Source organism: Novosphingobium sp. LASN5T (assembly GCF_003856955.1).
In the GTDB taxonomy this organism is placed as follows: Bacteria; Pseudomonadota; Alphaproteobacteria; order Sphingomonadales; family Sphingomonadaceae; genus Novosphingobium.
This window is the reverse complement of sequence record NZ_RQSI01000025.1, coordinates 1-55,707: the sequence shown is the minus strand read 5'-3', so window position 1 is coordinate 55,707 and position 55,707 is coordinate 1. Positions and strand designations below refer to the sequence as shown.

The window sequence follows — 55,707 nt, the reverse complement described above, 5'->3', positions numbered from 1 at the left end:
AGCCCCAGCCCCCGGCTGGCCTCGCCCGCCGCATCGGTGCCGGGCGCGAAGGGGATAAACGGATCGCGCGCGCGCTCCGGCGGCATCGGCGGCCCCTGTCCCGTGATCGAGCAGGCGGCCAGCGCGCCCTCGCGCACGATGCGACATTCGACGGTTCCACCTTCCGGCGCGAACTTCACTGCATTCCCCAGCAGGTTGAGCAGTGCGCGCTGGACCAGGGCCGGGTCCCCCATCACCCACAGATCGTCATCGTCGATACGCTCGCGGATCGCCACGTTGCGCTGGCGCGCGCGCTGCCAGACCAGGTCTGTCGCTTCCGCCAGAGCGCCCGCGAGATCGACCGGTTCCGCCACCACGCGCGCGTTCTCAAGGCGGGCGAGTTGCACGAAATCGTCCGCCAGCTTCAACCCGCGCCCGGCATGCTGGCGTATGCGCAAGGCGGTATCGGCGGTTACCGCTCCGCTATCGCCCGATGTCCGATCCTGCAGCAGCGCGATTACGGCGGAGAACGGCGCGCGCATGTCGTGGCTAAGGAACTGAAGCGCCTCTTCCCGTGCGCGGGATGCCGCTTTCAGCTCGGTAATATCGGCAAAGCGGATGATCGTGCCGATCCCGTCGATCGCCGCGCGCGATAACACCAGCGTCCGCCCATCGGGCAACGTCACCTCGCCTTCGCGCGCGGCCCCGCCCAGCCCGATCCCGGCCAGCAGAGGCAGCAAGGGCTGGTCACGCACCGCGCGCCCGAACAGGCGGTCGGCCGCGATGTTCCCCATCACCACCGCGCCATCGTCGTCGACCACGCAGACCGCATCGGGCAAGCGGGCCAGAATCTCCGCGATGAAGGCGCGCAAGGCACGCAGCTGCGCGATCACGTCATGCAGGCGGTTGGTCTCCACGTTGACGAGGTCGCCACGCCCGGACGCGGGCACCGCTGCGGGGACAAGGTCGGGCTCCTTCTGGAGCTGGACCACTTCGGCGGTCAGGAACTCGCTCACCGCCGCCAGCCGCCGCCAGCCCCACAGCGAATAGACCACCACCAGCCCCAGCAGGGCCGAGCCCGGCGGAATCCACCAGCCGATCGTCAGCAGCAAGGCCACCGACGCGGCCGACACCACGACCAGCCCCGCCAGCGACAGGCGCAGGTTCGTCATCGGCCCGAAATGCAGGAAGGCAAGCAACAGCAACAACACCGGAAGCAGGCTGAACGCCAGCACCCATGGCGTGCCCACATCGTGGTAGAAATCGCCATGCAGCAGGGCATTGAGCATGTTGGCCTGCAGTTCCACGCCCGACATCAGCGTACCGGCTGAAAACGGCACGAGGAAACGATCGCCGAAGCCGGATGCGATCCCGCCGAACAGCAGGACCTTTCCGCGGATCAAGGCATCCGGCACTCTTCCCGCCTGCAGATCATCGAACGACACGCGCCGGAACGCGCCGGGCCGCTGGAACGGGATGATCTGCGTGATCGCCGGCGGATGGGCCTGGTAGGCTTGCGGATCTATGCGCCGGACAAGCAATTCCGTCAGATGCGGGACCGCCCCGTTGAGCCGGGGTTCGAAGCGGCGCACAACGCCGTCGTCATCGAAGTTGACGTCCACCGACCCCAGCCCAGCCGCCGCCGCGCTGATCGGCGGGGGTGGCTTTTGATCCGCCGTGGTCGCCGCGCGGCCATCGGCATCCGGCAAGCCCGGCAGCATGGGAAGATAGACCGGCGCCGCCGCGCGCAACCCTTCCGCTAAACGCCCGTCCTCGGCCGTCGGCTCGATGAACAGGACGTCGTAACCGATCGCAGCGGGCCGTGCCTTCGCCGCCATTTCGAGCGCGCTCGCGTGGACGGAGCGGGGCCAAGGCCAGTTGCCGATCCGCGCCAGGCTGCCTTCGTCGATTTCGACCAGCATGATCCGATCATCCGCATTGGCGGGACGGATCAGCGTCATCGAATCCAGCAGGATATTATCGACCGGCGCGGTCCAGCGTCCGCGTACCGATGCCGTTACCAGCAGGCTGGCCGCGATCACCACGACCAGCCATTCGATCAGCAGCCGGCGATAGAGCATCGCGCGCGGCGCCTATCGGCCCGCGCCCGTGACCGTGAACTTCTGGAAAGGCGTCCAATTTTCAGTGACTTCGCCATCGGCATATTGCTGCACGCCGACGCGCCAGAAATAGACTCCATCGGCCAGACCCGCCACGCCCACCTGCGCGTCCTGCAATCCAGGCTCGTCGATCATCGGCGCCGCCTTGGCGTCACCACGCACCAGCTGGAAGCGATAGAGCCGGCGCGCGTCGCTTGCCCCCTGCCCCAGCCACTTGATCGTGATCCGGTCGCCATCCTGCGCAGCGCTGGCACTCAGCCCGGTCAGCGAGCGGCGCAGGGAATAGACCTGCGGCAAGCCCTCGATCCCGGTGGCCGACAGAGCGGTAAGGCGCACGAACCAACGCCCGTCGGCCAAAGCCGGCAACGTCACCGTGTCGCCGTCGGCGCTGGCCTCGGTGACCAGATCGGCAAAGCTGGAATCGGCCGCAACCTGGACGTGATACCCCTTTGCTCCCGCCTCCTGGCGCGCCTGCAAGGCTACCACGGGATCGACCAGCACCTTGCCCGCGTCCACCAGTTCGGGCGCCGGCAACAGCGCTTCCACCTTCACCGCGCCACCGGGAGAGACCTGCGCGCCGAACCCTTGCGCCAGCATGGTTTCGGCAGCCGAGGGATCGCCCTGCACCGCAACCTTGCCCTCGACCACTTCCGTGGCCGAAGCGCCGGCATCGTCATAAGCGACACGCAGGACGGTGCCGCGAATGGCGGAAACCGCGCGCGGCGTGCGCAGGCGAAAACGGCTGCCGTCCGCTTGCAGTGGGGTAGCTTGCGTCTCGATCTTGCCGCGTTCCACCGCGACATCGAAATCGACGCTTCCCGTGAGCAGGATACGCCGCATCGCGACAAGCCGCACACGCGTGCGGGTAGGCAACGACACTTGCGAGCCGTTGGACAGGGCGAGCCCGATGAAACCATCGACTCCCGTCTCCAGCACGGCACCCGGCATCACGGCGAGACCGGCGGTCGGCCGGATCGGCGCGCCGCCACTTTCCAGCGTCACGGTGCCGCGCGCCGCCAGGATGCGGGCCTGCAACGGCTCTGTTCTCAGCAGGCGCAACGGCACGCGCAGCCGCGATCCCACGGGCAGGCGCAAGGGATCGGCCACGCGGTTGATACGCTGGACCTCGCGATAATCGGCCTGCCGGACAAGGTAGCGCGACGCGATCTGATAGAGATTGTCGCCTGCGCGCACGGTATATTCGATCTGATCCTGCGCCACCGCCACAACCGGCGCGGATGCGGCATGGCCTTGCTGACCCGTCATTGCGGGCAGGACAAGGGCGAGGGCCGCAAACGGGCGAGCGATCCGGTTAGTCTTGCGCATGGTCGGTCTCCAGTCTGTAGCCGTAGCCGAACACCGTTCGCAGCGAAAAGCCGTTTTCCAGCCGTAACGAAAGCTTCGTGCGAATGCGCGAAACGTGCATGTCGAGCGTGCGCGTGGAAAGCTCGGCCACGCTCTTCCAGACCGCTTCCATGATATAGGCGCGCGAAAGCGGCCTGTTCTGGTTCGCGAAAAAGAGCATGGCCAGCGCAAATTCCTTCGCTGTCAACGCAATGTCCTCTCCACCGAACTTCACGACATTACGTTGCGCATCGAACAGATAGGCGCCGAACTGCAACGGGCCCTGCACCGCCGTTCCCCCGACGGCGCTGCGCCGCAACAGGGCGTTCACACGGGCCAGGATCACCACAGGGCTTTCCGGCTTGATGATGAAATCGTCCGCCCCGGTATTGAGCGCCAGCGCGATATCATCCTTGTCCGAGCGGTTGGTCAGCATGATGACCGGCGGGCACGCCGCGATCCGCGACTTGGCCAGTTCCATAAGATGGATGCCGCTCATCCCCGGCATGTTCCAGTCTACTATCAGCAGATCAAAAGTTTCGCGCTGCGCGGCAGCGAGCAGATCCAGACCACTGCGATAGCACGAACACGAGTGCCCTTCCCCACGCAAGGTTTCCGCAACGAAAGCCTGCACTGTTTCATCATCATCAACGATGGCGATATGCATCATGCAAGTCCTTTACCGTCATCGCGCATACCCCACCCCATCGGGCAACACGTCGTTCCCGGGAAGCAGGTGTTACAACCTTTTACACCGATCACGTTTACAGGACGCTTATAACGCGGATGTCTGGATAACCGACTAAGCGCATACGCAACGATCACGGTGTCATTACGTATCTGCTTCTGGACCAACCCTCAACGGGGGCCTTGTCGGGTCGCCTGAAGCCTGGGGTCATACGCAATTGCCGCCATGGCCCCAGGCGGATGGCAAAAGTACGCAGGAAAACAGAACCTTGCCAGGCCAACACGCGCGCCAGTCCCGTCCCATCATCAGAAGCGGTGGCGTGTTCGCACAAGTTGCTCCGTTTCGGACTATTTAAGGGGTCACGCCGAGCCCGATCTCCTCCGCGTGACGCTAACCCACGATGCATTAGGGGAACGACAAGAACGCAATGCCGTTGGCTGTCTAAAGCTGAAGGCCGGGTCGTCCCCTCGGCCAAACGAGGAAAACGGCATGAGAGGCGCTTGGCCAGCCCTTGTACTGGGCGTTGTAATTGCCTTGGCGGGCGTCATTATGACGGGCGGGGGCGCCTACCTCGTCGAGCTCGGCGGATCGATCTACTATTTGCTGGCCGGCCTTGGGCTGCTCGGCACGGCCTGGTTGCTATTTCGCCGGCGCCCGCTTGCGGTTTGGCTGTATGCCGCTCTGTTCCTGCTGAGCATGGTGTGGGGCCTCTCGGAAGCGCAAGGAAACGCCTGGGCGATGATCCCCTGGCTGATCGCGCCCTTCGTGCTGCTGGTCGCCATGCTGCTGGTCATGCCCACGCTGGTGGACAGCCCGCACCGCTGGAAGTGGTCGGGCGGCGGCATCGCGGCGGGGCTGCTCGCCGTTATCGCCTGCTTTGCCTTGCCCGGTTCGGGCTTGTCGTCGCCTGTGCTCGCGTTGCCTCCGCAGAGCTCGCAGGCGCTGGGTGATCCCTCTGGCCTGGCGACTGGGCGCGACTGGCCTACCTATGGCGGAACTTACGCGAACTGGCGCTATTCTCCCCTCACGCAGATCGATCGCGGCAATGTCGGAAGCCTGCACAAAGTCTGGGAGACGCATACCGGCGGCACGCCGCAATCCGCGAAATTCCAGAAGCTCTACGGCACCGAAAACACGCCGATAAAAGTGGGCAACCTGCTCTATACCTGCACCGCCAAGAATGTGGTGGTCGCGCTCGATGCGGCCACCGGGCGCGTAGCTTGGCGTCACGATCCCAAAGTGCCCGACGCATGGATTCCCTATACCACCGCTTGCCGCGGAGTTGTGGTCTATGCGGTTCCCGGCGCAGACAGAGCCGCGCCTTGCGCCATCCGCGTGATCGAGGGCACCCTGGATTCACGCCTGATCGCCCTGGACGCCCTATCGGGCGAGCCATGCCGCGAGTTCAACGGCACGGGGGAACAGGATACCAAGATCGGCATGGGGCCGGTCTATCCGGGCCTCGCCTCCATCAACTCGGCACCAACCGTCGTGCGCGGGGTGATCGTTGTGGGGCATCAGATCCTCGACGGGCAATACAGCCGGGCGCCCTCCGGCGTGGTTCAGGGGTTCGATGCGCGGACGGGCAAGCTCGTGTGGGCCTGGGACATGGCTCACCCCGATTGGAGCGGCTATCCGCCGGCCGGCCAGACCTGGGCGCGGGGAACACCGAACATGTGGACCAGCGCTGCGGGCGACGAACGGCTTGGCCTCGTCTATGTCCCGCTCGGCAATGCGGCGAACGACTACTGGTCAAGTGGCCGCACCCCGCTCGAGAATGCCTATTCGAGCTCGCTCGTGGCGCTCGACGTCGCCACGGGCAAGCCGCGCTGGAGCTTCCAGGCCGTCAAGAAGGACGTGTGGGACTATGACTTCGGCAGTCAGCCATCCCTGATCGACTACAAGGGCATAGCGGCGGTGCTCGTCCCGTCGAAACAGGGGGACTTATACATCCTGGATCGCGCCACCGGCCGGCCTTTGACGCCGATCGGCACGATCGCCGCCCCGCAAGGCGGCGCGGAACCTGCCCAGCGCGCGGCACAGCAGATCGTTTCGCTGTGGAACACGCTGCGCAAGGCGCCGCTTCACGAATCCGACATGTGGGGCATGTCGCCGATCGACCAGATGATCTGCCGCATCCAGTTCCGCGAAGCGGACTACCGCGGTTACTTCACGCCGCCCAGCGTCGATCGGAGCAGTGTGGAATATCCCGGTTACAACGGTGGCAGCGATTGGGGCGGCGTGTCGATTGATCCGCTGCGCGGGGTGATCGTCGCCAACTACAACGACATGCCCAACTATGTACGGCTGATAACCCGGTCGGAAGCGGATCGGCGCGACATCATGCCGCGTTTCGCGGCAAAGGACATTTCCACCAAGTCTCATTCGGTCGATCCGCAATGGGGCGCGCCCTACGCGATCGAGGTGAACGCGGGGTGGCGCATGCCGTTCACCGGGCTGATGTGCAAACGCCCCCCATATGGCGGCATTCGCGCCATCGACATCGCCACCGGCAGGACGCTGTGGGACCGTCCCCTTGGCACGGCGCGCCGCAACGGTCCGTTCGGCGTGCCGACGATGCTGCCGCTCACGATCGGCACGCCGAACAACGGCGGCGCGGTGACGACCGCCAGCGGCCTGGTATTCATCGCCGCCGCCACCGACGACCTGATAAGGGCGATCGATCTGCGGACGGGGAAGACAGTGTGGTCGGCCAGTCTGCCAGCAGGCGGCCAGGCGACACCGATCATCTACCAGCAGGGGGGCCGGGAATACCTCGTCATCTTTGCCGGCGGGCACCATTTCATGGAGACGCCCGCAGGCGACAGCGTGATTGCCTATGCGCTGCCGGGTTGACGTTGCCAGGGGCGTGCGGACGAAGTAGCCGTAAACCCTTCGCAACGCCGCCATGCGGCATGTCGTCTCACCGGATGGTAAAAATCCCGAAACATGCGACCATGGGTTTAGGAGTAGCGCGAGAGCGTGCGCCCCATACCTGAGACCGATGTTCAAAGACCCGTCTTGATGCCACTTTATCGATAATGGCGTCAGCCGCCGATGCCCCGTGAACGATCAAGGAGAACCGCGTGACAGACCTGATCCAGTGCATGGCCAGCACGGCGGAAGACGAGCTGCCCGGTCCCGATTTGCTCTGCCGCGATGCGTTGACCGGGCTGTCGCGCACTCCCAAGACATTGCCCAGCAAGCACTTTTACGACGCGCACGGATCCGATCTGTTCGAGGAAATCTGCCTGCTGGACGAATATTACGTCACGCGCACCGAGGAAGCCCAGTTGCGCAAGATCGCGACCACCCTGTCCCGCGCCATTCCGCCGGGCGCGGCGCTTGTTGAATTCGGCAGTGGCGCCAGCGTGAAGACGCGCCGCATCCTGGACGCAAGCCCTCAACTGTCCGCCTATCTCCCCATCGACATCAGCGAGGCCGCGCTTGCACATGCCGCCGCCCGCATCCGCGCCAGCTACCCCGCGCTGGAGGTAGCGCCCATCCGGGCGGACTTCACCGCCGATATCACGCTGCCCGAAAGGTTCGGGGCAAGGCCGCTGGTCGGCTTCTTTCCCGGATCGACCATCGGCAATTTCACGCCGGACGAAGCGGAAACCTTCCTTGCCAACGTCCGCCGCTTGCTGGGCGCCGGCGCCTGCCTGATGCTGGGCGCGGATTCCACCAACGATCCGGCCGTGCTGGGCCCCGCCTATGATGACAGGAGCGGTGTTACAGCCGCTTTCAACCTGAATCTGCTGACCCGCCTCAACCGCGAATGCGGCGCCGATTTCGACCTTGACCGGTTCGAGCATCGCGCCGTGTGGAATGCGGGCGAGAGCCGCATCGAAATGCATCTCGTCAGCCTTGCCGGGCAAGAGGTGAGAATCGCGGACGCGCGCGTGCAGTTTGCCCCGCACGAGACGATCCACACCGAGAACAGCTACAAGTATCAGCCCGATTTCCTCAGCGCCCTGGCCAGCCGCGCTGGCTGGGCCGTCCGGCAGGTGTGGCAGGAAAGCGATCCCGCGCCCTTATCGCCGGGTCACGCGGGCACGTTCTGCACCTATCTGCTGGATGGGCGTTAGGCCGCCGTGCCCACGCAATGCCGCAAAATCGTGCTAACGAGCCTGAGCGCAGGCAGACAAAGGTCCCTGCCGTCACGCACCGCAAGGCTCCATGCGATGCTGACCAGGCAATCGGACGGTGGGCAGGACGTGGTGTTCGCATGAATGTTTCGCAGGATCCGGTCGCGCTGGCGCGACACTACCGCGCGGTGCGTGCCCTGACCGAACAACTGGCCGCGCCGCTCTCGGATGCCGATGCCACCATTCAGTCCATGCCCGATGCATCGCCCGCCAAATGGCATCTGGCGCATACCACCTGGTTCTTTGAAACCTTCGTCCTGCGCGATCATGTGGCGGGCTATCCCCCCTATCGCGCCGAGTGGCCCTTTCTGTTCAACAGCTACTACGAAGCCGAAGGCCAGCGCATGATGCGCGCGGCACGCGGCATGCTCTCGCGCCCTTCGTTGCCGGAGATACAGGCCTATCGCCATGCGGTTGACGAGGCGTTGCTGGCTGCAATCGGCGATCTGCCGCCCGATGTGCTGGCGCTGGTCGAACTGGGCTGCCACCACGAGCAACAGCATCAGGAACTGCTGCTGACCGACATTCTCCACGCGTTCGCCCAGAACCCGCTGGAATGGGCGATCTGGCCACACGCAGAAACACCCGGCACAGCACCCGCGCCCATCGGCTGGATCCAAAACGCCGGCGGCATCGTGGAGATCGGCCATGATGCCCAGGGCTTCGCGTTTGATTGCGAGGGTCCCCGCCACCAGACCATGCTGGCGCCACACACGCTGGCGGACCGGCGCGTCACCAATGGCGAATGGATCGAATTCATCCGCGATGGCGGCTATCGCGATCCGCGCCTGTGGCTGGCCGATGGCTGGGCATGGGTGCAGGCCCAGGCGATCACCGCGCCGCTCTATTGGCGCGAGAACGATGGCGCCTTTTCCAGCTTTGGCCTGAGCGGACGGCACGCCGTCGACCCGTATGCGCCCGTCTGCCACATCAGCCTGTACGAGGCCGATGCCTTCGCCACCTGGGCCGGCGCCCGGTTGCCCACCGAAGCGGAATGGGAAAGCGCCGCGGCGGTCCACGATCCGTCCGGAGGCAACCAGTTGGACGCAGGCGGCGACATCCGCCCCCGCGCGGGTGGTGCGTCCTTCTTTGGCGACGTGTGGGAATGGACCGGCAGCGCCTATCGGCCCTACCCCGGCTTTCGCATCGCCGACGGCGCGATCGGCGAATACAACGGCAAGTTCATGAGCAGCCAGTTCGTGCTGCGCGGCAGCAGTTGTGCCACGCCGCGCGGCCACGCCCGCGCCACCTATCGCAACTTCTTCTACCCCCACCAGCGCTGGCAATTCATGGGGCTGCGCCTTGCTAAAGACGGGACCAGGGACGGGGGCACGGCTCTGGCATGACGCCCCGTCGCAAGCTGGCCATGCTGGCGGTGGGCGGCTCCACCGTGGTGGAATGGTATGATTTCACGCTGTGCCTCTATTTCGCGCCCACCCTGTCGCGGGTGTTCTTCGGGCCGGGCAAGGATGCTCTGGGCAATACGCTGGCGGGCTTTGCCATCGCCTATCTGATGCGCCCCTTCGGCGCGGTGCTGCTGGGGGTGCTGGGTGATCGCAAGGGCCGCAAGCCCGCGCTGCTGCTCTCAATGGCGGCCATGACACTGGCCATGCTGTGCATCGCCCTGCTGCCCACCTATCGGCAGGCGGGCGCATGGACGGGCTGGGGCCTGATCGTGATGCGCTGCCTGATGGGGTTCAGCGTGGGGGGCGAATATACCTCGGTCGTGACCTACCTTTACGAAACCGCGCCCGCCCATCGGCGCGGACTGATAACCTCGCTGGCCGCGGCGGCCAGCGAGATCGGCGGCTTGCTGGCGGTGGGCCTGTGCGCCGTGCTGACAAGCACGCTGGACGCGGCCAGCCTCGATGGCTGGGGCTGGCGGGTGCCGTTCCTGTTCGGCGCGGTGCTGGCCGGCGCGATCTGGCTGGCGCGGGGGATGATTGCGGAAACGCCGGCCTTTCACCAGCCCACGGCAGGCCAGGCTTCGCCGCTGGCCTATGCCCTGCGCCACGAACGCAACGGGATCGCCACCGGCTTCGCGATTTCCGCGCTGGGCTCGATCTCCTATTATGTCGGCATCACCTATGTCCCGTCCTACATGGCCTCGGTCGGCTGGCACAACGAAGGGTTGGCGCTGGAATATTCCACCCTGGCCGCGCTGGTGGTGATTGCGGTGACCCCGCTGGTGGGCTGGCTGTCGGACGTCGCCGGTCGCCGCTGGGTGCTGCTGTGCCTGTGCGCGGGCTGTGCCCTGCTGCCCATGGCACTGTTCCGGCTTATCGCCAGCGGGTCGGCCACGGCCGCGCTGGGAGCGATCGCGACGCTGGCGGCGCTGGCGGGCGGGGTCAGCGCAGTGGGCACCGTCGCTACCGCAGAGCAATTTTCGGCGCGTGCGCGGCTGAGCGGCCTCGCCCTCGGCGCTACCAGCGCCACCGCCCTGTTCGGCGGGCTAACGCCCTATCTGGCGCACCACCTGCAACAGGCGACCGGCCTGACGGAAGTGCCCGGGATCATGATCGCGGTTGTGGCGCTGGGTTCGGGGCTCGCGCTGATGGTATTGTTGCCCACGCGCAAGGTCACAGGCTGAAGGCATCAACCTCGCGCCGCTGCGGTTCGTCCATGGTGGCATAGTCGCGCAAGGACTGCTCCAGTTCCGCCAGCCCCCGCACGAGGTTGTCCTGCGCCATGCCGAAACCCAGGCGAATGTGGGCGGGCGCTCCCCAATAGTGCCCAGGCGCCACGATCACGCCGCGCGTCGCCAGCAGCCAGGCGGCAAACCCATCGGTGCGCGCCATGCCCTCAAGGCCGGGAAAGGCAAGGCATCCCCAGGGCGAAAGACCGCCTGATACCAGGCCTTCCCCCGCCATCCGGGTCAGCCAGTCCTCCATGATCGGACGGTTGGCATCAAGGATATCCTGCGTGCGCGCCCGAAACCGGCGCCAGTCCCGCAACACCGCAAGGCCGATCGCGTGGGACACCGCCGAAAGCCCGGTATCGTGATGCACGCTGGCATGGCGCAGCCTTTGCGCCACGGGAGCGGAAGCCACGATCCAACCGCAGCGCAGCGCCCCCAGGCCGAAAATCTTCGACAGACCCGACAGGCTGATGACCGCGGGCGATCGCAGCGCGGCGAGGCCTCGATCATCGGCAAACGCGCCATAGATCTCGTCCAGCACCAGCCAGATTCCGGCCGCCTCGCACAACTCGGCCAGCGCCGCCAGATCGCTATCCAGCAATGGCAGCCCGGTGGGATTATGCAGGTGAGACAGCACGATCATCCGCGTTTCCGGGCGCAGGCGCTTGCGCAGATCGGCCAGATCGGGTCGCATTTGCGGGCCGCTGCGCCCGAAGCACTCGGCGTGCAATCCGGCGGCCCGGGCCATATCCTCGAACGGCTGATAGCCCGGCCGCTCGATCAGCACATGGTCATCCCGGCGCGCCAGCGCGGCGAATACAAGCGCGAGCCCCGACGAAACGCCAGAGGTGGCCACTACGCGATCATTGCTGATGCCATAGGCATCTGCCAGATGACTCCGCATCGCCATGCTGCCGCCGCCGAACACCGGCGGGAGGGATGCCTGCCCGGAGCTGCCGAACGTCTTGCGCGCGGCCTCGGCCAGCAACGCATCGGGCGCGCTGACGGAACTGTCATACAACGACAGTCCGCCCCTGCCCGAAACGTGATAGACCCAATCCAGATAGCGCAACGCTTGATCATCCCTCCTGCGAAAGCCTGTCACGCACGCCTGAGGGCGGCTGCAAAAGCGCCGGTCATATGCGCTGACGGCGAACCGCGAGAGATTGGTATGCAAGCGGCGACCGAACGGCAAGCCGCTTGCGAACATGGCTCTGCCGGTTGCTCCAGCGCCCCAAGGGCGTTTTCTCGTCAGCACTCCGGTCACCCGGCTTCACTTCTACTGCGCGCCGATCGGGAGAGTGCCTCAGTCAAACGATGCCGCGGTTCCGGCGGACCAACATAGATCAGTACTTCGTCAATTGACGGAATAGCGGACAAAGCCGATACCCGTTGCCGGGAGCTTTCGCGTGGTGTCGCCCTCCCCCAATCCCCGTTGCATGTCATCGCCTTGTGCATCCGCCGGATTCCCATTCCACGGCGATGTGGAATAAATGCATGTCCACGACCTTATTGAATCGACCGAAAATCCTTGTCGTTGAAGATGAATGCTTGATCGCGGAGGAGCTACGGATCTGTCTGCTTGAAGCGGGGGCGGACGTGATCGGCCCAGTCGGTGTGCTCGAGGATGCCCTGAACCTTGCCGGATCGGAACAGGACATTGCCTGCGCCTTGGTCGACATTGGGCTGGAGGGCGGCATGACGTATGCCGTCGCCGAATATCTCGACGAACACTCCATCCCCTATCTGTTCACAACCGGATATTCCCCGGCGGCAATTCCCGACCGGTTCGGCGGGATAGGGAACTTCCAGAAGCCGATACGAATGTCGGCATTGCTGCGGGGGATTGGCGATCTGATCGATGCGTAAAGGACGAAAGCTCTTCGCGGGCTGGCTAGGCCAAGAAGGCGGTGATCCGTCCTTCGATCCCGATGCCGATCGCCGCAGAGAAGTGACCCGCGCGCGATCGGCAGAACGGCAGATAACCCAGCAAGATTGAAGGCATCAATCGTCGCGGAGGCCGAACCGGTCTTCCTCGTCGTCATGCGCGGGCTCGCCCTCGTAAGCCGTGTAGTCAAGGCGCCCGGAGCGAAGCATTTCGTTCATGCGATCGACCGTGTCAGGCGTATCCTCCGCTACCAGCGGAGCATTTCTGGGCCGCACGCGGGCACGCCCTGCCCCTGTTACCTCGGCTTCCCCGGCGTGGTTGTGAACGACGATCGGGTGGCTTTGCTCATCTTGGTCAGTATGCTGGTCCTGATGCTTTCTGGCGTCTTTCGGTTCGTCCGTCATCGGCGATCTCCAAACTAAAGACGGGTATCGTTCCCAGGATCTGCACCCGGGGAATGTGCCGCTTGTGCAAGCCATCAACAGGGCGGAACGCCCTGCGATCCATCCGGCCAGCCATTGCTAACGCATGTTTGTGTGTTCCTTTTCCGTGGCATCGGCGGAACCGGATGGTGCGTTCTTCGCTTTTCCCGCATGGATAGCAGGGAACCGGTGGTGGCCGGGAGCATCGACGAAGCGGGCCTGGTCTACAGTGCCGATACCGCAGCCGGCATCACGCGCCGTCGCCGGGGCAAGGGTTGGAGCTATCGCGACCCGAAAGGCCAAGCCATCCCGGAAGGTTCAACGCTCCGGCGGGTCCGGGCGCTCGCCATACCGCCGGCGTGGACCGAAGTTTGGATATGTCCTCGGAGCAATGGTCATATCCAGGCAACGGGACGGGACGCCCGCGGTCGCAAGCAGTACATCTATCACCAGGATTTCCGGGCGTGGCGCGATGAGGCGAAGTACGCGCACATGCTGGACTTCGCGCGGCGGCTTCCCAGAATTCGTGGTGCTGTCGACGCGCATATGCGCCTGGCCGGCCTCCCGCGCGAGAAGGTTCTGGCCACCGTGGTCTACCTGCTTGAAAAAACCCTGATCCGGGTCGGCAATGCCGAATATGCGCGCACCAACCGCAGCTTCGGACTGACTACGCTGGGCAGGCGCCATGTGCGGGTCGAAGGCGGGGAACTGCGGTTCCGCTTCCGGGGCAAGAGCGGCAGGCAATGGAACCTGCGCCTTCACGACCGACGCGTCGCGCGCATCGTGCGGCAGTGCCAGGAACTGCCGGGACAGCACCTGTTCGAATACGAGGATGGAGAAGGACACATCCGCGCGGTGTCGTCGGAGGACGTCAATGTTTACCTGCGCGAAATTGCCGGCATCGATGCTACCGCGAAGGATTTTCGCACATGGGCGGGAACGATGATGGCCGCCCGCATCCTGGCGCTGGCCGAACCGTGCGAAAGCACGGCGGCGGCCACTCGTGCCGTCCGCGATGCCGTGACGGCGGTGGCGTCGGCGCTTGGGAACACGCCGGCTGTTTGCCGGAAATGCTATATTCACCCGGCGGTAATCGATGCCTGGATGGACCAGAGCCTCACGCCGTTGCGCGGCGCAAGGCACCAAGACGTTTCAACGCGACGGGAGCCGCAGATCAAACCGGCGCTCAGCACGCTGGAGCGATCCGTCCTGCGCCTGCTTCGCCGTTGACGGTTCAGACTTTGGGCAGATCCTGTCTGGCCTTGCCCCAATCGCGCAGCTTCTTCCCCGTGGCGCGTTTCGCCAGTTCCTGTTCGTCGGCGATGGTGAACATCTGCGCCGATGGCGCCTCTTCCAGTTCCCGCCAGCTGACCGGCGTGGCCACCGGTGCGCCGGGGCGGGCACGGACCACATAAGGCAGGACCGAGGTCGATCCGCGCTGGTTGCGCAGCCAGTCGATGAAGATGCGCCCTTTCCGCTTCGCCTTGCTCATGGTCGCGGTATAGCGGTCGGGAGCATTCTCGCTCAGGGCATGGGCGAAGCGGCTGGCGAAGTCCTTTACCTCCGGCCATTCCGCCACCGGTCGCAGGGGCACGACCACATGCACGCCCTTGCCGCCGGACAGCATGGCGAAGCTGGTCAGCCCGATGTCGGCAAGATTTTCCCGCAGGTCGATTGCGGCGCGGCGCACGTCGGCGAAATCGAGGCCTTCATCCGGATCGAGATCGAACACCATGCGGTCGGGGCGTTCGAGATCGTCGATGGTGGAGCCCCAGCCGTGGAATTCGATCGTTCCCATCTGCACGCAGGCTTCGATGCCTTCCAGGTCCTCGACATAGAGATAGTCGGACTCGCCGCCGTCTTTCTCGCGGATGGGGACATGCTGCACGGCGGAACTGAAGCCGCCCTTGTCGTGCTTCTGGAAGAAGCAGTGGCCCGATGTGCCCTGTGGGCAGCGTACCAGGCTGACCGGCCGCCGCGCGAGCCAGCGCAGCATCGCCGCGCCCATCGTGGCGTAGTAATCCGCCAGCGCGCCCTTGGTCACGTTGGCTTCGGGAAAGATCACCCTGTCGCGGTGGCTGATCTCGAATTGCGGTTGCCCGGTCTCCGTGCTTGGCATGTTCGTCTCCGGCCTCACCTCGCGGGCGGGCTTGTCCTGTCGCAGACCGAGAAAGCGCGCGTGCCGCACCCGGCCGCCGGCGGTGCGTTCAGCGAAGGCCACTTCGGCGACGAGCGAAGGCGTAACCCATTCCGCGTCCCGCGCTTCAGCACGCGGCACCTCGGCCGCCGGCCGCTTCGCTTGTAACCGCGCCAGCGCGTCCATCAGGCTGTCGGTATTCCCCGCATTGAAGCCGGTTCCGACCTTGCCGGCATATACCAGGCGGTCCTCCGCATCGTGCTGTGCCAGCAGCAGGTTGCGGACCCCGCGCCCCGCCGCCGTGCTGCGCGTCCAGCCGATCACGACGAATTCCTGCCGGTTCACGCATTTGACCTTGAGCCAGTTGTGCGTCCGCCCGGCCCGATAGGGCGCGTCGGCGCGCTTGGAGAGGATACCTTCCTGCTCCATGTTGCAGATGGTGCCGAACAGCGTGGCCCCCGCCCCGGTCAGGTGATCGGCGACATGGACGTGCCCGGCATCGATGGCATCGTGCAACAACGCCGCAAGCCGGTCCTTGCGCGCGATGTTGGGGATGTCGGTCAGATCCTCGCCATCCGCTTCGAGCAAGTCGAAGGCGAACAGGTCGAGCGCGCCGCGATCATCCGCGTCCAGCCGTTGTTGGAGCAGCGAGAAGTCGGGATTTCCGTCGCTGTCGAGCGCGACGATCTCGCCATCGATCAGCGCGGGCGGCAGGTTCAATCCAGCCAGCTCGCTGGCGATGCCGCCGAACCGGTGCGTCCAGTCCAATCCGCTGCGCGAATGGATTTTGACGTCCGGTCCCGCCACCGCGATCAGGCAGCGATACCCATCGTACTTGATCTCGTGCATCCAGCCCGCGCCCTTGGGCACCGCATCGACGGCGGTGGCGAGCTGCAGGGCGCGGAAAGCGGGCAGTTTGCCGGCACTGCCTTTTTTCCGGACGCTTTTTGCCCGTTCGCGCGGAGCCGGTCTGGCGATGCGCTCCGCTTTCCGCATCGCCACGTCGAAGGCCGCGCCTTTTTTCCCCTTCAGCGAGACCGGAGTCGCGCCATCGGCGATCGCGGCCATGGTGCGGCCGCTGTGGATGCTGGTGAGTTCCTGCCCGGTCAGATCTTCTGCGCCGCCGGCATAGGCATCCTCGACCTTGCGCAACAGCCAGTTCTCGCGCTTGTCCTTGCCGCGCGGCTTCAGCCGGATGAGGATCCATTCGCCCCTCATCCGCGCGCCGTGAAGGACAAAATGGAGGTGGCCTTCCTTCAATCCCTTGGCGGCCGATTTGCCTTCAACCGGCTCCCATGTGCCTTCGTCCCACAGCATCACGGTGCCGCCGCCGTATTCGCCCTGGGGAATGACGCCTTCGAAGCCGGCGTACGAGAGGGGGTGATCCTCCGTCCGCACCGCCAGCCGCTTGTCCGCGGGATCGGCGCTGGGGCCGCGCGTGACGGCCCAGCTTTTCAGCACGCCGTCCATCTCCAGCCGGAAATCGAAATGCAGCCGCGATGCCGCATGCTTCTGCACAACGAAGCGATGGCCGGACGTCTTGCCGCTTGCCCTTCGGGCAGCTTTCCCCTCGGGTTCCCGCGTCCGCGAAAAGTCGCGCCGGCTGTTGTAAGCTTCGAGCGGATCGGGCTTCGGCATCGGGTCAGGCCCGTTTGCGCGGGCGCGGGGTGGGGCGGTCCTTCCGCGTCCGTTTCCGCGCCGGTTTCGGCGGCGCATCGTCCTTGCCTGCTTTCCCTACCGATTTCTTGAGCGCGGCCATCAAGTCGAGCACGTTGCCGCCACGGCGCGCGGGCTTGTCTTCGCTGGCCTCCTCGATGATCCGTCCGCCCTGGGCCTTCTTCTTTTCGATCAGGCGCAGCAGCGCGTCTTCGTAGCGGTCGTGAAAGCGGTCCGCATCGAAGGGAGCGGTCTTCCGGTCGATCAGGGTTTCGGCAAGGTCGAGCAGTTCGGGATCGGGCTTGCCGTCAGGGACATCGCGGAAATAGCCCTGCGCCCGGCTCACTTCGTCGGCATAGCGCAGCGTTTCAAGCATCATGCCGCGTCCGCAGGGCTTCAATGCCACCAGGTATTCCCGCCCGCGCATGGCGAGCTGCCCGATGCCCACGCGCCGCGTGCGCCGCAGCGCCTCGCGCATCACCACGAATGCCTCCCCGGCCAATTCATCCGCCGGCACGACGTAATAGGGCCGCTCGAAATACAGAGCGTCGACCTCATCCGCGCGCACGAACTGAATCAGGTCCAGCGTCTTCTTGCTCTCGAGTTTCACGCCCTCGATTTCCTCGGGCTCCAGCAGGACGTAATCGCCCTTGTCGATCTCGTACCCCTTCACGATGTCGTCGGCGTCGACCGGGCCAAGACCGGGCACGACCTTTTCATAGCGGATGCGCTTGCCCGTAGGCTCGTGAATCTGGTGAAACGCGATCTGCGCGCCGCTTTCGGTCGCGGGATAGATGTCGACCGGGATCGAAACGAGCGCCAGCCTGATCTGGCCCTGCCAGTATGGTCTTGCAGGCATGTTCTGGCCTTCCGTTGCCGTCGCCAAACAATGCCCCAGCAATGCTCAGGTTCCGGCCGACCGCGGCCTCTTGCCAAATGCGCGCCGATCCTAACCTGTGACAGGAAAGCGGAAATCCCCCTTGGCGGACGCATTGTTTCCAGTTCCGTCATCCAGCAACCGCGAAAGAGGGAACCATGCCCGCCCGGTCCGTACTCGTCAGCCCCTACAGACTGGTCGAAAACACGCTTGCCGGCATCTGGAACTCGTTTTTCAGCATCCTGCCCAACATCGTCGGCGGGCTGGTCTTCCTGCTGGTGTGCTGGGGCATTACCCGGTTGATCCGCCGCTGGATCTGTTCGTTGACCGCGCGCCGCAACCGTTCCGATCTCGGCGGCCTGCTATCGTCGATCGCGACCATTTCGATGATGACGCTTGCTGTGCTCGTCGCGATGGCGATCGTGTTTCCCAGCGTCTCCCCCTCGGGCATCCTGTCCACGCTGGGCATCGGCTCGGTCGCCATCGGTTTCGCGTTCCGCGATATTCTCCAGAACCTGTTCGCCGGCATCCTGACCGTTATCAACCAGCCCTTTGCGCGGGGCGACATCATCGCCGTGGCCGGGGCGGAAGGCGAGGTCGAACGGGTGGAGGCGCGGGCCACGATCATTCGCACGGCCGACGGCCGCCTCGTCGCCATGCCCAATGCCACGATCTATACCTCGCCGTTGACGATCGATCCGGTCGACGGGCCCCGCCGCGATCAGATTTCCGTCACCGCGCCAGGCGGCGAGGATCTGGGCACGCTTATCGCCACGCTTCGGCAACGGCTGAAAGGCCTGACGGGGGTGCTTGACCAGCCCGCCCCCCAGGTGATTTGCGAGGGCGTGGCGGGACCGGACGTGCAACTCGTGATCCGGTGGTGGACCGCTACCAAGGGAGAGCGGCGCCAGGATACGCATTCCGCGGTGGTCAATGCCGTTATCGGGATCGTAAAGTGACGCGATACCGCCCGTTACCAGGAAGCCGGCAGAGCCCAGCCGTCATGCAACACCGCTCCGCTGAGACGGAGCCGGTTGCGGGCTATCCCGCGGTCTTGCTTCGGCTCAACAGCATCACATGAACCGGTGCGTGAAGCCGGCATCCCGGCTCACCGCTTTATAATCAGCGAAGCGGGACGCTTGCGTGGCGTCCACTGCCCACGGCCCGGGAAATTCTTGAGGATTTCGCCGTCCCACAACCGGGCCACGCGGCGGTGCAAACGCCAGCGGCCGTCTTCGCCCTTCATCGCGTGATCCTCGTAATAGCCCACAAAGCGCAGGTCGAACGGCGTATCGCCGGCGCACTCGGTCACGAACGCGAACGATCGCATTTTCACCGTGCCGTCTTCCTGCGGCATGTACTGCACCTGCGACACATGGTGCTGGCGGCCGGGAAAGCCTTCGGCGTTGCGGTAGTGCTCGGCGATTCCGCGAATGCCGTCATGGCCTTCCCAGATGTCGGGCTCCTCGAAAACCTCTTCGACCATGCGGGCGTCGGGCGTGAAGCAGGCCACCAGGCCTTCGACATCCCCTGTATCCAGAGCCCACGCATAGGCAGCCAGCAGGTCCTCCAGTGCGAAGCGATCCTCAACCGAAAGAGCCATCGTATTCCTCTCCATTCTGTTGACACAACAGTAACGATCGTTATTTTTAAATGCAAGAGGTAGCCTGAAATCGCAAAGGAGTTCCAAGGTGCGAAGCCGCACGGGATGCACGGCATCGTCGGCGAAAGCAGCCGTATGTGGCGTGAAAAAGTTGCTCCGCGCTACGCCTCTATTCGAGAAATTCCAGCAAACCGATACAGAAAGACGCAGCGCGTGAGCGAAACCGATATAATCGTGATTGGCGGCGGATCGGCCGGCGCGGCAATGACCGGCCGCCTTGCCTCGGCCGGATTGAATGTAACGCTCGTTGAAGCGGGTGTGTCCGATCAACATTTCCGCTCCCGTATCCCGGCCCTGACCAGCTCGATTGTCCAGAACCCCGCGTTCGACTGGTGCTACCAGGTCGAACCCGACGAATCCCTGGGCGGCCGCGCGGACATCTGGCCGGCAGGCAAGCTGCTGGGCGGCGGCAGCGCATTGAACGGGATGATGTTCATCCGCGGACACCGGTGGGACTACGATAACTGGCGCGCGCTTGGCGCCGCCGGCTGGGACTACGAGTCCGTCCTGCCCTACTTCCGGCGCATGGAGGACAACGAGCGCGGCGCGGATGCCTGGCGCGGGACGGGCGGCCCCATCGCGGTCTCCGAAGGGCGCGCGCGCTATCCCATTACCGATGCATGGATCGCCGCCGCCGAGCAGACAGGCATCGAAAGGCGCGACCTGAACGGCGAAAAGGCCGAAGGCGTCGACTACGTGCAAGTGTCGCAGCGGGACGGAACGCGCTGTTCGTCGGCGCGCGGTTATCTTCATGAGTTCAAGGGATCGACCCCGCCGCGGACATTACTGGGCGCGCAGGTTCTTCGCGTCCTGATCGAACATGGGCGCGCCGTGGGTATTGCCTATCTTCAGGACGGCGAGGAAAAGAAGCTGCTCGCCCGGCACGGCGTTGTCCTGAGTGCCGGCGCCATGAACACGCCGCGGCTGCTGATGTTGTCCGGCGTCGGCCCGGCCGGCCATCTTGCCGAAGTCGGCGTGCCGCTGGTGTGCAACCGCGAGGGCGTGGGCCGCAACCTGCAAGATCACGTGGGCACGCACATCGTCAACGCGGTGAGCGCGCATACCTTGAACGACGATGCGCGAGGACTGCGTGGCGCGCTGTCCGTGTTCCGCTACGCGCTATCGCGGCAGGGTGCGCTCAGCACGTCCATCGGCCACGCCCAGGCGTTCGTGAAGAGCCGCCCTGGCCTGCCGGCCCCCAATCTCCAGTTGTCCTTCGCCGCCTTCGCGTTCGACTTCGACGACCAAGGCAGGCTCATGCTGCGGAAAAACGCATCGGTCTCGACGCTGGTCGGGCTGATGCGCCCCAGCTATCGCGGACGGATCACGCTGAAGTCCGCCGATCCCATGGCGCCGCCGGTGATCCATCACCAGCAGCTTTCGACCGAGGACGATGTCGACCAGATCGTCGAAGGCATTGCCATGGCCAGGAACATCCTGGCGCAAACGCCGATCGCGCCGTTCATCACCGAAGAGCTGCGCCCAGGCCCCGCCCTCACCGGCAAGGAAGAGTTGCGGAGCTACGTCCGGGCGGCGGCCATCCCGATGTTCCACCCGGTGGGCACCGCCAAGATCGGCGCCGCCACGGATCCGATGGCGGTGGTGGACCCGGACCTGCAAGTCATCGGCGTAAGCGGGCTGTGGGTCGCGGACGCGTCGATCTTTCCGTCCCTGCCCGCTGGCAACACCAACGCCACCGCGATCATGGTGGGCGACAAGGGCGCCGACCATGTCCTCAAAACCCTGCGGCGCAACACCTGAAACAGCATTCCCCTGCATGAGAGGATCAAGCCCATGGCGAGTTTCCCCGAGACAATTCACTTCACTGGCCTGAACACCCCGGTCCGCCTGGAATGGTCGGCGCACGATCTGGACGTGATCGGCGAGATCCCGCGGGAAATCGACGGCGCCTTTTTCCGGGCCGTGCCCGACCCGGCCTACCCGCCCAAGTTCGAGGACGAGATCGTCCTTTCGGGCGATGGCATGGTCTCCAAATTCGCCATCCGCGACGGCAAGGTGAATTTCGCGATCCGCTACGTCGAAACCGCGCGCTACAAGGCCGAGAAGGCCGCGGGGCGCGCCTTGTTTGGCAAATATCGCAACCCGTTTACCGACGACGCGGAAGTCCAGGGGGTCGAGGGCACGGTGTCGAACACCACGCCCGTCTGGCATGCCGGCCGCCTGTTCATGACCAAGGAGGACGGCCTTGCCTACGAGATCGATCCCGAAACGCTCGCAACGGTCGGGCGCTGGGACTATCACGGCGCGCTGAAATCCAAGACCTTCACCGCGCATCCCCGCGTCGATGCCGAAACGGGGGAGATGTTCTTCTTCGGCTACGAGGCCGGCGGCCTGTGCACGGCGGACGTGGCCTATTGCATCGCCGACAAGGAAGGCAACCTGGTGTCCGAGCAGTGGTTCCAGCAACCCTATTGTTCGACGATCCATGACTTCACGATCACCGAGAAATACGCCGTCTTCCCGATCTTTCCGACCACGACGGACCTCGACCGCGTCAAGGCCGGCGGCCCGCACTGGGCACACCAGCAGGACCTGGAAAGCTGGGTCGGCATCATGCCGCGCTATGGCAAAGTCGAGGAAATGCGCTGGTTCAAGGGGCCGAAGGGCGTTTCCGCGTTCCATTTCGTAAATGCCTACGATGACGGCGACAAGGTCCACCTCGACATCTGCCTGTCCGACACCAACGCGTTCGCCTTCATGCGCGAGGCCGGCGGCGTTCACCGCGCACAGAACGAGCTGGGTGGCGGGTTGACCCGCTGGACCTTCGATCTCGCCAGCGAGGACGAAGGCTTCGAATCGCGCCTTATCGGCCCGCCGGGCGACATGCCGCGGCTGCGCGATGCCGATCAGGGCCGCGCCTATCGCGCGGCATGGTATCTGACCATCAATCCACAAGGCGGCCCACCGCTCCCCGGCGGTCCGGTCGGCGCCGCGTTCAACGCGATGCTGCGCGTGGAACCCGGCAACGGCCGGCTGGACATGATGCCGCTGGAGTTCGGCATGGCCATCAGCGAGCCGGTGCATGTCCCCTCGTCACAGGGCGATCACGAAGGCTGGCTGCTGGCGGTGGTTGATCGCCAGGTCGAACCCAATCGCTTCACATCCGAGCTTTGGATTGTGGACGCGGGCAACATCGCAGCCGGACCGGTCGCCCGGGTAACGGTTCCTGTTCCCTTGCGCGCGCAGGTCCACGGCGCCTGGGTTTCGAGCGAGCGGCTCGCTGAGGCACAGGCCCACGCGCAGGCAGCCTGAAGCGAAAGGGGAAGCGCGGTTGCGTTTCCCCTTTCCCCGGACGAAACAAAAAGCGCCCGGCGGAACGTTCCCGCCGGGCGCTTCTTGTTTCCGGGCGCGCGCGCGATTCCGCTAAGCGAAGGCGTCCGCTTCGGTCATCGCTTTCGCGATGCGCAGGGCGCGGGAGATCAGCAGTGCCCCGACGATGCACAGACAGGCCGGCGCCACGGCCAGCACGAAAAACAGCGACGTGCTTGCACCAGCTCCGATAACAAGGCCTCCCAGCATCGGCCCGCCGATCGCGCCAAGCCGCGCGACGGCAACCGCGATGCCGATGGCGGAGGAGCGCAAGTGCGGCGGAAAGAAGCCGACCGCCACCGCCATGACGACAAGGTGCGCGGCCGAGATGCCACCCCCCGCGACCAGCAGCAGGACGCCCCAGCTCCACAGCCCGGGCGCGACCACGCCCAGCAGCAGCAGCGCCACGACCGCGCTCGAGTAGGTCCCGACGATCGCCGGAACCGCCCAGCCGCGATCGAGCAGCAGGGAAAGCCCCAACCCGATCGTCAGGCCGCCGAACTGGATCAGGGAAAGGAAGCGCGATGCGGTATCCATGCTGAATCCCGCAAGCGGCAGGATCGTGGGCACCCAGCTCGTCACGTAATACAACACCAGCGCATTCACCGCATAAAGACCGGCGAACAGGACCGTCGAAAAGAGCAGCGGCGGGCTCAGCAGCTGAACGAACGCGATGGAGCTCTTCTTCTCACGCGGTTGCTGCGCGCGGTTTCTGAACGTGGGCGATTCCGGCAATTGCCAGGCCAGCACGCCCAGCAGGGCAAGCGTCGCCGCGCCGCCCGCCATGAACAAGGCCTGCCACCCCCCCGCAGCGATGAGCGGCGGGGCAAGCAGTCCCGCCACGATGCCGCCGGCCGAAATGCCCATGGAGACGACGGTCAACGTCCGCGCGCTTTTGCCGGGCGGCGCCAATTCGGCCACGAGCGCCGTGACGTTGGGAAGGCATGCCCCCAGCGACAATCCCGTCGCCAGACGCCAGAGCGCGAATCCCGTGACCGTCCCCCCGGCCGCCGTCCCCAGCGATGTGAACGCCATCAGGGCGGACGCGGTAAGAATGACAGGCCTGCGCCCCACGCGATCGCCGATTGGCGCGATCAGCACGGCGCCCAGCCCCAGCCCGAGCAACACCGCCGACAGCGCCACGCCGAACGACTGCGGCGGCACGCCCAGTTGAGCCGACAAATGAGGCACGACCAGTGGCAAGGCATAAAGGTCATAGCCATCGATGCACATGACGAGCGCGCACAGGAGCAGCGGCAGGAATGCCCGCGCCCCGGCGGAAGGTGTTTCCGATTTCACGATCATCAATTCCCCGTAACGTTGCCGGGGATATCCTTTTCGATATCCACGTAGCGCCCTGCCAGCGCATCGTGTTCGCCAGCGGCCAATGCCACGGCGAACAGGTGCAGCCGCGCCATGCCTTCCGCGCTTTCCTCTTCGGTCGTCGCTTCCAGCAAGGAGACCAGCGGCTTCGCGAAGGCGCGCGCCTGCTCAGAGCGCAGCGTTTCTTCCGCCATCGCCGTCATGATCGTGCCCGGCTGAATCGCGAACGCCCGGACGCCGGCATCCTGCTGTTCGACATCGATATGCTCGGTCAGGCGAATGAGGCTGGCCTTCGCCACGGCATAGGCCGAGGCGAACGGCGCCACGAACGTACCGGCCTGCGAAGCGATGTTCAGTATCCGTCCGCCGCCGTTCGCGATCATGTCGGGCAAGGCGGCCGAGATGCACAACAGCGCGCCCAGCACGTGAACGCTCTGCGTATCCCACCAGGCCTGCGTATCGACCAACCCGGCGGGGCCAAGCGGCCCCTGCACGCCGGCATTGTTGACCAGCAGGTTGGGCACGCCAAAAGCGGCCTTCGCCTCCGCATAGGCGGCGGCCACACTCTCGCGATCTGTGACGTCGCAGCGGACCGCCAAGGCCCGCCCCCCGGTAGCGCCGATGGACGCGACCGTTTCCTCGACCTGCGCCATCGTACGCGCCGCCACGGTCACCGCCGCGCCAGCGTCCGCCAGCGCGGTGGCGATGCCGGCACCCAGCCCACGCCCTCCGCCAGTCACGAAGGCGACCGTGTTCGCCAGCCGTGCGCTCACGGCCGATCCCAGGGCGAAGGCATGTGGTAGGGAACCGTGATGAAGTTCGCCTCGATCTGGCGCAGCGCGCCGTCCTCGATCTTGAACAGTTCGGCGAGATAGAACGTGTGCGGACGCCGGATCAGCGACGAGACATGCTCGCCATTGGTCAGCGTGTATTCCGCCAGCCGGCCGCAATGGTCGATAAAGCCATAGGCCATCACCAGCCCTCGCTCCTCGTCGATCAGCGGATAGCGCCGCCCACGCAGGCGATCGTCATAGCGATACCAGCCGAGCTTGAATTGCTCCTCGCAGGGGAGGCCCGCTATCGGCAGGATGAAATCGGGGTTGTTGGTGGTCTGCACACCGTTTTCCACGCGGTTGCAATCGGGATGAAAGCGCGTGAAAATCTGCCCGTCGTTCTGTTCAAGCGTGTTGAAATAGCCATCGGCGATGGTCAGCAACCGCTCCCGGCTCATCCGTTCCGCCTCCGGTACGAAGGCTTCCATGATGGGCTTGCGCTCGAACCTTGGGTTGGGAAACTTCAGCGCTTCGTCGCTGTCGCGCACGACCAGCACTTCCACCTCGTTGATCGCGCCGGACGGGTCCACCCCCAGCCGGAACGTGATGGCCGATTCCTCGACCGTTTCGATCACGGTCGTGAACAGGCCGACGTGCCCGGTACGGACGTCGGCGAACCGCAGATCGTAGTCGCCCCGCCCCGTGGCGGTTCCCCAAAGGCCGTCGCCGATCATCAGGGCAACGTTGTTTTCCGTGGAGCGCACATCGTCGGCCCAGCGCAGCCGGCCCGGATCGCGCGCGACGATCGCCTCCATGAACTGGTCCATGACGGCATAGAGCGCCGCCCGTTCGTGGATGAAAGGCACAGCGCTTACCATGCCTTGCCACTCACCGGATTGGCATAGTGGAAGGGCGGGACGAAAACCTCCGGGAACGCTTCGTAATCGTGGGTCGCCGGGCGATCCGGTTGAAGGCCATCGATGTTGCGCACCATGGGCACGCCGCCGTGGTTGGGGCCGCGATCGAATTCGCAGTAGAACGTGATGAAGGCGTGCAACGACTGGATGCGCCAGACGCCATCGATCAGGCGATAGCCGTTTTCGTAAACCGCTTCGCCCCAGCGAGCCTCTCCGCCCAGCCAGGCGATGAGGATGAACGCGCGCCACCGGCCCTGCGCCCGCTGGCCGTCGGAATCGATGTGAATCACCGGCTGCAACTGCATATGGTTGAACAGGACGCCGCGTTCGTAACGCGGCAGCGCGTGAAGATACTGCCGCACCCGGTCCTGCCCTGTATAGACGCCGCGGCCCGCGATTTCGAGCGTGCCGTCCGGCGCGAACATGTCGGCCGCCTCGTCCCACAGCCCCTTGTCGACATAATAGCCGTAGGCCGCCTGCAGATTGCAGATCGCCAGATGGGATTCCGCGATCGAGGCCTTCCGCTTCAGCGCGCCAACCTCGTCCCTCAAGGCATCAATCGACTCGCGCAGCGCTGCGATTTCATCAGACATCCGAACTCTCCTGCTGGTCGCTTGGGCGACAATCTCGTTGCGCCTCATCGTAACGTTCGTTATGATTATTGCAAGAACCTCGATGACTTTATCGAGAGGCAGGAGAGAATGAGAAATGACCCCTGATGGCATCCGGATAACGCACCCCGACAAGCTTTTCATCGACGGACTATGGGTTCGTCCGGCACGGGGCGGCGCGATCGAAATCACCTCGCCCAACAGCGAGGAGGTTATCGCGCGCGTGGCGGAAGCCTCCAACGAAGACATGGACACCGCCGTGGCCGCCGCCCGGCGTGCGTTCGACAACGGCGGTTGGACCGGTCTGACTCCTGCCGAACGCGGCGCGTTTGTCCGCCGCTGGGCCGCGATTCTGGGCGAGCGCGTGGGCGAACTCTCGGCCGCGTGGACGGCGCAGGTCGGTGGCTTGGCCAGCTTCGCCCCGATCATGCACGGCGGGGGCGTGGCGACGCTCGATTTCATAGCCTCGCTCGGCGAAAGCTACCCGTTCGTCGAACGGCGGCCGAGTTCGCAAGTCGACACCGCGATCGTCGTCCGCGAGCCCGTGGGTGTCACCGCGTGCATCGCGCCGTGGAACGCACCGTTCAGCACGATGTCGAGCAAGGTGGCCTACGCCCTCGTCGCGGGTTGCACGGTCGTTATGAAACCGTCGCCGGAAACGCCGCTCGAAGCCTATATCATGGCGGAAGCCGCGGAAGCCGCCGGGCTGCCGGCGGGCGTCCTCAACCTCGTGTGTGGCGATCGCGAAGCGTCCGACCATCTCGTCAACAATCCGGACGTGGACAAGGTCAGCTTCACCGGCTCCACCGCCGCCGGCAAGCGCATCGGCCAGGTTTGCGCCAGCCGTGTCGCGCGCTGCACGCTCGAGCTCGGCGGCAAGTCGGCGGCCATCGTGCGCGATGACTTCCCGATCGAGGTTGCCGCCGCGATCTTGGGCAACACGATCACCGTGATGTCGGGCCAGGTCTGCGCCATGCTGAGCCGCGCGATCGTACCCCGGAAGCGCCATGACGAACTGGCCGATGCCATCGCGCGCGTGATGCAGGGCATCAAGATCGGGCACAGCGACGCGCCCGATACGCAGCTTGGCCCGCTCGCCATGAAGCGCCAGCTCGACCGGGTGGAGGAATATATCGCGCTGGGCCGCGAGAGCGCCGATCTCGTGACGGGCGGCGGCCGTCCCTCCAGCTTCAACAAGGGCTACTTCATCGAACCGACGCTGTTTGCGAACGTCGACAACCGCAGCCGCATCGCGCAGGAAGAGATCTTCGGCCCGGTCCTCGCCTTGATCCCGGCGGAAGACGAGGAAGATGCGATCCGCATCGCCAACGAAAGCAGCTACGGCCTGAACGGCTCGGTCCTGACCCATGATGCCGATGCGGCCTATCGCATCGCGCGGCAGATGCGGACCGGCGGCATCGGCCAGAACGGCATGCGCCTGGAATTCGGGATGCCGTTTGGCGGCTTCAAGCAATCGGGGATCGGGCGCGAAGGCGGCGTGGAAGGGCTCCAGCCCTATCTGGAAACCAAGTCCATCCTGCTGGATGCCGCGCCTGCGGGCCTCTGATCAAACGCAGCGAGGGCGGACGACCCAAGTCACCCGCCCTCATCTGCATTCACGGAAGAATGGCCCGTCCTCGCGTTACCGGACAGGACGGGCCGGGTCTTCAATCTTCCAGCGGCACGGCGTTGATGATGTGCGCCTGCGTATATTCGAGCAGCCCGGCTTCGCCGAGTTCGCCGCCGATGCCCGATTGCTTCGATCCACGGAACGGGATGTTGGCATCGATCGCAAGGTGCTGGTTCACCCACACCGTGCCCGTGTCGATGCGCTTGGCCACTTCCGTCGCGCGGGCGACGTCCCTGCCCCATACGGTGCCGCCAAGGCCATAGTCGCTGTCGTTGGCGCGGGCGATCACGTCTTCGATATCATCGTATTGCAGCACCGGCAGCACCGGGCCGAACTGTTCCTCGCGCACCAGCGCGGCATCGTCGCCCAGATCGCGGACGATCGTGGGAGGGATGAAATAGCCCGGCCGGTCCAGCGGCGCGCCGCCGGCAAGCACGGTGCCCTCGGCACGGGCGCTGTCCAGCAACGACACCACTTTTTCGAACTGCATCCTGTTCTGGACCGGTCCGATCGTGGCGCCCTGCTTCGATCCGTCATCGACCACGGCTTCGTTGGCCAGCTTCGCCAGTTCGTCGCAGAACTCGTCGTACATGGAAGACGGCACATAGGCCCGCTTGATCGCCACGCAGATCTGCCCGGCGTTGGCCATCGCGCCCTGATAGACCTTGCGCGCCACGGCCTGCGGATTGACGTCATCCAGCACGATCGCGGCATCGTTGCCACCGAGTTCCAGCGTGACGCGCTTCACGCTGTCAGCAGCGGCCGCCATCACCTTCTTGCCGGTCGCGGTGGAACCGGTGAAAGCGATCTTGGCAATATCGGGATGCCCGGTCAGCAGGGGGCCCAGCTCGTTCTGGTCGCACAGCACGTTGAACACGCCGGCCGGCAGGATGTCCTTGGCCAGTTCACCGAACAGAAGCGTGGTCAGCGGCGTCGTGGGCGCGGGCTTCGCCACTACGCAGTTGCCCGTCACCAGCGCCGGCCCGAGCTTGTTCATCAGCAGGATCACCGGGAAATTCCAAGGCGTGATCGCGCCCACCACGCCCAGCGGCGTGCGGTGTTCGACAACGCTGTTCCCGCCTTCTTCCCGCAGAACTTTCGGTTCGACCCGCATGGCCGCGAAGGCGCGCAACGTGAACACGCTGCCCATGATCTCGTACATCGCCTGGTCGAGCGGCTTGCCCTGCTCGCTCGTCAGCAGGCTGGCGAACTCGGCTGCCCGCGCCTCAAGCGCTTCGGCCAGCGCCACGACCAGCGCGGCGCGCGCTTCAACGGGCGTCGCGGCCCAGGCTGGGAAAGCGCGCCTGGCAGCCGCGACCGCTTCCTCAAGCTGGGCTGCATCGGCCTTCGGGCATTGCGCGAAAGTCTCGCCGGTCGCGGGGTTGACGACGTCGAAGGTCGTTACCCCGTCCCTGGATTGGCCGTCGATCAGCAGTTTGAATTCGTGCTTCATATTCGCTCTCCAGTTGGTGCCGCAACGGAACCAAAGCGTGGGCAGGACGATGCCCATTCAGGCTTAGTGGTCCCGACGGGGTTAGGGCCGTGCCGGTTCCCTCGCTCCGGCCTTCTCGGATTCGATCCTTGATAGCGCGTCAGACACGCTGTTGGGATCAAATTTCAGCATGGCGGACGATTTTAGCGCCGGGTCCCAATGTTCGGCGATTTTCCCGCCGGCAATCCGGAAGAGATCGAACCAGCTCGTCACGTACCCTTCGTCCTTGTCATCGCGCATCGGGCGCTGGGTGACGACCAGAACAAAATCCCGCTCGGCGATCATCGTGATCAGCGGCAGAGTGATCGTCGGCTTCACGGGGCGCTCGGGCCGTGACCCCCGGATGAAACGCGCCAGCGCATCACGCCCCGATGCGACGTTCGGGTTATGCTGCAGGTATTCCACGGTGAAATAGCGGTCGACCAGATCCGCGCGCCCGCCAAGCAGGACTTCGCGATACATGTCGTAAACAAGCTTCTTGTTGGACGCGAGCACAGGATCCGGGCTGGCCAGCAACGCGGCTTGCGCATCCTCTGCCTGGATGGACTGCGCCCGGCTTGACGGCGCTGCGGCACAGGCAAGCAGCGCCAGGATCGGGTAGAACTTCATGGGCAGCACCTCATGCGCGACGCAGCGCGGCGGGGCCAAAGCCCCGCCGCCACTTTTCAGCAATGCCCCCTCAGTACCGCGCGGTGAGCTGAACCGCGACCGTGCGAGGACGTTCAGCCAGGGCTGAAACCGATCCGTTGGCACCGCTGACCGTCTGCCGGAAGCCGGCCGTGGCCTTGTTGGTCAGGTTCTGGCCGATGACCGCCAGGCTCCACCGATCGTCCTTCGGCCCCACGCCGACGCGCAGGTCGACCTTCGCGTAACCCTTCTGCCGGATCAGATCGTCCGCCGTCGACGACTGGAAGTACCACGAGCTGAAATAGAGCAGCGGCGATACCCGCACGTTCATGTCGCCCGCAGGGATCGTCGCGTCGAGGCGGAAATTGCCGGTCCATTCCGGGGCAAAGCCGCGCCGCTTGCCCGAAAGGTCCTGCCGCCGGCCAACACAGCCGGCCGAAGCCCCCAGCAGCGTCTGGATCGACGAGCACGGCGCGCCATTATAGTTGCGATAGATCGCGTCCAGATAGGCAAGGTCCGTGCTGGCGGTCAGCCAACTCGTCACGTGCCAGCTGGCCGAAAGCTCGACACCTTGCGAACGGGCGGACGCCGCGTTGGCAACGCTGACGCGCACGGTCCCGCTGGGCAGGGTTTCCGAAACCGATTCCTGCAAGCCGGAATAATCGCCCCGGAACGCGCTCAGCGAGAAGGTAACGCGGCGATCAAACAGATTGCCCTTGATGCCGACTTCATAGGCATTGACCGTTTCCGGACCGAAATCGCCACCGGCCGAACCGCCGCTGTAGCCGCCGGCCTTGAAGCCCTTGGTGTAGCTGGCATAGGCGGTGACATCCGGCGTCGCTTCGAACTGCAAGCTCACCGACGGCATGAGCTTGTCATCCTTGCGGTGCGGGTTGGCAAAGTTCTGGTTGTTCGAACCCAGGATCGTGTTGAGCGTGTCGCTGACCTGCTGGCTCGCCGCCACGAAGTTTTCCGGGGTCGGGTAGTTCGGGTCCGCCGTGCCGTTGCGCAGGAAGCGGAAACCGTCCTTCTCCACCACGGAATAGCGCAGGCCGAGGTTCAGCTTGACCCGGTCGATCGGCCGGATCGTGGCCGCACCGAACACCGACTTGGTGGTCGCGTCTTCATGCACGGTCAGGCGCCCGGCAACCGGCGTCTGCGCGGTGTACGGCGGGGCCGAAGCACCAAACGGCGCGAAGAAGAAGCCGGTCACGCCATTGTTGCGCATCTTGCTGCTCGAATAGTAGCCGCCCAGCTGCCACTCGAAGAAGCCACCCGTCGGCGATGCAAGGCGGATTTCCTGCGACCACTGGCGGAACGTTTCGCGCTGGAACACCGGCAGCAGGCTGCCGCCACCGATGCCGGGCACGGGCGACGGAATAAGCTGCTGCAGATATTCGGTATTGTGGTTGAAGAAACCCGTGATCGACGTGAGCGTATAGTCACCCATGCTCAACGCGTTGGTCCAGCCCACTTCATTGAACGCGTAGTCGAGCTTGCCGGGACGGCTGGAATTCCGCCAGTTGAGCTTGTCGTCGACGGCCGTTCCGTTCGCCGCAATGTAGTTCGCGCAGCTTCCACCCACCGGGAACGGCGCGGGCGGCGGGCAGCTTTCCAGCTCGAACGGCAGGAAATCGTCCGAAGTCGTCTTGCCGGTGTCGTAGCGCAAGTCCGACCGGAAGTTGGACGAAGGCGTGAAGGCCAGCGAAATGCGGCCGACACGGTTGCGTTCGTGCGGAGCGTCTTTGCGCGTGAAGGCATTCTTCACATAACCGTCCATGCCGGACAGGCGGCCGGCAGCACGCACGCTGAACATGTCGCCCACCGGCACCGTCACACCGGCTTCGACGTTGTATTCGCCATAGCTGCCATACAGCGCCGATCCGTTGGCGGCCAGTTCCCTCCCCGGCTTGCGGGTCGTGATGTTGAGCGCGCCGGCGATCGCGTTGTTGCCGAAGAAGGTCGTCTGCGGCCCCTTGAGCACTTCCACCCGCTCGACATCGAACAGCGCGGCGCGGATGGCGCGGGGACGCGAGCGGTAAACGCCGTCGACGAAGGTCGCCACCGATTGTTCGAAACCGGTATTGTTGGACGAACCGATACCGCGAATGTTGAGCTGGTCGAACGGCCCGGGCGTGATCCGGACGTTGGCCAGACGATCGGCGACCGCGGACAGGTTGGTCAGGTTATCCCGCGCCAGCTGCTCGCCACCCACCACAGACACGGAAATCGGCACGTCCCGCAGGCGCTCCGTGCGCCGCTGGGCGGTGACGACGATGTCGCCGGACGTTGCTTCTGCTTCGTCAGCCTGCGGCGAAGAAGCTTCGTCCGCTGCGGCAAATGCCTGACTTGAAACAGAAATAGCAGCGGCGATGACCATGGCACTGGCGCACGCCCGCAAAAGTTCAGTTTTCATGTTACCTCCCCATATATCACATGATGATTGTTCGCCGGATGGCTGGCGGCGGTGCGGCCGCAAGCCCCGGTCAATCCGAAACGCGCTGGCCGTCAGGCGCCCCCGGCGCCTGCGAAATCACGCGACACGCGGCCATCGGCCGCCCTGCATTTTGCGCGAAACGAACGGCACCGTTCAGAAAAGCGCCCGATAGGAACCTGTGTCGCTCTCATCACACCCTCTCCTTGCCCTCCACTTTGAAAGTGGTTTGAAGCCAGTTCGAGATTGATATAACGATCGTTACGATTGGTCAATCGAGCACGTGCCAGATTTCTGATCGCATCGTTGGCACTTGTGAATCACGCCAAGTGCCGGAACCCTAGGGAGAGAACACGCCATGCCGCCGAGAACCGCCGGAATTACTGAATCCCAAAGCCCGGAATACGCCGCCCGCACCGCGCGGAATCGCGCGCTCCTTCTGGATTTCGTACGGCTTTACTACGATGAAATGAAGGTGCGCGAAGCCTTCGAACGTTACGTTCATCCTGACTATATGCAGCACAACCCCGCCGTCACCGACGGGCGGGAAGCCGCGATCGCACACCTCGAAGGACTGCTCGCACGGCCGACGGTCAGCATGGACGTCCGCCGCATCCTGGTGGATGGCGATTATGGATTCGTCCATCTGATTGGCCGCCAGGGGCCGGAAGATCCCGGGCATGCGCTGATGAACATCTTCCGATTCGCGGACGGGCTCATCGTAGAGCACTGGGATGTGGCGCAGCCCGTTCCCGCCACCACGGCCAGCGGCCGCGGCATGGGTTAAGCAGCGAACGCCCTACCGGGACTCACGCGCTGGAGTGCCCACCCGGCCACACCACCCCCGTCCCTCAATGGCGATGCGTCAAGCCATCGCCATTGGCCGGGTTCACTCCTCGGGCTGATGGTCCAGCCGGGTATTCTCCAGAAACAGGGACCGGCCCTGCTCATCCTTCGCTTCCAGCGTGGCGATCAGCGTGCGCAGAATATGATCGAGCGTCGCCCGTTCGTGGGGCTTCAACCGGGAAAGCAGGAACTCCGCGACAAGGTTTGTCGCCGGGCGCATCGCACGGAACAGCCGCTCGCCCTCCGCCGTCAGCGTCAGCCGCTTTCGCCGCCGATTCGCCGGATCGGTCACCGTCACGACACGACCGTTCTTTTCGAGCGTGGCGACAGCCCGCGAAATGCTCATGGGATTGACGCCGGTCAGTTCGACAAGCTCGTGGCTCGCGGCGGATCGATAGAAGCCGATCTGCATCAGCACCCGGAATTCGTTCAGGCTGATCCGATGCTCGTGAGCAAGGAAAGTCGAAAACGGAGCCATCAGACGGTTCGCGAGCTTGAGAATGTTGTGAAGCATTTCCGCTTCCGGGCTCAAGTCGGATTGTAACGCCTGTGGCGGTTCAGACGGATCGGATGGATTTGACATAGCGACTCACTGTGGCGCTGCGCTCGCCTTCGTCAAGACCCATGATCGAAGGGAAACCGGCATCGGCACAACGCCAGGAATACTGCAGGCAGCGCGCGCAAAGCCATCGATCGCGCGCATTCCAGACTGTGGTCGGCGAATGCAATCGGCCGGCGCCCGCCATATCCACACTTGCAAGAATATCTAACGATCGTTACGATTACCGTCGAACGATTAAAGGAAGAGAGGAGCGCCCCACCTATGGTTTTCCCGTCACCGTGCCCGGGTAAATCCCTGTTCGCAAATACAAAACCGGCGCTCCACCCAGGCAACGCCGCCACCGGCCTTGCCGTTCCGGCCGGAGGAAAGGTTCATGACTGACGCCTTCTCCCCGCCCTTCTCCACGCTGGAAAACCCCCGGCTGGAATTCGTGATGGAAGTGCGCCTTTCCTTTCCGCGCGTGCAGATGATCAACAACACGCCCTGGGGTGGCAACCGGGGGGCCGTTTACGTGGAAAGCGGAACGTTCGAGGGACCGCGGCTTCGCGGCAAGGCCGTGCCGGGTTCGGGAGGCGACTATGCCTATTTCCGGCCGGACGATGTCGCCGTGTTCGATGCGCGGTACATGCTCGAAGAAGAGGACGGAACGCTCATTCTCCTCAACAACAAGGGCTTTTTGTGGGGCCGCAAGCCCGACACGATGGAACGCATCCGCGACTGGGCCTTCCGTGGCGGCCAACCCGTGGAACACGAGGAATATTACCTGCGCGGGCAGCCGAGTTTCGAGACTCCGGTCGGCAAGCACGACTGGCTGACCAAGCACGTGTTCGTGGGCGTGGGCGAACGCCTCGTCTCGGGCAACGTCCTGCGTTACTACGCGCTGACGTGAGGCTGGCATGACCGACCAACGCACGCTGGAAGAGCGCAACGCCGAAATCGTGATCGCGATGTGGAAGGGCGTGATCTATGAAGGCCAGGACGAGGCCGTCTTCAAATATATCCACCCGGACTACATCCAGCACAATGTGAACATGCCGTCCGGCCGCGAGCACATTCTGCACCTGGTCAAGATCATCCGGAACCTGCCCGAAGGGTTCACGCCGCCCGCGCGCAAGGAACTGCTGCGGACGGTGGCGCAGGGCGACTATGTGGTCGCCATCTGGGAGCAGGAGCAGCCCGATCCCACGCGCCCCGGCGAAACCTATCTGGGCCACGCCTTCGACATGTTCCGTCTGGAGGACGGTCTGATCGTCGAACATTGGGACGATACCCGCAAATGGCCGCGCCCCTGGAACGAGGAGCAGCCATCTTGAGCGGCAGGACGGAACTGATCGCGGCGGCAGAGCCGGTTGCGGGGCAGACCACGCCGGTCATCGCGGCGGACCACGAAGCGATGCTGCGCAGCACCGATCCCGATATCGAGCGCAACAAGCGGCTGTGCTATGACATGTACCGCATCGTGCTGCAGGCGGGCCGCGCGGACCGCGTCAGCGATTTTATCGGGCCGGACTACATCCAGCACAACCCCAACGTCGTCAGCGGCCGCGACGCGCTCGCGGCCTTCATCCGTTCGTCCCGGCCTGAGCGCGAGATCGAGCCGGCGATCCGTCTGCCCCTGATCGCGATCGTGGCCGAACGCGACATGGTCCAGTTCACGTTCGTCCGTCCGGAACGGGATGCCGACGACGCTCCTTACCACACCAGCTGGTTCGATCTTTTCCGCATCGAGGACGGCAAGATTGTGGAGCACTGGGATCCTGCATTGAAAAGCGCCGAGATGCTCAAGCTCGATCCCAATCAGCGCCGGCTCGCGACGTAGCGATAAAGCTAGCGATGCTGCGCAAATCCTGGCGCAGCATTATCCCGAGGCAAAGCATAAAGAGACAACCGCCAGAACCTTTCTCTCTTCTTCCCGACCACGCCGCCATGAAGGATGGGCGCCCGGCCCATGCGTCGGAAAGCGGAGCAAAGACCGGATCAAACCATGCCACTTTCGTCCTACAGCATTCCCCCGGAACGACTGGCCGCCGCGCGCCGCAGCTTCGCCGCCATCGTCGGCGCGCAAAACCTGTTCTTCGATGCCGAAGACCAGGATTCCTATTCCGACGCGTTCGCGGTCGATGACAGCCGGCACCGCCCCGCAGGCGCGATCGCCCCGGACACTGTGGAGCAGATCCAGGCGATCGTCCGCGTCGCGGCCGAGCACAGGATTCCGCTCTGGCCGATCAGCCGGGGCAAGAACCTCGGCTACGGCGGCTCCGCACCGGTGCTGGAAGGTTCGGTCATCCTCGATCTGTCCCGCATGAAGAAGATCGAATACGACGAGGAAAACGGCACCGTGCTGCTGGAGCCGGGTGTCGGCTTCTACGATCTGTATGATTTCCTGAAGGCGCGTGGGCTCAAGCACTGGCTTTCGACGCCCGGAAACAGCTGGGGCTCGGTCATCGGCAACGCGCTGGATCGCGGGGTCGGCTACACGCCCTATGGCGAACACACGACCAAGCTGTGCGGGATGGAAGTGGTGCTTGCCGACGGCACGCTGGTGCGCACCGGCATGGGCGCGCTCACCGGCTCGCCCACCTGGCAGCTCTATCGCTTCGGTTTCGGTCCGGCGTGGGACCAGATGTTCGTCCAGTCCAACCTGGGTATCGTCACCAAGGCCGGCCTGTGGCTCATGCCGGAACCCGAATCGCTCATGGGCATGGACCTCGAATTCGACCGGCCGGAAGATCTGGGGCCGCTGATCGATGCCATCGCGCCGCTCCGGCGGGAGGGCGTGCTGCAGCAATCGCCCACGATCGGCAACTGGTTGAGGGCCGCCGCCATCCTGACCACGCGCGCGGAATGGACGGACCAGAAAGGCGCGCTCTCCGACACGGTGATCGCCGCGATCCGCAAGAAATTCCAGATGGGCTGGTGGGGCGTCAGCCTGCGCCTCTACGGACGCGAGACGATCAACCGCGAAGCCTATGCCATCCTCGAAAGCGAGATGAACAAGCTCAAGCCGCTCAGCATGAAGCGCACGAGCTGGAAACGCGGCGATCCGCTGGAAATGACCGGCTGGACCGGTACGCCGCTCACCTTCCCGATGCAGAACGCGAACTGGCACGGTGGCCTGGGCGGGCATATCGGCTTCTCGCCGGTACTGCCGCAATCGGGCAGCGCGGCGATGGAGCAATTCCGCAGGACTTACCAGCGCTACCAGGAATTCGGCATGGATTATCAGGCAAGCTTTGCGTTCGGCGAACGCCACCTGATCAACGTCAACGCCATCCTGCTGGACAAGGACGATCCGGACATGATGCGCCGCGTCGATCCATTCATCCGCACGCTGGTGGCGGATGCGAAGGCGCATGGTTACGGGGAATACCGCACGCACCTGGACTATATGGACCTTGTCGCATCGACCTATGATTTCAACGGCGGCGCCCTTGGCAAGCTGAACGCCAAGGTCAAGGCCGCTCTGGACCCCTTCGGCATCATCGCGCCGGGCAAGAGCGGGATAGGAACTGCCGCAGGCCAATCGGGGGATCGCTGATGAACGGCCTCGCCACTGTTACGCGCGGCGGCCTCCTCGCCCTGCTCGCCGTGCTGTCCGCCGCGCCTGCGCAGCCGGCAGAGCAAAAGGATCCGGCAGCGGCTGCGGCTCCCGCAGCGCGCCCGGGCCCGCCCTCGCCGCCACCACCGCTGACGCTTTCCGCCCGGCCAAACGCGAAAGGCGGTGAGCGGCTCTATGTGCAATACTGCGGGATGTGCCATGGCAAGGGCGGGATGGGCACCGGCCTGCTTGCGCGCCGCACCGATCGCCCGCTGCTTGAAGAGCGGAACGACCTGACGGTCGACTACGTGATCCAGGCGGCGCGGACGGGCATCGGCAACATGCCCCCCATCCCCAGAGGCGAAGTCAGCGACGCGGATATCAAGCAGATCGCGGCTTACCTCACCACTCCAAAGGCGCGGGGTGGGCGATGACCGACCTTAGCCGACGCACGTTCATGGCCGCCGCGGCCGCAGTCCCGCTTCTGGGCGCCTGCCGCGTCCATGCGGCGACCGCCGCCAGGATCGCGCTTTACGACCCGACGCTTGCCGCAGGCAGCCAGTTTGCCAGCCGCGCCCGCGAACTGGGCTTGGAGGCGATCCCGCTGGAGCAGGACCGGGTCAGGCTGCTCCGGAGGATTTTGGCCGGCAAGCCGGTCTCGCTATGGGGCGTCTCGCGTCATGCGGATCAGTTGCTCGCGAACGGGATCATGCGCGAACACGGCTATCGCGCGCAGTTGGCCCTGCGCCATCAGGGCTATCAGCCGATCACGCCCGGATGCGGTCAGGCGAGCCGGATGGCGGCGGCAATGAGCCGCGTCGCTTCGGATCAATGGCCGACCGCTTTTGCGGAGATGGCGGCGGGACGCTCTTCCTTGTGCGAGGCAAGCCAGCGCAAGGAAATGGACCGCGCGACGATCTGCTGGTCGTTCACGCTTGCTGGGGGCGCTTGACCCTCACGTGAGGGCGGCTGCGAGAACCGAAATCTTGGCTGCTAGTTTCGTGTCCCGCTCAGACAACCCATTCGCATCGTGCGTTGTGAGCAATATCGAAACGCGTCCATAAACATTGGACCATTCTGGATGGTGGTCTGCCTTTTCAGCTTCGAGCGCGACGGCCGTCATGAACGCAAAGGCAGTCACGAAATCCGGGAAGTTGAATGTCTGGACCAGCGCATCACGCCCCGGCTCATGGGTCCAGCCACGGAGCGCGGCCAAGGCTTCCACGCGCTCCTGATCCGCAAGCCGCTTGATCATGCTATCCCGACTTTCTGATTGATGGCACCGAAAATGTGACGTCCGGCTTCGTCTTCCATCCCGCTGCGGATGGTGTCGCACAGCTTCGGCTCATTGCAACGATAGGCCGCAGGATGGATGCGCTTGAGTGCGGGGGTTGACGTTGTCACGCCAGCTCCGCCACGTTCAAGGCCCCACGCCGCAACTGATCGCGTTCGATGCTTTCAAACAGGGCCGAGAAATTGCCCTCGCCGAAGCCTTTGTCCATCTTGCGCTGGATGAACTCGAAGCCGTCAAGGCCGATGAGGTTCTCGAACAGGCTCACGTCTTCTTCCTCTCAAATTGCGTTAATGGGCAACGCGATTGGTCACCGGAATCAGAGCACCGTGAATTGCGCGGGCAGCAGGCGACACCAGGAACGAAACAACCTCGGCTATGGCATCGGGATGCGTCCAGCTCGATCGGTCGGCCTCGGGCATCGCGGCGCGGTTGGCCGGCGTGTCGATGATGGACGGCAGCAAAGTGTTGATGCGAATGCCGCTCCCGGCCAGTTCGGCAGAAAGGCTCTGCGTCAGCCGCGCCACCGCGGATTTCGAAGCAGCATAGGGTGCCATACCAGCCCCGCTCGGTTCCGCCGCAGCGGCGCCGAGCGTGACCATGGCCCCTCCGGCTTTCAGGTGTGGGAGTGTTGCATTAACGACATTAAGGGTCGTCTCGAGGTTCGCGCGGTACAATTTCCGCCACAAGGCCGCGTCGCTTGCCACGACCGGCTGCCATTCGAACGCCCCTGCAAGATGGACGACGCCATCAAGGCTGCCGAGAGCTTCTACCGCTTTGCCTATCGAGCGTTCCGCAGCAGTCGCGTCCGCCAGGTCCTCACAGACGATCGTGAGCGGTTCATCGGCACTTGTCCCTCTGACAATTCGTGCAATCTCGTGCCCCTGCCGCTCCAGCAGCGCAATCACCGCCAATCCCAGGGAGCCGTTAGCGCCGGTTACAACGAGCTTCATGCGGGAATTTCCTGCGATCTTCGCGAATTGCAGTTGCTGGCATCCCGACCAGCGATCAGATGGGGAAGCACCCCTTCCACGAAATGATCGAGGTTGGCCTGGTTGAGCCCGGCGATGTTGATCCGGCCATCATCCGGCATGTAGATGCCGTGCGTACGCCTTACGGCGGCTACCGCATCGGGGGCGATGGGAAGTCGGGAAAACAGGCCGCGCTGCTGGGCCACAAGAGCCAGAACGGGGTGGGCCGCCGCCAGCTTCTCCCGCACCGTCTGAAGCCGCTGGCGCATCCCGGTAAGTTCATCTTGCCAGGCTGCCCGCAGATCCGGATCGTCGAGGATCGTTCCGACCACCGCTGCCCCATGGTCAGGCGGCATTGACCACAGCCTTCGGGCAATGGTCAGCGCGTTGGCTTTCGCGAGGTTCAGCATCGCCGCACTCCCGGCCTGTACAAACAACGCGCCAACCCGATCGCGATACATCGCGAAGTTTTTGTCGCAGCTGTAGGCCAGGAGGACATCGGGCACGGTGTCCAGGATCAGCCTGGTGCCCCAAGCGTCCTCCTCCATCCCGTCACCCAGCCCTTGGTAGGCCAGGTCAATGAAGGGGACCACACCGCGCTCGTTGCACAGCGCTGAAAGAGCCCGCCATTGCTCGCGCGAAAACTGCGTTCCGGTTGGATTGTGGCAACAACCGTGAAGCAGCAGCACGTCACCCTGCCGCGCGTCCGACAGCGCGGAAATCATCGCGTCGAAAGCGATGCCCCCGGTGGTGGCGTCGAAGTAAGGATGAGTTCGCACCTCCAGACCGGCGCCGCTGAAGATCGGTTCATGGTTGGGCCAAGTTGGCTCGCCGAGCCAGATGCGCGCGCCGGGGCGCGCGCAAGCCATCAGTTCGGCCCCGACGCGCAAGGCGCCCGTCCCGCCGGGGGTCTGGAGGCCGAAGCGACGTTCGCCAAACCGCTCCTCGCCGGACACTAGCTGCCACACGAGCCGGGCGAAGCGCTCGTCGCCTTCGGCCCCGAGGTAAGACTTGCTGGCCTGCCCGGCGACAAGGGCCGCCTCCGCGGCCTTGACCGCGCGCATCACGGGCGTGCCGCCAGCCTCGCCCCGGTAGACGCCCACACCCACATCGACCTTGTCGGGCCGTGGATCGGCGCGGCATTGCGCGATCAGGGCCAGCAGCCCGTCCGGCTGTTGCGGCTCAAGGCCCGCAAATGCCTGATTCCGAAGCGTCATACGCCGGCCCTGGTGCGTGCGTAGTCCTGCGTGCCCGCGTGGAGAACCCGGTCGGCCGGAAGCAGGGTCCCGACCGCGATTGGCTCATGCCCGCGCAAGCGCTCGTAGATCGGCCCCAGATCGGCGTCGCGCGTTTGCTGCAGCAGGTCTTCGAAGCTCTCGATGACGAAGTAGTTCTGCTGGTAATCATCGATCCGGTACTGCGAGCGCATGACCCGTTCGAGATCGAAGGCGATGCGGTGGGGAGACGGATCGTCGAGAGCAAACACGCTTTCGCCGTAGGACGAGACGATGCCCGCGCCGTAGAGCTTGAGATCGCTGCCGTCGCGGATCAGCCCGAATTCGACCGTGTACCAGTACAGCCGCGCCAGGGCCTCTATCATGCCCAGCCGGGCGGCCCGCAGCCCCCCTTCGCCGTAGGCCTGCATGTAATCGGCGAACACGGGATGGACGAGCAGCGGGACGTGACCGAACACGTCGTGAAAGATGTCCGGTTCCTGCAGGTAATCGAACTGGTCAGGCTTGCGGATGAAGCGTCCGGCAACGAAGCGACGGTTGGCCAGATGCTCGAAGAACACCTCGTCCGGCACCAGGCCCGGCACCGCCACGACCTGCCATCCGGTCGCGCGGGTGAGGCGCTCGTTCAACTCGTCGAAGTCCGGGATTCCCGGCTTCGTCATCCTGAGCACATCGAGCCCCTCCATGAACGCCGGTACCACGCGCGGCCGGAGCATTTCGGACTGACGCTCGAAAAGGCGATCCCACATCGCGTGCTCGGCCGGAGTGTAAGTCTCCCAGCCCTGCGGGATGGTCCAATCCGGAGCCGCGCCGGGCGGCAGTTCACTTGCATTTGCCATGATGAGAATGTAGCGTACGCGCATGAAAAAACGTTTCAAATATTGCGAGTACGTCAGCAATATTGATGTAATTATATCATATTTGCAGGAATACAGATGACGCTCCATCACAACCCTTCCGTGGGAGGCTCGGGCCACGATGATGGTGGTTACGCACCACCGCGATTCGCCGCCCGCGCAGGCCGTCTGTCATGAGCGCGGCGCTCCACGGCAGCGGGCGCTCGCCCGCTTCATACCGGGCACGAATCGTGCCTAATTTCAAAGGCTTGGATTTCGTTCAGCGCGCATGGCACCTGCGTCAGGGCGAGCAGTCCGGCCCACGGCACCGCACGATCGCCTCGCGTGGTCTTGTGCCGCAGAACTCCAATGCCCGATGCCTCGGCAGGGACCTGGATGCCTTGGATCGGGCCTTGCCCGAGCACCGGCCCGATGCCGATGGGGATGTGGCTTGACCAGCAGCCGGCCGCTCGATCCGATCGACCGCAAGTTGCTTCACGAGCTTCAGCGCGACGCGTCGATCAGCCACGCCGAGCTTGCGGAGCGGGTTGGTGCCTCTACGGCGTCCTGCTGGCGAAGGATGCGTGCGCTGGAAGCCGACGGTATCCTCGGCCGTCATGTCCGCCTGGTGGATGCCGCGCGCATAGGCCGCGGGGTCAACGTCATCTGCCACATCAAGATCAAGAACCACTCGGCCGAGACTACCGAGGCTTTCGAAAACTTCATCGCATCGCGCGACGAGATCATCGAGTGCTATTCGATGTCGGGCGATTGGGACTACATGCTTCGCATCCTCGTCGCCGATGTCGAGGACTATAACCGGTTTCTCATGCGCACGGTGCTGAGACATGCCTCGGTCGCCACGGGATCGTCGCACTTCGCCCTTGCCCAGGTGAAGTACACCACGGCCGTCCCCCTGTAGGAAGCGGCCGTGGTGTGATTTGCCGGGCGGTGGTCGGGCTCGTCCGGCGCCCGGCCCAGGACCGCCCGCCGGCCACCCGCGGGCCGCTATTGCAGGCGGTGCTAGAACTTGGCGGACAGGCCCAGTCCATAGGTGCGGGGTGCGCCCAGCGTGGCAAGCGTCAGGCTGGGCAGCAGCGGCTGGGTGAAGGCCCCCGTATAGACCAGGCGGTTCGTGATGTTGCGTCCGAACGCATAGACCTTGAACGTATCGTTGGGGGCCCAGGTCAGATTGGCGTCGAGCGTGGCGAAGCCCCTCGCCCGGGAGGCATCGGTGAAATCGATGGTGAGGTAGCGCGACGACGAGAACTGGGTTGCTACGGTCGCATCGATCCGGCCTGCGCCGGCAAGCTGGAAGGTGTGAGTGTAGCTGGCAGTGCCCGAGAATTTGGGCGCCCGCGGCAAGGGACGGCCGCTGCAGTCGATGATCGGGAACGGCGTTGCCGGCGTCACGCCGCAGGCGGTGGTCAGGCCGGCGACCGCACCGCCCGCCGGGTACACGAACGAGTCGAACTTGGTGTGGAGGTATTCGCCGCCGATCTGCAGGCTGTCGTTGCTGGTGGGCCTCAGGGCCAGTTGCGCGTCAAGCCCATACACGGTCGCCCGGCCCGCATTGGTCAGCGCATTGGCGGCACCACCCACCCGGTTGAGCGTGGTGATGAACTCCTGCGCGTCCTTGTACTTCCAGTAGAAGCCTTCGAGATTCAGCTGGATGCGCCCGCCCGCGAAGCGGTTGCGCGAACCTACCTCAAGCGCGCCGACCTGCTCGGGGTTGTAGAACGACGCGGTATTCACGGTGCCGGGCAGCGAGAAGGGATTGAACCCGCCGGACTTGTGACCTGTCGCGTAGGTCACGTAGACCATGTTCTGCGGCCCTAGGTCGTATTCGATGCCGACCTTGTAGGAGGCACGGCGGAAATTCCGCACGTTGGAGAAGCTGTCGCGAGGGCAGATCGCAGCAGCGCCGAAGCAGGGGCCACCCGGGAAGAAGACGGTGGCCGGATACTGGACGAGCCCCTGGCCCTCGATGGTCTTGTGATCGACCGAATAGCGCAGCCCGGCGATCAGGCGCAACTCCGGTGTGACGCTGAACGTGGCCTGACCGAAGCCGGCGTAAGCGGTCGTGCCGAGATGGTAGAGCGTGACATTGCCGCCCGCGACCAGGCCGGCATCGGCCCGTGTGGCGATCGTCTGCCGCTCATCGAACAGATAGAACCCTGCCACGGCTTTCAGCCGGCTGTCGTCATAGGCGACCCGGGCCTCCAGCGACGCGGCATCGGACGCTTCGGGCTTGCCGAAGGGGGCGCTGTCGAAGGTGAAGATGATGTTGTTGCGGTAGTCGTTCCGGGTCCGCCGATAGGCCGGCAGGACCGTCACGGTGACGCTCCCGGTCTTCCAGTTGGCCTCGCCGCTGAAGTTCAGGAAGCGGTTGTTCACGTGCAGGTTCGTGCCGAAGTAGGATCCGCTCGGCGGAGAGTAGAGCGAACTCGTGCCGGCCGGGCAGAAGCCCTGTTGCCCCACGATCGGAGAGACGCCGGCCGACGTGGCGGCCAGGGCCAGGTTGGCATTGGGCGCACACCGGTTCAGGGCCGCCGCCATGCCATAGTAGATCGCCGAGAGTGAAGGGTCGGTGCCGTTGGCGCGCGGATCGGACGGTAACGCAACGCCAAGCTTCGCGAGGGTTGCCGCGATCGAGGGAGCGACCCCTTTGAACACGGCCGCCGAACCCATTCCACCGATGTGCGAATAGTCTCCCGAAAGGCGCAGGTTGAAGTTCGCGCTCGGCTCCCAGTAGAGCTGCAGACGGACGCTTTCGTGCTTGTCGTCGTCGGTGCCGCCATACGAGTAGCCGTTGCGATGGACGATCTGGAAGGCGCCGCGCACCGCCACGGTCGACCCCAGGGGCAAGTTCACCGCGCCTTCGGCTTTCACCAGATCGTAGTTGCCGCCCTCGAAGGCGACGTTTCCGCTGGTTTCGCCGAGCTTGGGCTTGGCCGTGATGAGGTTGACCGCCCCGCCGCTGGCGTTGCGGCCATACAGCGTCCCCTGCGGCCCCTTGAGCACCTCGATGCGCTCCAGGTCGAAGAAATTGCCTTCGATGGCTTGCGACCGGGCAACGTAGACGCCGTCCACGTTGGTCGCCACCGCCGGATTGGTGATCGGCGTCGAGGTGAAGTCCCCCACGCCACGGATGTAAATCTGGGTTGCGGCGCCCCCTTGCCCGATGACGACGCCCGGAGTCAGCTTCGAGATGTCACGCGCCTGATTGACGCCGGCCGAGCGAAGGGCCTCGCCCGAGAACACCTGGATCGCCACCGACGAGCGCTGCACCGATTCCGAACGCCGCTGGGCCGTCACGACGATGTCCGGCACGCCACCGTTGGCCGGCTGGTCTGCCTCGGCAGCGCCTGCTTCTGCCGCGCTTGCGGACAGGGGCAGGCTCATGAGAGCGGCAGCGATGCAGAGCGCGGATGCTCCGCCGTGATGAAAGCGCGTCATGCGGTTCTCTCCCTTGGCTTTTGCGGGTTCTTGATCGCGGCGCGCCGCTGCTGTCCAGCGGCGGCGGAGCATGTGTCCGGCAGCCGGACAGACGTGGGAAGTTGGTCGCGGACCCGCGTGGAGCCCGTTTATAGCCCGCTCAACGAAAGCGCCCGGAGAGCCCCATGCCGATCGTCCAAGGAATTCATCACCTCAAGCTGCCGGTGTCCGACCTGGCGCGGTCGCTTGCCTTCTACGAGCGCGTGTTCGCCGCGCGCCGCATTCCCGAAGCCGACCATCGGCGCGAAGCGGATGGCGCGCTTTACGCTCACATCCTGATAATGCCGGGCTGGGGCACGCTGCTCGAATTGCGGCTCGATCCGTCGCGCGCGCACACCCACGCCCGCTTCAACCCCATTGTCCTTTCGGTGACGGACCGCGCAGCGCTGCAGGAGTGGCGCGCGCACCTGACCGAGCTGGCCGTGCCGCACTCCGAGGAGATCACCGCGATCCAGGCCTGGCTGATCGTGGTCGAGGACCCCGACGGACACCGCCTGCGCCTCTACACCGAAGAGAAGCATGGCCCCGAGGTGAAGCCCGATGAAGGCAATCCCTGGCTGGTCGACTGAACCCGCCGGCGTGCGGCCCCATTACCCGGAAATTCGAAGGTAGAACCGATGGAATATGCACTGGGAACTGTGCTGCTCGACTCTCGCCCGGTCGCCGCCTTGGCTGCCCAGAATGGCTGGTGGCGCCTTGATCGCGTGGTCGCGGACGTGCCCGAGGGAGGGTTGCGCGCCATGATGCCACACTGGAGCAGACTGATCGGCACGCTCGACCACATCCCGGACGAACCGCTGCCCGCAGCGGCGCGGATAGACCAACCCCGGGTGCTCGCGCCACTGCTTTACCCCAACAAGCTGGTCTGTGTCGGCGCGGTCTATCGCGATCATCTCGAGCAGATGAACCTTCCGGCCGAACGCTGGGAGAAGATGCCGCTGTTCCTGCGCCCACCCACCACATCTATCGTCGGGCCGGGCCGCACCATCCGGATCCCCTGGAACGTCTCGCAATTCGACTGGGAGATCGAGCTGGCGGTCGTCCTGGCCCAGCCACTCCGCAACGCGACGGAAGCTCAGGCCGTTGCGGCGATTGCCGGGTATACGGTCGGGATCGACTTCGGCGCCCGCGACCTGCTGGACCGCGGCTCGGCCATCGGGATCGACCTCGTCCGCGCGAAGGCGCAGGACAGTTGGGCTCCGATGGGGCCGTGCATCCGCCCGGCCGGGCAGATTGCCGCGCCGCAGGACCTAAGACTCCGGCTGTGGGTGAACGGCGAGCTGAAGCAGGACAGCACAACCGCCAACATGCTGTTCCCGATCGCCGAACAACTCGCCACCATCAGCCACATCATCTCGCTCGAGCCGGGCGACGTGGTCTTCTCCGGATCGCCCGCCGGCTCTGCGCGCAGCGAGAGCGAGTTCCTGAAACCGGGCGATCGGGTCAGGGCGGAGATCGAAGGCATAGGTACGCTGGAGGTGGAAACCTATGGCGACGAGCCGGAGGCACAATGATCTGCGCCCCGACACAGGCGCCCCCGGTTTGCATACCCACGGCCCCACGCGCTACGTTTGCCCGCATGGCCGGGCAAACCAATCGGACTGATCCGCGCGACGATGCGGCTCCCATGCGAACGGTGCTGCGCACCATGGAAGTCCTGCGTGCGCTCAACACGCGCAACGGCGCGACCGTCACCGAGTTGAGCCGCCGCACCGGCATATCGCGGCCCGCGCTCTACCGCATGCTCGAGACGCTGCGCGAGGCAGGTTATGTCGGGCTCGACCTGTCGCGGCGGCGCTATGGTCTGACCATGCTCATCCGCGGCCTGGCCGAAGGCTTCAACGAGGAAGACTGGATCACGGAAGTCGCGCGCCCGGTTCTCAGGAAGCTGCAGAAGCAGGTGCTCTGGCCGGTCGACCTGGGCATCTTCATGGACAACCTCATGTGGATCCGGGAGACGACCCGCGCCGCCAGCACCCTCACGATCGACCGCGGCGTCGTCGGAAATCGCCTGCCCGTGCTGCGCGCCGCGACGGGGCGCGCCTATCTGGCCTTCTGCGGTGCCGATGAACGTGCCCAGATCGTGGCCAATCTCATCGAGGCGCGCGAGCCGGGGCACGAGTTTGCCGCGGATCGTCCGGCTTTCGAAGCCATGCTGGATCGGATCCGGGCCAATGGATATGGCGAACGCTTCGGCGAGGAGCCGCACGAATCCGGCGCCATCGCGGTTCCGATCCTGGCCGGCGATCGCGTGCTCGGCTGCGTCAACATGACGTTCATCCGCCGCAGCATGGGGCCGCAGGAAGCGGCCGCGCGATACCTCGGCCAGATGCGGCAGGCCGCAGCGGAAATCGCCTCGGGCGCTGCTTCGCTCGGCGCCGACAGCTAATGCAGGCCGGCAGCGCCTTTCGCGCCGAATTGCGCGAAGGATGGCACGAACTCGCCGCTGCCACGTTCGGGCTGGCCTTCGGGGTGGCAGGCTATACCGCCATCTCAAGCCTGTTCTTCCTGTCGCTCAGGCAGGAGTTCGGGTGGAGCAGCTCCGCGGCGGGCGTGGCCTTCCTGGTCCTGCCGCTCACCGCCTGCATCCTGCCTCTCGTCGGCAGGCTGACCGATCGCTTCGGCGTTGCGGCTGTGGCAGGTCTCTCGGCCATCGCGCAACTTTGTGCATACCTTGCCCTGGCCGCGCAAAGCGGTGCGCTGTCGTGGTACTTCGTCGCCTTTCTCGTGCTCAACCTATTGGGGTCGGGGACCGGCCCGGTAACGTACACACGCCTGATCACGAGGCGTTTCAGCCGTGCCCGAGGCACGGCGCTGGCGCTGGCGCAATTCGGCATTGCCGGATTTGCCGTCATTCTTCCCCCGGTGGTTGCCGCCGTGATCGAAGGCAGCGGGTGGCGGACTGCCTACCTTGGCCTGGCCGGTCTCACCGCGCTCGGCGCCGCTGTCGCGCAGATTCTCATGCGCCGGGACAGGACGGGTGGCGCGCAGACGAGGACGGGCGGCGAGCAGGCTGATCCGCGACTGGTGCGGCAATTGACGAGCGAGGCAATTCACAGTCGTCCGTTCTGGGTGCTGATCGCCGCAGTCTTCGCGCTGAGCGCGGGCTCGCTGGGCGTCGTGACGCAATTCCAGCCGATCCTCGCGCTGCGTGGCCTGTCCATGCATCAGGGCGGATGGCTCCTCTCGCTTCTGGCCGGCTCCGTCATGGCCAGCCGAATCGTGACCGGCCTCGTGCTGGACCGGTCTGCGCCGGCTCTGTGGGCGGCGGCTATCGTGCTGATCGCCGCCGGCGGGGCCGCTATCCTTGCTGTCGCCGGGACGAACGTGGCCGTCATCGCCGCCGGCATCGTCCTGTTCGGCGCCAGCGTCGGGGCGGAACTCGACCTGATGAGCTTCTTCTGCGCCCGCCAGTTCGATCTGCGCGCCTACTCGTCGATCTACGGGCTGCTGGCCATGGGATTCTACATCGGCATGGCCGCCGGAGCAGCGGCCTTCGGCGCGATCTTCGATCTGTTCGGCCGCGCTGAGCCGGCGCTGTGGTCGAGCGTGCTGTGCTTCATCTTTGCCGCAGGACTGTTCGCGACCCTGCATCGGCGCTGAGCGTCCGGAGACCGGACACCTCCGCCATGGCCGATTGCCCGTCCGCTGGATGTCCGAGAAGGTGACGGGGACAATCGGAGAGGATGGCAATGCCCCAGCATTCACGCATGAAACTCGCTCTGCTGATGACCGGCACGGGCACGCATATCGCCTCGTGGAGGATGGCCGGGGCGCCGGTCGGTCGCGCCACGGATGTCGGCTGGTTCGCCGAAGTCGCCCGAAAAGCGGAGCAGGCGTGCTACGATATGCTGTTCATTGCCGATTCCCTGTATGTGAACGATCATCCGACCGGGATGGAACTGCGTCATCCGCGGCATGCCCACCTCTCGCTGGAACCCGTTACCCTGCTCGCGGCACTAGCCATGGTGACAGACAGGATCGGGCTCGCGGCGACTATTTCGACCACGTACAACGCGCCGTACGGAGTTGCGCGGGCGCTGGCCTCACTCGATCACATAAGTCGCGGTCGTGCGGGCTGGAATGTTGTGACATCGCAATCCGATCTCGAAGCGCGCAACCATGGAGTGGACCTTCATGCCGGCCATGCCGAGCGCTATGCTCGCGCCGGAGCTTTCGTCGATGTGGTAAAGGGGCTGTGGGACAGCTGGGAAGAAGACGCGGTGTTGGGCGACCAAACCGCTGGCGTGGCAGTGGACCCGGGGCGCTTCCACCGGCTAGATCATCGGGGAGACTTCTTCAGCGTCGCCGGTCCGCTGAACGTGCCACGCCCTCCGCAGGGCCATCCGCTGGTCATCCAGGCCGGTTCATCCGGTCCCGGCCAGGCGCTCGCGGCTAGCAGTGCCGACGTGGTATTCACCGCGCAGGAGGACAAGGCGAATGCCCGGCGGTTCTATGCCGGCATGAAGGATCAAGCCGCTGCCGCCGGTCGCGATCCCGATCAGCTCGTGGTGATGCCCGGCGTCATGGCGGTGGTGGCCGAGACGCAGGGCGAGGCGGAAGACCGGTTCGCCAGTCTCCAGTCGCTGATCCATCCGAAGGCCGGCGTGGCCTTGCTGAGCAACCTGCTGGGCGACATCGACCTGTCCAACCTCGATGTCGACGGACCCATGCCAGCGATCGACCAGACGAACGCGTCGAAGAGCCGGCTCGAGATGATGCACCGGATGGGCATCACCCAGGGAATGACGGTACGCCAGGCCTATGAGGCGCTTGCACCAGGGCGGGGACATCTGACGCTGGTGGGCTCGGCCAGGGACGTCGCGGACACCCTGTGCGACTGGCATGCCGATGGCGCGGCCGACGGGTTCATGCTGGTTCCCGCTGTGGTTCCGTACGCGGAAGACGAGTTTGCGAAGCGCGTGATACCGCTGTTAAGGCAACGCGGCGTTTCCCAGTCCGAATATGGCTCGGGTACGCTGCGCCAGATGCTTGGAGTTGCGACCCCCGCCAATCGTTTCAGATGCCGCGAGAATGCAGCAACTTAGCGGGGCAGCAGCAGTGTTGGGCCGACGTGCGGTATGGAGCTGGCGCAGTCGTCGGCGTCGACCGTGTTGCAGCGAATGGTTGTCATCAAGGCTGCGCTTGGTCGAACGCGCAGCCCGGCGCCGACGGGCAGCGCGTTGCGTCACCCCTCTGCGGCCATGGAGCGCGCAACGTCGGCGGCGCTGATACCCTCCAGCGCGAGGCCGAATCCGGTGCCTTCATCGATCAGCCGGCGTAACGTCTGGGTCAGGGCGATACGGGTGTAGCGGCCGGTCAGCGGCGGCAGGGCGGCGATGCCGTCGGCGATCTCATGGGCGCGGGCGAGCAGGCGATCGGCGGGCACGATCTCGTTCACGACGCCATAGTCCTTCGCGGTCTCGGCATCGAGTGCCTGCCTGGTGAGCAGGAAATAGCGGCCGCGGACCGATCCTATCGCGTGGGGCCAAAGGACGTGCACGCCGTCACCGGGCACGATGCCGAATTCGAAATGCGGCTTGTCCTGGAACACGGTTTCGGGCGTGGCGAGGATGATGTCCGTCAGCAGCGCATATTCGCTATGCAGAAGCACCGGCCCATTCAACGCGGTGATCATCGGCACCTCGATGTCGAGGATGTTCGACAGCACCTTGCGGCCCTCGCGCAGGATCTTGTCGTAGCCTTGAGGGGTGAAAAAGTCGAAACCCTCTGGATTGATCGCGTCCATGAAAGCGTCGCCGGAGCCGGTCAGGATCACCGCGCGATTCTCGCGATCCTCACCGATCTGATGGAATAGCTCGACGAACTGCTCGTGCGTGTGGCCGTTGAAGATGAGCTTGCCGCCGTCGGTGTGCAGCGCGACTTCGAGCACGCCATTCTCCTTGCGGGTAAGGCGGGCGTTGGAGAAGGCGTCGCGATAGGTGTCGAACGTTGCCATGATGTGATCCTCGATTTTCGGGCCTCCGGAAGCGGTGGCGCGAGGTCCGGCTAGGCCGTTCGAGGTCGCGACAGACGATAGCGCGAGGCGATAAGGCTTATGCCTCGCCGGAATAGCTGCCCGTCATTGCCCCTTCCACAAAGCTCGCGAACTGGCGCGCCTTGGCGCTCGCCATTCTCCCGGCCGGAAAAACGGCCCAAAGGTCGATCGGTGGAAGCTTCCAGTCGGTGAGCACCCGCTTGACCGCGCCGCTTGCCAGTTCCGGCATGAACATCCAGTCCGAGCCTATCGTAAGGCCCATGTCGGCCAACACCGCCGCGCGCAGTCCTTCGGCTGCGCTTACCCGCAGCCGGCCGCTCACCGTGACCGATGCTACCGCTCCGTCCCGCCTGAACGACCACATGTTCGACAACTGGCTGTAGATGATCGTCTCATGCTCGGCCAGGTCGGCGGGGGCGAGCGGTTCTCCGACGCGCGCGAGGTAGCTGGGGGTCGCAAACACAGAGCGACCGCCCGTCGCCAGCTTGCGCGCGACTGCGGACGAGTCGGGCAGCGCGCCCATACGAAGCGAGATGTCGACCCCCTCGGCGACCAGATCGATGACACGATCATCAAGGATAACATCGATCTCCAGCTCCGGATGGTGTTCCAGGAAATGCGGCAGGAGCGGGATGATATGAAGCCGCGCAAAGGTGGTCGCCGCCGAAACGCGCAAGCACCCTGACAATCCGGCGCCTGCACCGCGCGCGGCAAGCTCGGCTTCGTCCGCCTCCTGAAGAGCGGTCTTGGCACGCTCGTAGAAGCGCTGACCGGCCTCGGTGGGTGTCAGTCCATGGGTGGAACGGATCAGCAGGCTGACCTGAAGCCTCCCTTCGAGCTGCGCGATCGTCTTGGAAACGGCCGGCTGGCCGACGTTCAGCTGGCGCGCGGCAGCCGAAAAGGAGCCGGTCTCTACCACCCGCACAAGGGTCAACATTGCCTGATACCGATCCATGCCATTCCTCCTTGGAATGACCGTTATCGCTCATGCCCTGCTGCCGTGTCGAGCGGGATAGAGGCATTTGTCTCGCACGCCTTCAGACGGACCGAAGCGATGGGAGTGCCAGATCATGCTGACGTGGCTGATACGCACCGGCACGGCGCCTGTCGTGCTCGACGGCCGTCTGCCCTTTCGGATCACCAGCGCCCCGTTTCCGGCGCTCCTTGCGCCGGCCGTACCGATGCCGCGGACCCGTCTGCCTCTCAAGGAACACGACCATGTTTGACGTCTACGCTTTCGCCACCCCCAACAGCATCAAGGTGCCGATTGCCCTGGAAGAACTCGGCCTCGACTACGCCCTGCACCGCGTCAACGTTCGGCAGGGCGAGCAGAAGGCGCCCGTTTTCGTGGCGCTCAACGCGAACGCGAAGGTTCCGGTGCTGGTCGACCCCGACGCGGCGGACGGACGTTTTGTCCTGACCGAGTCCGCCGCCATCCTGGTCTATCTCGCCGAGAAGACCGGCCGCCTGCTGCCCACGTCCGGCGAGGCGCGAGCGCGCGTATTCGAGCAGCTTTTCTTCCACGCCTCAGCTCTCGGCCCGGCGTTTGGTCAATCCGGCTTCTTCCAGCGTTTCGCCGCCGAACCGCAGCCGATCGCCATCGAGCGCTTTTCGAGCGAAGCCAGCCGCACAGCCGCCGTTCTTGACGGCGTGCTGGCGACACGCCGCTTCGTCGCCGGGGACGCGTTCACGATCGCCGATATCGCCCATTTCGGCTGGCTGTGGCGCCGCGAGTTTGCCGGCGTCGGGCTCGACGACATGCCCAATATCGTCCGCTGGTACGCCGAAATCGAGGCGCGGCCTGCGGTTCAGCGCGCCTTCGACCGGGTGAACGCGCTCGTCCCCTCCGCCTAAGCACCAATCGAGGAGCAATCGTCATGTCCAAATTGTTCACACCAATAGCGGCCGGAGCGCTGTCCCTCGGCCATCGTGTCGTCATGGCTCCGCTTACGCGGATGCGATCCGGTCCGGGCGATCGGCCGAACGCGCTGATGCGGGAATATTACGCGCAGCGGGCATCGCTTGGTGGCCTCATCATCTCGGAAGCGACCCCGATTTCGCGCCAGGGTTATGGCTATGCCGGCGCGCCCGGCATCTACGATGACGCGCAGATCGCGGGCTGGCGGGCGATCACGGACGCCGTACATGATCGCGGCGGTCAGATCGTGATGCAGCTATGGCATGTCGGACGTCAGTCGCACCCCGACATTCAGCCAAACGGCGAGGCTCCCGTTGCGCCATCGGCTATCGCGGCTGACGGCTATGGTTATGCCGCACACGGGCCGGTGCCATTCACGATGCCGCGCGCTTTGGAGCGAGCCGAGATCGGCGGCATCATTGCCGAGTTCGGCGCAGGCGCCGCGCGTGCCAGGGCGGCCGGATTCGACGGCGTCGAAATCCACGGTGCCAATGGCTATCTCCCCGATCAGTTCCTGCAGGATGGCACCAACATGCGGACCGACGACTATGGCGGGCCGATCGAGAACCGGGCGCGCTTTCTGCTTGAGGTCACCCGGGCCGCGATCGCCGCTTTTGGCGCGGATCGGGTCGGCGTGCGCCTGAGCCCGAGCGGCACGTATGGCTCGATGTCGGACAGCGATCCGCAAGCAACCTTCGGTTATGCGGCGGCCAAGCTTGACGAGCTGGGTATCGCCTATCTCCATGTTGTCGAACCACGCATCAAGGGAACGGAACTGATCGCGGCAACCAAGCCGGTCGCAGTGCGTCATCTCCGTCCCCTCTTCCGCGGCACCATGATCGCCGCCGGCGGCTTCGACCGAGCAGGCGCCGAGGCGGTGCTCGAAACAGGCGACGCCGATGCCGTGGCCTTCGGCAGGGCCTTTATCGCCAACCCCGATTTGCCCGATCGGCTCCGCCTCGGCCTTCCGCTCACGCCCTACGACCGCGCAACGTTCTACGGTGGCGATGCGCGCGGCTACACCGATTATCCTTTCCACGCGCACGCCGCCTGAGCGGCATTCCATTACGGAATGAGCGATAGTCCTCTCACACGGCTGCCGGTCCGGGCAGGATTGGCTCATCTTCCCCCCGCCACCCCAAAAACACGGAAACCAGACATGACGCTTCAAGCCAAACTCGATGCCTTCAAGGCCGATTTCGAGGCGGGCAGACCGCCTTACAATGTTCCGCCGACGGTCATCGAAACGATGCGCCGCGCAACCGCCGAATTGATCGCAAGCGGTGCCGCCACCCGCGCGCTCAAGGCAGGCGACCAGGCGCCGCCGTTCACGCTGAACGACCCGGACGGCAATCCCGTCTCGTCCGCAGACCTCCTTGCCCAGGGACCGCTTGTGGTGAGCTTTTATCGCGGCGTGTGGTGCCCTTATTGCAATATGGAGCTTCAGGCGCTCCAGGCAGCGCTCCCCGAATTCGACAAGCTTGGCGCCAACCTCGTTGCGATCTCGCCCCAGACCGCGGTGAACAGCCGCAAGTCGGTGCGGCAGAACGAACTTGGCTTTCCGATCCTGTCTGACGCGCACAACGATGTCGCCGCCGCCTTCGGCCTCCGCTTCGAACTGCCCGGCTATCTGGTTGACCTCTACAAGAGCCTGAAGAACGACCTTCCGGCATTCAACGGCGATCCGAGCTGGACGCTACCAATGCCCGGTCGCTTCGTCATCGGTCAGGACGGCACGATCCTCTATGCCGAGGTGAACCCCGACTACACCCGCCGCCCCGAGCCTGAAGATATGCTTCCGGCGCTGCGTCGCACCGCGACCTTCTCCGCGTGAATATTGCCCCCGACCGCTGTTGCGGTCGGGGACCCTCTTGGCGAGGTTTCGGATGTCTCGAACTTTCCTCATCACCGGCGCCAGCAAGGGCATCGGTCTGGCGCTTGCGCACCGGTTGACACGCGGCGGACATCAGGTTGTCGGCCTTGCACGCAATGCTGGATCAAATTTTCCCGGAGTGCTTGTGCCCGTTGATCTCGTCGATACGCGGGCGACCGATGACGCGCTGAAGGATCTCACGGCTCGCTTTCGCTTCGACGGCGTGATCAACAATGTCGGTCTTGTCCGCCCGCAGCGGCTCGATGCGGTCGAACTGACGGTGCTGGACGAGGTCCTGCGCGCCAATCTGCACCCCGTGTCGGTGCCGGATGTATTCTCCCCAAATGTGCCGAATGAAAATTCCCCAGTTTGAGGTCAGCGCCAATTCGCTCCGGGGTTAACCCCGGAGCGAATTGGCATCGATCTTCACATGCTACTCGATGC

At 64.9% G+C, this 55,707-nt stretch carries 53 protein-coding genes and 1 pseudogene (1 of these 54 only partly in view); 29 read left to right on the top strand and 25 right to left on the bottom strand.

The genetic code is table 11. From position 1 onward, the window contains the following. The 3 genes in view from EH199_RS16055 to EH199_RS16045 are tightly spaced (at most 12 nt apart) and all read right to left on the bottom strand, a layout consistent with a single transcriptional unit that may run on beyond the window. Window positions 1-2,060, bottom strand: partial view of a CHASE2 domain-containing protein gene (locus EH199_RS16055; protein ID WP_124810271.1) — the 5' portion only. 112 nt of this gene lie to the left of the window's left edge; the window shows 2,060 of its 2,172 coding nt (coding positions 1-2,060); its start codon is at window positions 2,058-2,060; the stop codon falls past the left edge of the window. Window positions 2,061-2,072: 12 nt separating this feature from the next. Next, entirely contained in the window at window positions 2,073-3,425 is a 1,353-nt protein-coding gene (locus EH199_RS16050) for a FecR domain-containing protein (RefSeq protein WP_124810270.1), read from the bottom strand. Beyond that, window positions 3,412-4,113, bottom strand: a complete 702-nt coding sequence (locus EH199_RS16045; protein WP_223806718.1) for a response regulator transcription factor — start codon at window positions 4,111-4,113, stop codon at window positions 3,412-3,414. Before EH199_RS16045 ends, EH199_RS16050 begins: the two co-directional genes overlap by 14 nt. 507 nt (window positions 4,114-4,620) lie before the next feature. Between EH199_RS16045 and EH199_RS16040 the strand changes: the two genes are divergently transcribed. The 4 genes from EH199_RS16040 (at window position 4,621) to EH199_RS16025 (ending at window position 10,869) form a co-directional block, all read left to right on the top strand. Further along, window positions 4,621-6,987, top strand: coding sequence for a membrane-bound PQQ-dependent dehydrogenase, glucose/quinate/shikimate family (locus EH199_RS16040; protein WP_124810269.1), 2,367 nt, complete (start codon window positions 4,621-4,623; stop codon window positions 6,985-6,987). A 230-nt stretch (window positions 6,988-7,217) separates the two neighbouring features. Next, complete coding sequence (gene egtD / locus EH199_RS16035; RefSeq protein WP_223806717.1) at window positions 7,218-8,219, top strand: L-histidine N(alpha)-methyltransferase; 1,002 nt, start codon at window positions 7,218-7,220, stop codon at window positions 8,217-8,219. Window positions 8,220-8,359: 140 nt separating this feature from the next. Further along, window positions 8,360-9,625 (top strand): ergothioneine biosynthesis protein EgtB, encoded by a 1,266-nt coding sequence (egtB, locus tag EH199_RS16030; RefSeq protein ID WP_124810268.1) that lies wholly within the window; start codon window positions 8,360-8,362, stop codon window positions 9,623-9,625. After that, complete coding sequence (locus tag EH199_RS16025) at window positions 9,622-10,869, top strand: MFS transporter (RefSeq protein WP_223806716.1); 1,248 nt, start codon at window positions 9,622-9,624, stop codon at window positions 10,867-10,869. The genes egtB and EH199_RS16025 overlap by 4 nt, the downstream gene beginning before the upstream one ends. Here EH199_RS16025 and EH199_RS16020 read toward each other — a convergent pair. Next, a complete protein-coding gene (locus EH199_RS16020) occupies window positions 10,859-11,989 on the bottom strand; it encodes a pyridoxal phosphate-dependent aminotransferase (protein WP_190287297.1) in 1,131 nt (376 codons plus the stop codon). The two genes, EH199_RS16025 and EH199_RS16020, sit on opposite strands and share 11 nt — an antisense overlap. A 425-nt stretch (window positions 11,990-12,414) precedes the next feature. Between EH199_RS16020 and EH199_RS16015 the strand changes: the two genes are divergently transcribed. Further along, a complete protein-coding gene (locus tag EH199_RS16015; RefSeq protein ID WP_124810266.1) occupies window positions 12,415-12,786 on the top strand; it encodes a response regulator in 372 nt (123 codons plus the stop codon). Between the two features lie 135 nt (window positions 12,787-12,921). On the opposite strand, the gene EH199_RS16010 is transcribed toward EH199_RS16015, so the two are convergent. Further along, a complete protein-coding gene (locus tag EH199_RS16010) occupies window positions 12,922-13,209 on the bottom strand; it encodes a hypothetical protein (protein ID WP_124810265.1) in 288 nt (95 codons plus the stop codon). A gap of 210 nt (window positions 13,210-13,419) precedes the next feature. Between EH199_RS16010 and EH199_RS16005 the strand changes: the two genes are divergently transcribed. Then, the gene (locus EH199_RS16005) at window positions 13,420-14,457 is read left to right on the top strand and encodes a DNA topoisomerase IB (RefSeq protein WP_223806715.1); all 1,038 of its coding nucleotides are present in this window, start codon (window positions 13,420-13,422) and stop codon (window positions 14,455-14,457) included. 4 nt (window positions 14,458-14,461) lie between these two features. On the opposite strand, the gene ligD is transcribed toward EH199_RS16005, so the two are convergent. Both ligD and EH199_RS15995 read right to left on the bottom strand, forming a co-directional pair. Continuing rightward, on the bottom strand, window positions 14,462-17,002 hold the full coding sequence (ligD, locus tag EH199_RS16000) for a DNA ligase D (protein ID WP_124810264.1): 2,541 nt from the start codon (window positions 17,000-17,002) through the stop codon (window positions 14,462-14,464). 4 nt (window positions 17,003-17,006) lie between these two features. Further along, window positions 17,007-17,879: a Ku protein gene (locus EH199_RS15995; RefSeq protein ID WP_124810263.1), complete on the bottom strand. Its 873-nt coding sequence runs from the start codon at window positions 17,877-17,879 to the stop codon at window positions 17,007-17,009. Window positions 17,880-18,055: 176 nt separating this feature from the next. On the opposite strand from EH199_RS15995, the gene EH199_RS15990 reads away from it, so the two are divergent. Then, a complete protein-coding gene (locus tag EH199_RS15990) occupies window positions 18,056-18,856 on the top strand; it encodes a mechanosensitive ion channel family protein (protein ID WP_124810262.1) in 801 nt (266 codons plus the stop codon). A 149-nt stretch (window positions 18,857-19,005) separates the two neighbouring features. Here the strand turns inward: EH199_RS15990 and EH199_RS15985 are convergent, their stop codons facing one another. Continuing rightward, entirely contained in the window at window positions 19,006-19,500 is a 495-nt protein-coding gene (locus EH199_RS15985; RefSeq protein WP_124810261.1) for a nuclear transport factor 2 family protein, read from the bottom strand. Between the two features lie 105 nt (window positions 19,501-19,605). On the opposite strand from EH199_RS15985, the gene EH199_RS15980 reads away from it, so the two are divergent. Continuing rightward, the gene (locus EH199_RS15980; protein WP_223806714.1) at window positions 19,606-21,321 is read left to right on the top strand and encodes a GMC family oxidoreductase; all 1,716 of its coding nucleotides are present in this window, start codon (window positions 19,606-19,608) and stop codon (window positions 21,319-21,321) included. A gap of 33 nt (window positions 21,322-21,354) precedes the next feature. Further along, window positions 21,355-22,833, top strand: a complete 1,479-nt coding sequence (locus EH199_RS15975) for a carotenoid oxygenase family protein (RefSeq protein ID WP_124810260.1) — start codon at window positions 21,355-21,357, stop codon at window positions 22,831-22,833. Between the two features lie 111 nt (window positions 22,834-22,944). On the opposite strand, the gene EH199_RS15970 is transcribed toward EH199_RS15975, so the two are convergent. Genes EH199_RS15970 through EH199_RS15955 form a run of 4 tightly spaced genes read right to left on the bottom strand, consistent with a single transcriptional unit; the run spans window position 22,945 to window position 26,496 of the window. Next, window positions 22,945-24,195, bottom strand: coding sequence for an MFS transporter (locus EH199_RS15970; RefSeq protein ID WP_124810259.1), 1,251 nt, complete (start codon window positions 24,193-24,195; stop codon window positions 22,945-22,947). Then, on the bottom strand, window positions 24,195-24,986 hold the full coding sequence (locus tag EH199_RS15965; RefSeq protein WP_190287296.1) for an SDR family NAD(P)-dependent oxidoreductase: 792 nt from the start codon (window positions 24,984-24,986) through the stop codon (window positions 24,195-24,197). The genes EH199_RS15970 and EH199_RS15965 overlap by 1 nt, the downstream gene beginning before the upstream one ends. After that, on the bottom strand, window positions 24,983-25,852 hold the full coding sequence (locus EH199_RS15960; RefSeq protein ID WP_223806713.1) for a hypothetical protein: 870 nt from the start codon (window positions 25,850-25,852) through the stop codon (window positions 24,983-24,985). Before EH199_RS15960 ends, EH199_RS15965 begins: the two co-directional genes overlap by 4 nt. Before the next feature lie 5 nt (window positions 25,853-25,857). Next, window positions 25,858-26,496, bottom strand: coding sequence for a nuclear transport factor 2 family protein (locus EH199_RS15955; protein WP_124810256.1), 639 nt, complete (start codon window positions 26,494-26,496; stop codon window positions 25,858-25,860). Window positions 26,497-26,611: 115 nt separating this feature from the next. Between EH199_RS15955 and EH199_RS15950 the strand changes: the two genes are divergently transcribed. Next, complete coding sequence (locus EH199_RS15950; RefSeq protein ID WP_124810255.1) at window positions 26,612-28,081, top strand: aldehyde dehydrogenase; 1,470 nt, start codon at window positions 26,612-26,614, stop codon at window positions 28,079-28,081. 100 nt (window positions 28,082-28,181) lie between these two features. Here the strand turns inward: EH199_RS15950 and EH199_RS15945 are convergent, their stop codons facing one another. The 3 genes from EH199_RS15945 to EH199_RS15935 all read right to left on the bottom strand — a co-directional run bounded on the left by EH199_RS15945 (window position 28,182) and on the right by EH199_RS15935 (window position 32,679). Beyond that, window positions 28,182-29,597: an aldehyde dehydrogenase family protein gene (locus tag EH199_RS15945; RefSeq protein WP_124810254.1), complete on the bottom strand. Its 1,416-nt coding sequence runs from the start codon at window positions 29,595-29,597 to the stop codon at window positions 28,182-28,184. An 81-nt stretch (window positions 29,598-29,678) separates the two neighbouring features. After that, on the bottom strand, window positions 29,679-30,284 hold the full coding sequence (locus tag EH199_RS15940) for a nuclear transport factor 2 family protein (protein ID WP_223806712.1): 606 nt from the start codon (window positions 30,282-30,284) through the stop codon (window positions 29,679-29,681). Window positions 30,285-30,315: 31 nt separating this feature from the next. Beyond that, window positions 30,316-32,679, bottom strand: a complete 2,364-nt coding sequence (locus EH199_RS15935) for a TonB-dependent receptor (protein ID WP_124810253.1) — start codon at window positions 32,677-32,679, stop codon at window positions 30,316-30,318. Between the two features lie 376 nt (window positions 32,680-33,055). Here EH199_RS15935 and EH199_RS15930 point away from each other — a divergent pair, with 376 nt between their 5' ends. Beyond that, a complete protein-coding gene (locus EH199_RS15930) occupies window positions 33,056-33,484 on the top strand; it encodes a nuclear transport factor 2 family protein (RefSeq protein ID WP_124810252.1) in 429 nt (142 codons plus the stop codon). Between the two features lie 102 nt (window positions 33,485-33,586). Here EH199_RS15930 and EH199_RS15925 read toward each other — a convergent pair whose 3' ends face one another. Then, window positions 33,587-34,057, bottom strand: coding sequence for a MarR family winged helix-turn-helix transcriptional regulator (locus EH199_RS15925; RefSeq protein ID WP_124810251.1), 471 nt, complete (start codon window positions 34,055-34,057; stop codon window positions 33,587-33,589). A 421-nt stretch (window positions 34,058-34,478) separates the two neighbouring features. On the opposite strand from EH199_RS15925, the gene EH199_RS15920 reads away from it, so the two are divergent. The 6 genes from EH199_RS15920 (at window position 34,479) to EH199_RS15895 (ending at window position 38,595) form a co-directional block, all read left to right on the top strand. Next, window positions 34,479-34,994 (top strand): DUF3237 domain-containing protein, encoded by a 516-nt coding sequence (locus EH199_RS15920; RefSeq protein ID WP_124810250.1) that lies wholly within the window; start codon window positions 34,479-34,481, stop codon window positions 34,992-34,994. 7 nt (window positions 34,995-35,001) lie between these two features. Continuing rightward, window positions 35,002-35,418, top strand: coding sequence for a nuclear transport factor 2 family protein (locus tag EH199_RS15915; protein ID WP_124810249.1), 417 nt, complete (start codon window positions 35,002-35,004; stop codon window positions 35,416-35,418). Then, window positions 35,415-35,924, top strand: coding sequence for a nuclear transport factor 2 family protein (locus EH199_RS15910; RefSeq protein ID WP_223806711.1), 510 nt, complete (start codon window positions 35,415-35,417; stop codon window positions 35,922-35,924). The genes EH199_RS15915 and EH199_RS15910 overlap by 4 nt, the downstream gene beginning before the upstream one ends. A gap of 165 nt (window positions 35,925-36,089) precedes the next feature. Next, window positions 36,090-37,643: an FAD-binding oxidoreductase gene (locus tag EH199_RS15905; RefSeq protein WP_124810247.1), complete on the top strand. Its 1,554-nt coding sequence runs from the start codon at window positions 36,090-36,092 to the stop codon at window positions 37,641-37,643. Next, window positions 37,643-38,077, top strand: a complete 435-nt coding sequence (locus EH199_RS15900; protein ID WP_124810246.1) for a cytochrome c — start codon at window positions 37,643-37,645, stop codon at window positions 38,075-38,077. The genes EH199_RS15905 and EH199_RS15900 overlap by 1 nt, the downstream gene beginning before the upstream one ends. Window positions 38,078-38,100: 23 nt before the next feature. After that, window positions 38,101-38,595 (top strand): hypothetical protein, encoded by a 495-nt coding sequence (locus EH199_RS15895; protein WP_124810245.1) that lies wholly within the window; start codon window positions 38,101-38,103, stop codon window positions 38,593-38,595. 3 nt (window positions 38,596-38,598) lie between these two features. On the opposite strand, the gene EH199_RS15890 is transcribed toward EH199_RS15895, so the two are convergent. The 6 genes and pseudogenes from EH199_RS15890 to phhA form a co-directional block, all read right to left on the bottom strand. Further along, complete coding sequence (locus EH199_RS15890) at window positions 38,599-38,898, bottom strand: 4a-hydroxytetrahydrobiopterin dehydratase (protein ID WP_124810244.1); 300 nt, start codon at window positions 38,896-38,898, stop codon at window positions 38,599-38,601. Then, the gene (locus EH199_RS24440; RefSeq protein WP_190287295.1) at window positions 38,895-39,047 is read right to left on the bottom strand and encodes a hypothetical protein; all 153 of its coding nucleotides are present in this window, start codon (window positions 39,045-39,047) and stop codon (window positions 38,895-38,897) included. The genes EH199_RS15890 and EH199_RS24440 overlap by 4 nt, the downstream gene beginning before the upstream one ends. Further along, window positions 39,044-39,181: pseudogene (locus EH199_RS15885) on the bottom strand (4-hydroxyphenylpyruvate dioxygenase); the annotation flags it as partial. The gene EH199_RS24440 and the pseudogene EH199_RS15885, both read right to left, overlap by 4 nt. Before the next feature lie 43 nt (window positions 39,182-39,224). Then, entirely contained in the window at window positions 39,225-39,887 is a 663-nt protein-coding gene (locus tag EH199_RS15880) for an SDR family oxidoreductase (protein WP_124810243.1), read from the bottom strand. Further along, complete coding sequence (locus EH199_RS15875) at window positions 39,884-41,122, bottom strand: amino acid aminotransferase (RefSeq protein WP_124810242.1); 1,239 nt, start codon at window positions 41,120-41,122, stop codon at window positions 39,884-39,886. Before EH199_RS15875 ends, EH199_RS15880 begins: the two co-directional genes overlap by 4 nt. Beyond that, window positions 41,119-41,979: a phenylalanine 4-monooxygenase gene (phhA, locus tag EH199_RS15870; protein ID WP_124810274.1), complete on the bottom strand. Its 861-nt coding sequence runs from the start codon at window positions 41,977-41,979 to the stop codon at window positions 41,119-41,121. The genes EH199_RS15875 and phhA overlap by 4 nt, the downstream gene beginning before the upstream one ends. 191 nt (window positions 41,980-42,170) lie before the next feature. Between phhA and EH199_RS24435 the strand changes: the two genes are divergently transcribed. Both EH199_RS24435 and EH199_RS15865 read left to right on the top strand, forming a co-directional pair. After that, the gene (locus EH199_RS24435) at window positions 42,171-42,431 is read left to right on the top strand and encodes a hypothetical protein (protein ID WP_190287300.1); all 261 of its coding nucleotides are present in this window, start codon (window positions 42,171-42,173) and stop codon (window positions 42,429-42,431) included. Next, window positions 42,428-42,898 (top strand): Lrp/AsnC family transcriptional regulator, encoded by a 471-nt coding sequence (locus tag EH199_RS15865; RefSeq protein ID WP_223806710.1) that lies wholly within the window; start codon window positions 42,428-42,430, stop codon window positions 42,896-42,898. Before EH199_RS24435 ends, EH199_RS15865 begins: the two co-directional genes overlap by 4 nt. Before the next feature lie 101 nt (window positions 42,899-42,999). On the opposite strand, the gene EH199_RS15860 is transcribed toward EH199_RS15865, so the two are convergent. Further along, a complete protein-coding gene (locus EH199_RS15860; RefSeq protein WP_190287294.1) occupies window positions 43,000-45,435 on the bottom strand; it encodes a TonB-dependent receptor in 2,436 nt (811 codons plus the stop codon). Window positions 45,436-45,599: 164 nt separating this feature from the next. On the opposite strand from EH199_RS15860, the gene EH199_RS15855 reads away from it, so the two are divergent. The 5 genes from EH199_RS15855 (at window position 45,600) to EH199_RS15835 (ending at window position 50,522) form a co-directional block, all read left to right on the top strand. Next, a complete protein-coding gene (locus tag EH199_RS15855; RefSeq protein WP_124810239.1) occupies window positions 45,600-46,043 on the top strand; it encodes a VOC family protein in 444 nt (147 codons plus the stop codon). A gap of 48 nt (window positions 46,044-46,091) precedes the next feature. After that, window positions 46,092-46,988 carry a fumarylacetoacetate hydrolase family protein gene (locus EH199_RS15850; RefSeq protein WP_124810238.1) on the top strand — a complete coding sequence of 299 codons (897 nt, stop codon included), beginning with the start codon at window positions 46,092-46,094 and terminating at the stop codon, window positions 46,986-46,988. A gap of 65 nt (window positions 46,989-47,053) precedes the next feature. Then, entirely contained in the window at window positions 47,054-47,863 is an 810-nt protein-coding gene (locus EH199_RS15845; protein ID WP_190287293.1) for an IclR family transcriptional regulator C-terminal domain-containing protein, read from the top strand. Then, entirely contained in the window at window positions 47,863-49,077 is a 1,215-nt protein-coding gene (locus tag EH199_RS15840) for an MFS transporter (protein WP_124810236.1), read from the top strand. The genes EH199_RS15845 and EH199_RS15840 overlap by 1 nt, the downstream gene beginning before the upstream one ends. 107 nt (window positions 49,078-49,184) lie before the next feature. Then, complete coding sequence (locus tag EH199_RS15835) at window positions 49,185-50,522, top strand: LLM class flavin-dependent oxidoreductase (RefSeq protein WP_190287292.1); 1,338 nt, start codon at window positions 49,185-49,187, stop codon at window positions 50,520-50,522. Between the two features lie 140 nt (window positions 50,523-50,662). On the opposite strand, the gene EH199_RS15830 is transcribed toward EH199_RS15835, so the two are convergent. Further along, window positions 50,663-51,367, bottom strand: coding sequence for an enoyl-CoA hydratase/isomerase family protein (locus EH199_RS15830; protein WP_255420454.1), 705 nt, complete (start codon window positions 51,365-51,367; stop codon window positions 50,663-50,665). Between the two features lie 163 nt (window positions 51,368-51,530). Then, complete coding sequence (locus EH199_RS15825; protein WP_124810233.1) at window positions 51,531-52,427, bottom strand: LysR family transcriptional regulator; 897 nt, start codon at window positions 52,425-52,427, stop codon at window positions 51,531-51,533. Window positions 52,428-52,542: 115 nt separating this feature from the next. Here EH199_RS15825 and EH199_RS24430 point away from each other — a divergent pair, with 115 nt between their 5' ends. From EH199_RS24430 to EH199_RS15805, 5 genes are all read left to right on the top strand, one after another. Next, a complete protein-coding gene (locus tag EH199_RS24430; RefSeq protein ID WP_190287291.1) occupies window positions 52,543-52,698 on the top strand; it encodes a hypothetical protein in 156 nt (51 codons plus the stop codon). Beyond that, on the top strand, window positions 52,691-53,326 hold the full coding sequence (locus EH199_RS15820) for a glutathione S-transferase family protein (RefSeq protein ID WP_124810232.1): 636 nt from the start codon (window positions 52,691-52,693) through the stop codon (window positions 53,324-53,326). The genes EH199_RS24430 and EH199_RS15820 overlap by 8 nt, the downstream gene beginning before the upstream one ends. A 23-nt stretch (window positions 53,327-53,349) precedes the next feature. Continuing rightward, a complete protein-coding gene (locus EH199_RS15815; protein WP_124810231.1) occupies window positions 53,350-54,444 on the top strand; it encodes an alkene reductase in 1,095 nt (364 codons plus the stop codon). Window positions 54,445-54,549: 105 nt separating this feature from the next. After that, window positions 54,550-55,224 (top strand): peroxiredoxin-like family protein, encoded by a 675-nt coding sequence (locus EH199_RS15810; RefSeq protein ID WP_124810230.1) that lies wholly within the window; start codon window positions 54,550-54,552, stop codon window positions 55,222-55,224. A gap of 52 nt (window positions 55,225-55,276) precedes the next feature. Continuing rightward, on the top strand, window positions 55,277-55,636 hold the full coding sequence (locus EH199_RS15805; protein WP_124810229.1) for an SDR family NAD(P)-dependent oxidoreductase: 360 nt from the start codon (window positions 55,277-55,279) through the stop codon (window positions 55,634-55,636). Window positions 55,637-55,707: the final 71 nt, after the last annotated feature.

What these genes read in the sequence shown, in the direction of transcription:
- EH199_RS15880 (WP_124810243.1), bottom strand. Translation starts at nt 39,887, where the DNA reads ATGAAGCTCGTTGTAACCGGCGCTAACGGCTCCCTGGGATTGGCGGTG.
- EH199_RS15955 (WP_124810256.1), bottom strand. Translation starts at nt 26,496, where the DNA reads ATGTCTGATGAAATCGCAGCGCTGCGCGAGTCGATTGATGCCTTGAGG.
- EH199_RS15920 (WP_124810250.1), top strand. Translation starts at nt 34,479, where the DNA reads ATGACTGACGCCTTCTCCCCGCCCTTCTCCACGCTGGAAAACCCCCGG.
- EH199_RS15875 (WP_124810242.1), bottom strand. Translation starts at nt 41,122, where the DNA reads ATGACGCTTCGGAATCAGGCATTTGCGGGCCTTGAGCCGCAACAGCCG.
- EH199_RS15970 (WP_124810259.1), bottom strand. Translation starts at nt 24,195, where the DNA reads ATGATCGTGAAATCGGAAACACCTTCCGCCGGGGCGCGGGCATTCCTG.
- phhA (WP_124810274.1), bottom strand. Translation starts at nt 41,979, where the DNA reads ATGGCAAATGCAAGTGAACTGCCGCCCGGCGCGGCTCCGGATTGGACC.
- EH199_RS15890 (WP_124810244.1), bottom strand. Translation starts at nt 38,898, where the DNA reads ATGATCAAGCGGCTTGCGGATCAGGAGCGCGTGGAAGCCTTGGCCGCG.
- EH199_RS15825 (WP_124810233.1), bottom strand. Translation starts at nt 52,427, where the DNA reads ATGGATCGGTATCAGGCAATGTTGACCCTTGTGCGGGTGGTAGAGACC.
- EH199_RS15935 (WP_124810253.1), bottom strand. Translation starts at nt 32,679, where the DNA reads ATGAAAACTGAACTTTTGCGGGCGTGCGCCAGTGCCATGGTCATCGCC.
- ligD (WP_124810264.1), bottom strand. Translation starts at nt 17,002, where the DNA reads ATGCCGAAGCCCGATCCGCTCGAAGCTTACAACAGCCGGCGCGACTTT.
- EH199_RS15985 (WP_124810261.1), bottom strand. Translation starts at nt 19,500, where the DNA reads ATGGCTCTTTCGGTTGAGGATCGCTTCGCACTGGAGGACCTGCTGGCT.
- EH199_RS15915 (WP_124810249.1), top strand. Translation starts at nt 35,002, where the DNA reads ATGACCGACCAACGCACGCTGGAAGAGCGCAACGCCGAAATCGTGATC.
- EH199_RS16015 (WP_124810266.1), top strand. Translation starts at nt 12,415, where the DNA reads ATGTCCACGACCTTATTGAATCGACCGAAAATCCTTGTCGTTGAAGAT.
- EH199_RS15980 (WP_223806714.1), top strand. Translation starts at nt 19,606, where the DNA reads ATGCACGGCATCGTCGGCGAAAGCAGCCGTATGTGGCGTGAAAAAGTT.
- EH199_RS15950 (WP_124810255.1), top strand. Translation starts at nt 26,612, where the DNA reads ATGACCCCTGATGGCATCCGGATAACGCACCCCGACAAGCTTTTCATC.
- EH199_RS15840 (WP_124810236.1), top strand. Translation starts at nt 47,863, where the DNA reads ATGCAGGCCGGCAGCGCCTTTCGCGCCGAATTGCGCGAAGGATGGCAC.
- EH199_RS15930 (WP_124810252.1), top strand. Translation starts at nt 33,056, where the DNA reads ATGCCGCCGAGAACCGCCGGAATTACTGAATCCCAAAGCCCGGAATAC.
- EH199_RS15845 (WP_190287293.1), top strand. Translation starts at nt 47,054, where the DNA reads ATGGCCGGGCAAACCAATCGGACTGATCCGCGCGACGATGCGGCTCCC.
- EH199_RS15820 (WP_124810232.1), top strand. Translation starts at nt 52,691, where the DNA reads ATGTTTGACGTCTACGCTTTCGCCACCCCCAACAGCATCAAGGTGCCG.
- EH199_RS15895 (WP_124810245.1), top strand. Translation starts at nt 38,101, where the DNA reads ATGGCCGCCGCGGCCGCAGTCCCGCTTCTGGGCGCCTGCCGCGTCCAT.
- EH199_RS24430 (WP_190287291.1), top strand. Translation starts at nt 52,543, where the DNA reads ATGCTGACGTGGCTGATACGCACCGGCACGGCGCCTGTCGTGCTCGAC.
- EH199_RS16050 (WP_124810270.1), bottom strand. Translation starts at nt 3,425, where the DNA reads ATGCGCAAGACTAACCGGATCGCTCGCCCGTTTGCGGCCCTCGCCCTT.
- EH199_RS16045 (WP_223806718.1), bottom strand. Translation starts at nt 4,113, where the DNA reads ATGATGCATATCGCCATCGTTGATGATGATGAAACAGTGCAGGCTTTC.
- EH199_RS15990 (WP_124810262.1), top strand. Translation starts at nt 18,056, where the DNA reads ATGCCCGCCCGGTCCGTACTCGTCAGCCCCTACAGACTGGTCGAAAAC.
- EH199_RS15975 (WP_124810260.1), top strand. Translation starts at nt 21,355, where the DNA reads ATGGCGAGTTTCCCCGAGACAATTCACTTCACTGGCCTGAACACCCCG.
- EH199_RS15905 (WP_124810247.1), top strand. Translation starts at nt 36,090, where the DNA reads ATGCCACTTTCGTCCTACAGCATTCCCCCGGAACGACTGGCCGCCGCG.
- EH199_RS16010 (WP_124810265.1), bottom strand. Translation starts at nt 13,209, where the DNA reads ATGACGGACGAACCGAAAGACGCCAGAAAGCATCAGGACCAGCATACT.
- EH199_RS15850 (WP_124810238.1), top strand. Translation starts at nt 46,092, where the DNA reads ATGGAATATGCACTGGGAACTGTGCTGCTCGACTCTCGCCCGGTCGCC.
- EH199_RS15860 (WP_190287294.1), bottom strand. Translation starts at nt 45,435, where the DNA reads ATGACGCGCTTTCATCACGGCGGAGCATCCGCGCTCTGCATCGCTGCC.
- EH199_RS15855 (WP_124810239.1), top strand. Translation starts at nt 45,600, where the DNA reads ATGCCGATCGTCCAAGGAATTCATCACCTCAAGCTGCCGGTGTCCGAC.
- EH199_RS15815 (WP_124810231.1), top strand. Translation starts at nt 53,350, where the DNA reads ATGTCCAAATTGTTCACACCAATAGCGGCCGGAGCGCTGTCCCTCGGC.
- egtB (WP_124810268.1), top strand. Translation starts at nt 8,360, where the DNA reads ATGAATGTTTCGCAGGATCCGGTCGCGCTGGCGCGACACTACCGCGCG.
- EH199_RS15810 (WP_124810230.1), top strand. Translation starts at nt 54,550, where the DNA reads ATGACGCTTCAAGCCAAACTCGATGCCTTCAAGGCCGATTTCGAGGCG.
- EH199_RS24435 (WP_190287300.1), top strand. Translation starts at nt 42,171, where the DNA reads ATGAGCGCGGCGCTCCACGGCAGCGGGCGCTCGCCCGCTTCATACCGG.
- EH199_RS15900 (WP_124810246.1), top strand. Translation starts at nt 37,643, where the DNA reads ATGAACGGCCTCGCCACTGTTACGCGCGGCGGCCTCCTCGCCCTGCTC.
- EH199_RS15805 (WP_124810229.1), top strand. Translation starts at nt 55,277, where the DNA reads ATGTCTCGAACTTTCCTCATCACCGGCGCCAGCAAGGGCATCGGTCTG.
- EH199_RS16040 (WP_124810269.1), top strand. Translation starts at nt 4,621, where the DNA reads ATGAGAGGCGCTTGGCCAGCCCTTGTACTGGGCGTTGTAATTGCCTTG.
- EH199_RS16025 (WP_223806716.1), top strand. Translation starts at nt 9,622, where the DNA reads ATGACGCCCCGTCGCAAGCTGGCCATGCTGGCGGTGGGCGGCTCCACC.
- EH199_RS15945 (WP_124810254.1), bottom strand. Translation starts at nt 29,597, where the DNA reads ATGAAGCACGAATTCAAACTGCTGATCGACGGCCAATCCAGGGACGGG.
- EH199_RS15925 (WP_124810251.1), bottom strand. Translation starts at nt 34,057, where the DNA reads ATGCTTCACAACATTCTCAAGCTCGCGAACCGTCTGATGGCTCCGTTT.
- EH199_RS15995 (WP_124810263.1), bottom strand. Translation starts at nt 17,879, where the DNA reads ATGCCTGCAAGACCATACTGGCAGGGCCAGATCAGGCTGGCGCTCGTT.
- EH199_RS15835 (WP_190287292.1), top strand. Translation starts at nt 49,185, where the DNA reads ATGAAACTCGCTCTGCTGATGACCGGCACGGGCACGCATATCGCCTCG.